At 47.8% G+C, this 56245-nt stretch carries 62 protein-coding genes (2 of these 62 only partly in view); 11 read left to right on the top strand and 51 right to left on the bottom strand.

Annotated features, from left to right (window positions below; translation table 11 throughout):
• Both gndA and AR442_RS07075 read right to left on the bottom strand, forming a co-directional pair.
• On the bottom strand, positions 1-1131 hold the 5' portion of the coding sequence (gndA, locus tag AR442_RS07080; protein WP_003153241.1) for an NADP-dependent phosphogluconate dehydrogenase. It extends 279 nt beyond the left edge of the window; 1131 of the gene's 1410 nt are visible here — the first part of the coding sequence; it begins with the start codon at positions 1129-1131; its stop codon lies off the left edge, out of view.
• Between the two features lie 108 nt (positions 1132-1239).
• A complete protein-coding gene (locus tag AR442_RS07075) occupies positions 1240-2484 on the bottom strand; it encodes a DNA polymerase IV (RefSeq protein ID WP_053284914.1) in 1245 nt (414 codons plus the stop codon).
• A 75-nt stretch (positions 2485-2559) separates the two neighbouring features.
• On the opposite strand from AR442_RS07075, the gene AR442_RS07070 reads away from it, so the two are divergent.
• A complete protein-coding gene (locus tag AR442_RS07070; RefSeq protein ID WP_003153239.1) occupies positions 2560-2841 on the top strand; it encodes a hypothetical protein in 282 nt (93 codons plus the stop codon).
• A 32-nt stretch (positions 2842-2873) separates the two neighbouring features.
• Positions 2874-3710 (top strand): membrane protein insertase YidC, encoded by an 837-nt coding sequence (locus tag AR442_RS07065; RefSeq protein WP_020956057.1) that lies wholly within the window; start codon positions 2874-2876, stop codon positions 3708-3710.
• Between the two features lie 115 nt (positions 3711-3825).
• Here the strand turns inward: AR442_RS07065 and AR442_RS07060 are convergent, their stop codons facing one another.
• The 3 genes from AR442_RS07060 to mce are packed head-to-tail and all read right to left on the bottom strand — an operon-like array spanning position 3826 to position 6896.
• A complete protein-coding gene (locus tag AR442_RS07060; protein ID WP_003153237.1) occupies positions 3826-4941 on the bottom strand; it encodes a tripeptidase T in 1116 nt (371 codons plus the stop codon).
• A gap of 16 nt (positions 4942-4957) precedes the next feature.
• Positions 4958-6481 carry an acyl-CoA carboxylase subunit beta gene (locus tag AR442_RS07055; RefSeq protein ID WP_053284915.1) on the bottom strand — a complete coding sequence of 508 codons (1524 nt, stop codon included), beginning with the start codon at positions 6479-6481 and terminating at the stop codon, positions 4958-4960.
• Entirely contained in the window at positions 6468-6896 is a 429-nt protein-coding gene (gene mce, locus AR442_RS07050) for a methylmalonyl-CoA epimerase (protein WP_014418328.1), read from the bottom strand. Before mce ends, AR442_RS07055 begins: the two co-directional genes overlap by 14 nt.
• Positions 6897-6989: 93 nt before the next feature.
• Here mce and prli42 point away from each other — a divergent pair, with 93 nt between their 5' ends.
• Positions 6990-7085 (top strand): stressosome-associated protein Prli42, encoded by a 96-nt coding sequence (prli42, locus tag AR442_RS20455; protein WP_007408390.1) that lies wholly within the window; start codon positions 6990-6992, stop codon positions 7083-7085.
• Between the two features lie 13 nt (positions 7086-7098).
• Here the strand turns inward: prli42 and AR442_RS07045 are convergent, their stop codons facing one another.
• From AR442_RS07045 to brxB, 6 genes are all read right to left on the bottom strand, one after another.
• On the bottom strand, positions 7099-7629 hold the full coding sequence (locus AR442_RS07045; protein ID WP_014418329.1) for a L,D-transpeptidase: 531 nt from the start codon (positions 7627-7629) through the stop codon (positions 7099-7101).
• Between the two features lie 69 nt (positions 7630-7698).
• A complete protein-coding gene (locus AR442_RS07040; protein WP_007408388.1) occupies positions 7699-8652 on the bottom strand; it encodes an aromatic acid exporter family protein in 954 nt (317 codons plus the stop codon).
• Positions 8653-8728: 76 nt separating this feature from the next.
• A complete protein-coding gene (gene artM / locus AR442_RS07035; RefSeq protein WP_014418330.1) occupies positions 8729-9451 on the bottom strand; it encodes an arginine ABC transporter ATP-binding protein ArtM in 723 nt (240 codons plus the stop codon).
• Positions 9444-10103: an arginine ABC transporter permease ArtQ gene (artQ, locus tag AR442_RS07030; RefSeq protein ID WP_003153227.1), complete on the bottom strand. Its 660-nt coding sequence runs from the start codon at positions 10101-10103 to the stop codon at positions 9444-9446. The genes artM and artQ overlap by 8 nt, the downstream gene beginning before the upstream one ends.
• 61 nt (positions 10104-10164) lie before the next feature.
• A complete protein-coding gene (gene artP / locus AR442_RS07025) occupies positions 10165-10932 on the bottom strand; it encodes an arginine ABC transporter substrate-binding protein ArtP (protein WP_014418331.1) in 768 nt (255 codons plus the stop codon).
• A gap of 245 nt (positions 10933-11177) precedes the next feature.
• Positions 11178-11615 carry a bacilliredoxin BrxB gene (gene brxB / locus AR442_RS07020; protein ID WP_015417784.1) on the bottom strand — a complete coding sequence of 146 codons (438 nt, stop codon included), beginning with the start codon at positions 11613-11615 and terminating at the stop codon, positions 11178-11180.
• A gap of 178 nt (positions 11616-11793) precedes the next feature.
• On the opposite strand from brxB, the gene AR442_RS07015 reads away from it, so the two are divergent.
• The gene (locus AR442_RS07015; RefSeq protein ID WP_014418333.1) at positions 11794-12690 is read left to right on the top strand and encodes a YegS/Rv2252/BmrU family lipid kinase; all 897 of its coding nucleotides are present in this window, start codon (positions 11794-11796) and stop codon (positions 12688-12690) included.
• 44 nt (positions 12691-12734) lie between these two features.
• Here AR442_RS07015 and AR442_RS07010 read toward each other — a convergent pair whose 3' ends face one another.
• The 8 genes from AR442_RS07010 to AR442_RS06975 form a co-directional block, all read right to left on the bottom strand.
• Positions 12735-13997, bottom strand: a complete 1263-nt coding sequence (locus tag AR442_RS07010) for a dihydrolipoamide acetyltransferase family protein (RefSeq protein WP_014418334.1) — start codon at positions 13995-13997, stop codon at positions 12735-12737.
• Between the two features lie 21 nt (positions 13998-14018).
• Positions 14019-15002, bottom strand: coding sequence for a 3-methyl-2-oxobutanoate dehydrogenase subunit beta (gene bfmBAB, locus AR442_RS07005; protein WP_014418335.1), 984 nt, complete (start codon positions 15000-15002; stop codon positions 14019-14021).
• Between the two features lie 12 nt (positions 15003-15014).
• Positions 15015-16007: a thiamine pyrophosphate-dependent dehydrogenase E1 component subunit alpha gene (locus AR442_RS07000; RefSeq protein WP_014418336.1), complete on the bottom strand. Its 993-nt coding sequence runs from the start codon at positions 16005-16007 to the stop codon at positions 15015-15017.
• A 22-nt stretch (positions 16008-16029) separates the two neighbouring features.
• Complete coding sequence (gene lpdA, locus AR442_RS06995; RefSeq protein ID WP_014418337.1) at positions 16030-17451, bottom strand: dihydrolipoyl dehydrogenase; 1422 nt, start codon at positions 17449-17451, stop codon at positions 16030-16032.
• Positions 17441-18556, bottom strand: a complete 1116-nt coding sequence (gene buk / locus AR442_RS06990) for a butyrate kinase (RefSeq protein WP_014721483.1) — start codon at positions 18554-18556, stop codon at positions 17441-17443. Before buk ends, lpdA begins: the two co-directional genes overlap by 11 nt.
• Before the next feature lie 17 nt (positions 18557-18573).
• Positions 18574-19668 (bottom strand): branched-chain amino acid dehydrogenase, encoded by a 1095-nt coding sequence (gene bcd / locus AR442_RS06985; protein ID WP_007612452.1) that lies wholly within the window; start codon positions 19666-19668, stop codon positions 18574-18576.
• Positions 19669-19681: 13 nt separating this feature from the next.
• Positions 19682-20575 carry a phosphate butyryltransferase gene (gene yqiS, locus AR442_RS06980; RefSeq protein WP_014418338.1) on the bottom strand — a complete coding sequence of 298 codons (894 nt, stop codon included), beginning with the start codon at positions 20573-20575 and terminating at the stop codon, positions 19682-19684.
• A 122-nt stretch (positions 20576-20697) separates the two neighbouring features.
• A complete protein-coding gene (locus AR442_RS06975; RefSeq protein WP_021494294.1) occupies positions 20698-22767 on the bottom strand; it encodes a sigma-54 interaction domain-containing protein in 2070 nt (689 codons plus the stop codon).
• 153 nt (positions 22768-22920) lie between these two features.
• Here AR442_RS06975 and AR442_RS06970 point away from each other — a divergent pair, with 153 nt between their 5' ends.
• Positions 22921-23163, top strand: coding sequence for a DUF2627 domain-containing protein (locus AR442_RS06970; protein WP_014418340.1), 243 nt, complete (start codon positions 22921-22923; stop codon positions 23161-23163).
• 29 nt (positions 23164-23192) lie between these two features.
• Here the strand turns inward: AR442_RS06970 and prpB are convergent, their stop codons facing one another.
• The 10 genes from prpB to ytaF form a co-directional block, all read right to left on the bottom strand.
• Entirely contained in the window at positions 23193-24098 is a 906-nt protein-coding gene (prpB, locus tag AR442_RS06965; RefSeq protein ID WP_014418341.1) for a methylisocitrate lyase, read from the bottom strand.
• A gap of 18 nt (positions 24099-24116) precedes the next feature.
• Positions 24117-25544, bottom strand: coding sequence for a bifunctional 2-methylcitrate dehydratase/aconitate hydratase (locus AR442_RS06960; RefSeq protein WP_014418342.1), 1428 nt, complete (start codon positions 25542-25544; stop codon positions 24117-24119).
• 25 nt (positions 25545-25569) lie between these two features.
• On the bottom strand, positions 25570-26667 hold the full coding sequence (gene mmgD, locus AR442_RS06955) for a citrate synthase (protein ID WP_007408375.1): 1098 nt from the start codon (positions 26665-26667) through the stop codon (positions 25570-25572).
• A gap of 23 nt (positions 26668-26690) precedes the next feature.
• Complete coding sequence (locus AR442_RS06950; protein WP_053284916.1) at positions 26691-27824, bottom strand: acyl-CoA dehydrogenase; 1134 nt, start codon at positions 27822-27824, stop codon at positions 26691-26693.
• 29 nt (positions 27825-27853) lie between these two features.
• Complete coding sequence (locus AR442_RS06945) at positions 27854-28705, bottom strand: 3-hydroxybutyryl-CoA dehydrogenase (RefSeq protein ID WP_038461523.1); 852 nt, start codon at positions 28703-28705, stop codon at positions 27854-27856.
• 19 nt (positions 28706-28724) lie between these two features.
• Positions 28725-29906, bottom strand: coding sequence for an acetyl-CoA C-acetyltransferase (locus AR442_RS06940; protein WP_053284917.1), 1182 nt, complete (start codon positions 29904-29906; stop codon positions 28725-28727).
• 141 nt (positions 29907-30047) lie between these two features.
• Positions 30048-30785: a glycerophosphodiester phosphodiesterase gene (locus tag AR442_RS06935; RefSeq protein WP_015240188.1), complete on the bottom strand. Its 738-nt coding sequence runs from the start codon at positions 30783-30785 to the stop codon at positions 30048-30050.
• Positions 30786-30872: 87 nt separating this feature from the next.
• A complete protein-coding gene (locus AR442_RS06930; RefSeq protein WP_029973894.1) occupies positions 30873-31499 on the bottom strand; it encodes an N-acetylmuramoyl-L-alanine amidase family protein in 627 nt (208 codons plus the stop codon).
• A 19-nt stretch (positions 31500-31518) separates the two neighbouring features.
• Entirely contained in the window at positions 31519-31836 is a 318-nt protein-coding gene (locus AR442_RS06925) for a hypothetical protein (RefSeq protein ID WP_014721488.1), read from the bottom strand.
• A 309-nt stretch (positions 31837-32145) separates the two neighbouring features.
• Positions 32146-32769 (bottom strand): sporulation membrane protein YtaF, encoded by a 624-nt coding sequence (gene ytaF / locus AR442_RS06920; RefSeq protein ID WP_017418120.1) that lies wholly within the window; start codon positions 32767-32769, stop codon positions 32146-32148.
• A gap of 146 nt (positions 32770-32915) precedes the next feature.
• Between ytaF and AR442_RS06915 the strand changes: the two genes are divergently transcribed.
• The 6 genes from AR442_RS06915 to alr all read left to right on the top strand — a co-directional run bounded on the left by AR442_RS06915 (position 32916) and on the right by alr (position 37227).
• A complete protein-coding gene (locus tag AR442_RS06915) occupies positions 32916-33548 on the top strand; it encodes a helix-turn-helix domain-containing protein (RefSeq protein ID WP_014418348.1) in 633 nt (210 codons plus the stop codon).
• Positions 33549-33844: 296 nt separating this feature from the next.
• Positions 33845-33982 (top strand): hypothetical protein, encoded by a 138-nt coding sequence (locus AR442_RS20620; RefSeq protein WP_014470646.1) that lies wholly within the window; start codon positions 33845-33847, stop codon positions 33980-33982.
• Between the two features lie 93 nt (positions 33983-34075).
• A complete protein-coding gene (locus AR442_RS06905; RefSeq protein ID WP_038461838.1) occupies positions 34076-35194 on the top strand; it encodes an NADH-dependent flavin oxidoreductase in 1119 nt (372 codons plus the stop codon).
• A gap of 126 nt (positions 35195-35320) precedes the next feature.
• Positions 35321-35533, top strand: a complete 213-nt coding sequence (locus AR442_RS06900) for a spore germination protein (RefSeq protein WP_029973891.1) — start codon at positions 35321-35323, stop codon at positions 35531-35533.
• A 125-nt stretch (positions 35534-35658) separates the two neighbouring features.
• Positions 35659-35871, top strand: a complete 213-nt coding sequence (locus AR442_RS06895; RefSeq protein WP_014418351.1) for a spore germination protein — start codon at positions 35659-35661, stop codon at positions 35869-35871.
• A gap of 174 nt (positions 35872-36045) precedes the next feature.
• Positions 36046-37227: an alanine racemase gene (gene alr / locus AR442_RS06890; protein ID WP_021494302.1), complete on the top strand. Its 1182-nt coding sequence runs from the start codon at positions 36046-36048 to the stop codon at positions 37225-37227.
• A 147-nt stretch (positions 37228-37374) separates the two neighbouring features.
• Here alr and spo0A read toward each other — a convergent pair whose 3' ends face one another.
• The 22 genes from spo0A to spoIIIAA form a co-directional block, all read right to left on the bottom strand.
• Positions 37375-38175 (bottom strand): sporulation transcription factor Spo0A, encoded by an 801-nt coding sequence (gene spo0A / locus AR442_RS06885; protein WP_003153177.1) that lies wholly within the window; start codon positions 38173-38175, stop codon positions 37375-37377.
• Between the two features lie 280 nt (positions 38176-38455).
• Entirely contained in the window at positions 38456-39736 is a 1281-nt protein-coding gene (gene spoIVB, locus AR442_RS06880) for a SpoIVB peptidase (protein WP_038461527.1), read from the bottom strand.
• Between the two features lie 163 nt (positions 39737-39899).
• Positions 39900-41630, bottom strand: coding sequence for a DNA repair protein RecN (gene recN / locus AR442_RS06875; protein ID WP_007408359.1), 1731 nt, complete (start codon positions 41628-41630; stop codon positions 39900-39902).
• Between the two features lie 31 nt (positions 41631-41661).
• Positions 41662-42111, bottom strand: a complete 450-nt coding sequence (gene ahrC, locus AR442_RS06870) for a transcriptional regulator AhrC/ArgR (RefSeq protein WP_003153173.1) — start codon at positions 42109-42111, stop codon at positions 41662-41664.
• Between the two features lie 96 nt (positions 42112-42207).
• Positions 42208-43053 (bottom strand): TlyA family RNA methyltransferase, encoded by an 846-nt coding sequence (locus AR442_RS06865; RefSeq protein WP_021494303.1) that lies wholly within the window; start codon positions 43051-43053, stop codon positions 42208-42210.
• A complete protein-coding gene (gene dxs, locus AR442_RS06860) occupies positions 43050-44951 on the bottom strand; it encodes a 1-deoxy-D-xylulose-5-phosphate synthase (protein ID WP_021494304.1) in 1902 nt (633 codons plus the stop codon). Before dxs ends, AR442_RS06865 begins: the two co-directional genes overlap by 4 nt.
• 143 nt (positions 44952-45094) lie before the next feature.
• Positions 45095-45985 (bottom strand): polyprenyl synthetase family protein, encoded by an 891-nt coding sequence (locus tag AR442_RS06855; RefSeq protein ID WP_053284918.1) that lies wholly within the window; start codon positions 45983-45985, stop codon positions 45095-45097.
• Positions 45975-46229 carry an exodeoxyribonuclease VII small subunit gene (locus AR442_RS06850; RefSeq protein WP_007408352.1) on the bottom strand — a complete coding sequence of 85 codons (255 nt, stop codon included), beginning with the start codon at positions 46227-46229 and terminating at the stop codon, positions 45975-45977. Before AR442_RS06850 ends, AR442_RS06855 begins: the two co-directional genes overlap by 11 nt.
• The gene (gene xseA, locus AR442_RS06845) at positions 46226-47572 is read right to left on the bottom strand and encodes an exodeoxyribonuclease VII large subunit (protein WP_003153166.1); all 1347 of its coding nucleotides are present in this window, start codon (positions 47570-47572) and stop codon (positions 46226-46228) included. Before xseA ends, AR442_RS06850 begins: the two co-directional genes overlap by 4 nt.
• Positions 47573-47695: 123 nt before the next feature.
• Entirely contained in the window at positions 47696-48547 is an 852-nt protein-coding gene (folD, locus tag AR442_RS06840) for a bifunctional methylenetetrahydrofolate dehydrogenase/methenyltetrahydrofolate cyclohydrolase FolD (protein WP_007408350.1), read from the bottom strand.
• A gap of 11 nt (positions 48548-48558) precedes the next feature.
• Positions 48559-48951: a transcription antitermination factor NusB gene (gene nusB, locus AR442_RS06835; RefSeq protein WP_007408349.1), complete on the bottom strand. Its 393-nt coding sequence runs from the start codon at positions 48949-48951 to the stop codon at positions 48559-48561.
• 264 nt (positions 48952-49215) lie between these two features.
• On the bottom strand, positions 49216-49623 hold the full coding sequence (locus AR442_RS06830; RefSeq protein ID WP_003153156.1) for an Asp23/Gls24 family envelope stress response protein: 408 nt from the start codon (positions 49621-49623) through the stop codon (positions 49216-49218).
• Positions 49624-49644: 21 nt separating this feature from the next.
• Positions 49645-50997, bottom strand: coding sequence for an acetyl-CoA carboxylase biotin carboxylase subunit (gene accC, locus AR442_RS06825; RefSeq protein WP_007408348.1), 1353 nt, complete (start codon positions 50995-50997; stop codon positions 49645-49647).
• A gap of 14 nt (positions 50998-51011) precedes the next feature.
• Positions 51012-51491, bottom strand: a complete 480-nt coding sequence (gene accB, locus AR442_RS06820) for an acetyl-CoA carboxylase biotin carboxyl carrier protein (RefSeq protein ID WP_007612510.1) — start codon at positions 51489-51491, stop codon at positions 51012-51014.
• A gap of 153 nt (positions 51492-51644) precedes the next feature.
• Positions 51645-52295, bottom strand: coding sequence for a SpoIIIAH-like family protein (locus tag AR442_RS06815; RefSeq protein ID WP_007408346.1), 651 nt, complete (start codon positions 52293-52295; stop codon positions 51645-51647).
• Between the two features lie 3 nt (positions 52296-52298).
• Positions 52299-52991 carry a stage III sporulation protein AG gene (gene spoIIIAG, locus AR442_RS06810; protein ID WP_014418358.1) on the bottom strand — a complete coding sequence of 231 codons (693 nt, stop codon included), beginning with the start codon at positions 52989-52991 and terminating at the stop codon, positions 52299-52301.
• Positions 52984-53604: a stage III sporulation protein AF gene (gene spoIIIAF / locus AR442_RS06805; protein ID WP_014418359.1), complete on the bottom strand. Its 621-nt coding sequence runs from the start codon at positions 53602-53604 to the stop codon at positions 52984-52986. Before spoIIIAF ends, spoIIIAG begins: the two co-directional genes overlap by 8 nt.
• Positions 53605-53620: 16 nt before the next feature.
• On the bottom strand, positions 53621-54829 hold the full coding sequence (gene spoIIIAE / locus AR442_RS06800; RefSeq protein ID WP_003153145.1) for a stage III sporulation protein AE: 1209 nt from the start codon (positions 54827-54829) through the stop codon (positions 53621-53623).
• A 32-nt stretch (positions 54830-54861) separates the two neighbouring features.
• The gene (gene spoIIIAD, locus AR442_RS06795) at positions 54862-55251 is read right to left on the bottom strand and encodes a stage III sporulation protein AD (RefSeq protein ID WP_071392571.1); all 390 of its coding nucleotides are present in this window, start codon (positions 55249-55251) and stop codon (positions 54862-54864) included.
• Between the two features lie 12 nt (positions 55252-55263).
• On the bottom strand, positions 55264-55470 hold the full coding sequence (gene spoIIIAC / locus AR442_RS06790) for a stage III sporulation protein AC (RefSeq protein ID WP_003153142.1): 207 nt from the start codon (positions 55468-55470) through the stop codon (positions 55264-55266).
• A gap of 22 nt (positions 55471-55492) precedes the next feature.
• Positions 55493-56008 (bottom strand): stage III sporulation protein SpoIIIAB, encoded by a 516-nt coding sequence (gene spoIIIAB / locus AR442_RS06785; protein WP_014418360.1) that lies wholly within the window; start codon positions 56006-56008, stop codon positions 55493-55495.
• Positions 56002-56245 carry the 3' end of a stage III sporulation protein AA gene (gene spoIIIAA / locus AR442_RS06780; RefSeq protein ID WP_014418361.1) on the bottom strand. It continues 680 nt past the right edge of the window, so 244 of the gene's 924 nt are visible here — the last part of the coding sequence; its start codon lies off the right edge, out of view; the stop codon is at positions 56002-56004. Before spoIIIAA ends, spoIIIAB begins: the two co-directional genes overlap by 7 nt.

Genomic DNA, 56245 nt, shown 5'->3' with positions numbered 1-56245 from the left:
GTCTTTGATCTTTTGCAGGAACGCCGCGCGGATGATACAGCCGCCGCGGAAGATCATTGCAATTTCACCGTATTTCAGATCCCAGTTATATTCTTCAGACGCGGCTTTCATTTGGGCGAAGCCTTGTGCGTAAGAACAGATTTTACTCATGAAGAGCGCTTTTCTGACCGCTTCAATCAGCTCTTCTTTATTTTCAGTGACCGGCTTAACGTCCGGTCCGGACAGAAGGCCGCTTGCTTTCACACGCTCTTCTTTCATTGCGGAAATGAAACGCGCAAAAACAGATTCAGTGATAATCGGAAGCGGAACGCCTAAGTCAAGAGCACTTTGGCTTGTCCATTTACCCGTTCCTTTTTGGCCTGCTTTATCAAGGATGACGTCAACAAGCGGTTTGCCCGTTTCTTCATCTTTTTTAGTGAAAATGTCAGCCGTGATTTCGATCAGATAGCTGTCAAGCTCTCCTTTGTTCCACTCAGCGAATACTTCGTGAAGCTCTTCGGCAGACAATCCGAGCACCTGTTTCAGAATGAAATATGACTCAGAGATCAGCTGCATGTCACCGTATTCGATACCGTTGTGCACCATTTTTACATAGTGCCCCGCTCCGTCCGGGCCGATGTATGTCGTACAAGCTTCTCCGTCCACTTTAGCAGAAATGGCTTCTAGAATCGGTTTCACGAGTTCGTGCGCTTCCTTTTGGCCGCCCGGCATAATAGAAGGCCCTTTCAGCGCTCCCTCTTCACCGCCTGATACACCCGTTCCGATAAAGTGAATGCCGCTTTCGGCAAGCTCTTTGTTCCGGCGCTGTGTATCTTTATAGTATGTATTTCCGCCGTCAATCAAAATATCGTCTTTTTCCAGATGAGGAAGAAGAGATTGAATCGTCGCATCCGTTGCAGTTCCCGCTTTAACCATTAATAAAATTTTACGGGGTGTTTCAAGAGACTGGACAAACTCCTCAATGCTGTATGTACCGACAACATTTTTGCCTTTTGCCTCTTCTAAAAACTCTTCCGTTTTGCTGCTTGATCTGTTGTATACAGACACAGAAAATCCCCGGCTTTCGATGTTAAGAGCCAGATTTTTACCCATTACCGCAAGACCGATAACTCCGATTTGTTGTTTTGACATATTCTAACGTCCCTTCTTCAAACGTTTAACCATTTTAAAATTTAAATTAAAATAAAATGATATTTATACTAAAGAAATTATCATACATAACCCCTTTTTTCAAGTTATTCACCTTTTCTTTTCATCCTGAAAAAAGTCTCTGTTAAAGCTCGTTCCCCTTGTTTTGCTTACTTCTTTTTTTATAACGGCGCCTTTTCTGATCAGGTTTTGGCCGTATTTTTCATTCAGCTCGTTCATCATCTGAAAAATCGGCTCATCCTTTGCGTCCTCCTTGAATGAAAACAGATCAAGCTGTTTATACGCCTGCTGTTTTTCAACCAGTTCCGTCCCGGTGATGCCGAGAAGCCTTACCGGATTTTGGTTCCAGTGCTTGTCAAACAGTTCCATCGCCGCTTCCATGATGTCTTTTTTCTGATCAGCCGGATTGCTGAGGGTCATGCTTCTTGTGACCGTTTTCCAATCCGCATACCGAATCATGATGAACAGCCGGCAGGCCATGACCTCCTTACGCTGGAGCCGTTCGCTCACAGACAGCGCGAGCCGGTCAAACACGCCCGTTAATTCATCCCAGTCAGCCGAATCATGCGACAGGGTGGATGAGTTGCCGACGCTTTTAAATTCATAAATCCGCTCGGGATTGACTTCTGCAGGATGGATGCCGTTCGCTTTATCCTTCAGCCTCGGGCCGTTTATGCCGAGAAGCGTTTTCAGCGCATGTTCATCTCCTTTTGCCAAATCACCGATCGTTTTGATGCCGAGCGTTTTTATTTTTTCCGCAGTTTTCGTTCCTATACCGTGCATCTCTTCAATCGGAAGAGGCCATAAGACGTCCGGCAGCTCTCTTTTTCTTAAAATGGTGATGCCGAGCGGTTTTTTCATGTCAGACGCCATTTTGGCAAGAAATTTATTCGGGGCGATGCCGATGCTTGACGGAAGCAAAAGCTCTTTTTGCAGTCTCGCCTGAATGTCTTCGGCTGTCTCATACGCCCTGTGTCTGTGCGGTGTGTCCGTAATATCCATGTATCCTTCATCAATAGAAACAGGCTCGACTAAATCCGTATACTCCCTCAGAATGCTGAACATTTCTTTTGACGAACTCCGGTAGCGGTCAAAATTCGGAGGCACGACGATGAGTTCCGGACAGAGGCGTTTTGCCCGCCACACCGGCATGGTGGTCTTTACGCCCCGCGCTCTCGCTTCGTAGCTGCAGGTGACGATGATTCCTTTCCGTTCCTTCACGTTTCCGGCAACGGCGATAGGTTTTCCTCTTAAAGACGGATCATACGCCATTTCTACGGAGGCATAAAAACTGTTCATATCGATATGAAATATAATTCTCCCTTTTCCGGCCACTCCCGGCGCCTCCTTTCCTTTCATAGACAACCTTATATATATGTAGTAAAATAAGAGCTGAATGGATGTGATAAAATGATTCTTGAGTCAATGAATGACTTTTTATTTTTAGTCGATTTTTTCACAATTATTCTCCCCGCTCTGACCGCGATCGGCATCGCTTTTCTTTTGCGTGAGCGCCGCGCAGGCGAGCATTGGAGAACGAAACGAATAGATGAACATCAAGCAGTCGTTCAGCTGAACCGAACAGACTTTCTTATTATTATATATCATCGCATTACAACTTGGATACGTAAAGTCATCCGCATGAATTCACCGGCGAATGATGATGAAGATGTCAGCTTCCTCCTTTTATAACGGCAAGTGAAGATAAAAAGGAGGAGACATAATTGTCTAAAACATATCAAAAATGGATCGCATTCGGATTATTTTTTATCGTACTGTGCACAGGCCGCTCGGCTTTTGCGGCGACATCTCAGACTCAGACGGGAGGCCTCGGGAATATCGGTTTTTTCCACGATTACCTGATCGAGCCGTTTTCGGCACTTTTAAAAGGTGTGGCGGGCCTGTTCCACGGTGAGTACGGACTGTCGATTATTCTGGTGACGATTATCGTCCGGATCGTTGTATTGCCTTTGTTTGTGAACCAATTTAAGAAACAGCGGGTGTTCCAGGAAAAAATGGCTGTGATCAAACCGCAGGTCGACAGCATTCAGGCTAAAATGAAACAAACGAAAGATGCGGAAAAACAAAAAGAACTGCAAATGGAAATGATGAAGCTTTACCGTGAGCACAATCTGAATCCGATGGCAATGGGATGTCTTCCGATGCTGGTGCAATTCCCGATTTTGATTGGTTTTTATTACGCCATCCGCTCAACGCCGGAAATCGCTTCACACTCATTTCTGTGGTTCAGCTTAGGGCATTCTGATATTCTTGTATCACTGTGCGCGGGAGCCATGTATTTCTTACAGGCTTATATTTCCCAAAAATTAAACGAGAAATATTCACCGGCTGCTCAAAATCCGGCCGCGATGCAGTCAGCAAAAATCATGGTCTTTATTTTCCCTGTCATGATGACCATTTTTTCACTTAACGTACCGGCTGCGCTGCCGCTTTACTGGTTTACAAGCGGACTGTTTTTGACAGTGCAGAATGTACTTTTACAGCAGACGCATCATAAAAAGAAACAAGCTGCGGCTCAGGCGGAGCCCGCCAAATCATAATACTGAAACCCTGCCGGAAACCTATCCGGCAGGGTTTTTTTCTTGTATCTGCAAGGCTTTAAGCCAATTATTATGAAGAATGAAAAAAGCACCCAATCAACTGGGTGCTTCGTTTTTAGTTGGCCGCTGTTTCGATAATGGCAACGACCATTTCCGCCGTTTTGACGAGCTCTTCAATCGGCATTTTTTCATTTTTCGTATGGATTTGTTCATAGCCTACTGACAGGTTGACTGTCGGAATGCCGTGGCCGGCAATGACGTTTGCGTCACTTCCGCCGCCGCTTGTCTGAAGTTCGCTCGGCCGGCCGATTTTTGCCGCCGCTTTTTTCGCGACTTCCACAACCTGATCGCCGTCCTGATATTTGAAACCCGGATACATGACCGCGATGTCCACTTCCGCGCGGCCTCCCATCTCAGCTGCAGCAGATTCGAAAGCTTCTTTCATTTTCTGCACTTGCGCTTCCATTTTTTCAGGCACTAATGAACGCGCTTCAGCCAGAATATCAACCTGGTCGCAGACGATATTGGTTTGCGTGCCGCCTTCGAAACGTCCGATATTAGCCGTTGTTTCTTTATCAATACGGCCGAGCGGCATTTTAGAGATCGCTTTTGACGCGATTGTAATCGCGGAGATGCCTTTTTCCGGTTCTACTCCCGCATGAGCCGTTTTCCCGAAAATGGTTGCTCTCACTTTCGCTTGTGTCGGCGCGGCTACAATAATGTTGCCGACTTTTCCGTCTGAATCAAGCGCAAAACCGTATTTCGCGGTAATGTCTGAACGATCCATTGCTTTTGCCCCGACTAATCCCGATTCTTCTCCGGCCGTGATAATGAATTCAATGGTGCCGTGCTCGATGTTTTGTTCTTTCAGCACTTTAATGGCTTCAAACATTGCGGCAAGACCCGTCTTATCATCAGCGCCTAGAATCGTCGTGCCGTCGGATTTTACATAGCCGTCTTCCACAATCGGCTTAACGCCTTTGCCCGGAACAACCGTGTCCATGTGCGATGTGAAATAAATCGTATCCGCATCTTTTGTGCCCTTTAACGTACAGATTAAGTTGCCGGCTCCATGCCCCGTCACTTCTTTTGTATCATCTTCTTTTACGCTCAGTCCTAAATCAGTGAATTTTTGTTTGAGCACCTTGCTGATTTCCGCTTCATGTTTTGTCTCTGAATCAATTTGAACGAGTTCAAGAAATTCTTCAAGCAGACGTTTTTCGTTTACCATTTTCAGTTCCCTCCGTTTAAAGCGGTATATTACCGTGCTTTTTTTTCGGTCTTTCCTCTTCCTTATGCGCAAGAATGTCAAATGCCTGAATCAATTTTTTCCTCGAGTCTTCCGGCCGGATGATATCATCCACCATTCCGCAGGCCGCCGCTTTATACGGACCGGCGTTTTCCTTTTCGTATATGGCTTTTTTTTCGCGCTTCGTTTTCTCCGGGTCGTCAGAAGCCTGTATGTCTCTGCTGTATAAAATCGACGCCGCGCCTTCCGCTCCCATCACGGCGATTTCCGCATTGGGCCAGGCGAATACAAGATCTGCCCCGAGCCCTTTCGAATTCATGGCGACATAGGCGCCTCCGTAAGCTTTTCTGATGATGAGCGTCACTTTCGGCACCGTCGCTTCGGCAAAAGCATACAGCAATTTTGCTCCGTGACGGATGATTCCCGCATGTTCCTGCTGAAGGCCCGGGAGAAATCCCGGAACATCAGCGATTGTCAATAACGGAATATGAAACGCGTCGCAAAAACGGATGAATCTCGACGCTTTGTCAGCGGCATCAATCGTGAGGCTCCCCGCCAAGTGTTTCGGCTGGTTTGCGACAACACCGACTGTACGCCGTCCGAGTTTCAGAAAACCGACAACAATGTTTTTGGCAAAATACGGCTGAATGTCAAAAAACGTTCCGTCATCCGCCAGCTCTTTTATTACCTGTAACACATCGTAAGGTTTCGAACTGTCCGCGGGAACGAGGGTATTTAATAACGGTCTGGCGTCTTCCTTTTTAACGGGCAATGCCGTCTGTCCGCCGTGCGGGAGATAAGAAAGCAGGGTTTTCACAGCGGAAAGAGCCTCTTTTTCCGTTCGTGCGGAATAGTGGGCATTTCCGCTTATCACATTATGTATTCCCGCACCGCCTAAACTTTCCGCGTCAATCTGTTCACCCGTAACCTGTTCAATGACTTTCGGGCCTGTAATAAACATGTGCGACGTATGTTCCGCCATAATCACAAAATCCGTCAATGCGGGTGAATAAACAGCACCGCCGGCACACGGCCCGAGGATGACAGAAATTTGCGGAATCACTCCCGAGTAAAGGACGTTGCGCCTAAAGATATGACCGTATCCATTTAATGATACCACACCCTCTTGAATTCTCGCACCACCTGAGTCGTTCAGCCCGATGATCGGGGTTTTGTTTTTCGCCGCCAGATCCATCACCGCCGCGATTTTTTCCGCATGTGTCTCGCCGAGCGTCCCGCCGAGTACGGTAAAGTCATGGGCAAACAAATACACGGGCCGTCCGTCAATTGTGCCGTATCCGGTAACGACTCCGTCTCCCGGAGCATTCCGGCACCCGGGCATGCGGCTCTTGGCAAACGTCTGCAGCTCTGAAAAACTGTCTTCGTCCAATAAATAGTCAATTCTTTCTCTTGCCGTCAGCTTGCCTTTTTTGTGCTGTTTTTCATTTTTTTCCGCTCCGCCGCCGTTTGTTAAAAAGGAACGTCTTTCGTTTAAGTGTCTGATATGATCACTCATGCTCATCTTGAGTTTCTCCTTTTTCAATTGTTTCACAAAGCTCAATCAGGACCCCGTTCGCCTCTTTTGGAGAGAGAAATGCGATCTTCTTCCCGCCCGCTCCGTTTTGCAGTTCATGATGAAGCAAGGTCATGCGGCATGATTCAAGCTCCTTGATCGTTTCCTTCATATCGGCGCAGCGGAATGCCAAATGATGCAGCCCTTCGCCTCTTTTCTGTAAAAAAGAGCTGACGGGGGACGCGTCCGACAGCGGCTCAATCAGCTCAAGCTTTGTGCCTCCCGCTTCTAAAAAAGCAACTCTCACATTTTGGCCGTTTACCAGCTCGTCTCCCATATACGTAAGCCCGAGCATCCGTTCGTAAAATCCTCTCGCGGCTTCAATAGAGCTGACGGCAATGCCGACATGATCAAGTTTTTTCATAGCGCGGCCACCTGCTTTCCCCCATAGGATATGGCTTGTTCATACAAGCAAAACACGTTAAAATGGTAGACAGTAATCTTAAGGAGTGAAACAATGTCTCAAAAATTTATGAAAAGCGCCGTCATCGTCATTTTGGGCGTATTTATACTTTCAACCCTCCTCTCAGGCATTATGATGTATTTGCGGTAAAAAAGCAGGCGCCTCATTGCAAGGGGGTTTCCTGCTTTTTTATGAGGGCTTTCCGCTCTATTGCAATGTCCTCGAATGAGCGGTTTTCTTTTGTAATCAATACTTTCGTTCCGGGAGGGATAATCCGGAAAATACGGATGACATCCCGGTTTTTCATACGGATGCAGCCGTTTGATACAAACCCCCCGATCAGCTCTTCTCTGTTTGTTCCGTGAATGCCGTATATCCTGCCGTCGGTGCCTTTCGCGTCAAAACCGATCCAGCGGACGCCGAGCGGGTTTTCCGGCGCGCCTCCCTTTACATTTTTCTTCCGGTAATACGGATTGACGGCTTTGACCGTTACCGTAAATTCTCCTTCAGGCGTCAAATCATCCGTTTTTCCCGTCGCCACCTGATAAATGCCTTCTATTCGGTTATCCTTCACAACAGCAAGCGCATTTGTGGCTTTATTGACGATAATATAAGGGTCACCCGGCAAAGGGTTTGCGCCAAGCGGCCAAAGCGGAGACAGCAGCAGGGCGGCTGACAATAAAAAAAATCGCATGGGCTCCCCTCCTTTTTTCATTAGAATGACCAATGAAAGGAGGACTCATGCGATTGATCCATATGTTTTTTACAGCTTGATGCCTTTGAAATAACTTTTAATCACGAGATATTGTTCCATCTCACCGAGGAGGTGGAACAAAGCCGCCCGCGCTTCAAACTCCTCGCGCGTTGCCGGGAGCGGCATTTCTTCAAATTCCGTTCTCATTTCTGCAAGTCTTTTTAAAAATTTATGAGCGGTATTGCCGGGATGAATGGCTTCCCTTAATTCATGGATGAAATGGGCGATTATTTTGCCCTGCTCCACCGTTATTGAAATAGAGGTAATCTTCGGCAGCAGCCGTTCAATGATTTCAAATTGTTTCTGTCTCATCTTAAAATAATGATAGTAAAGATTTTCATGGCGCAAAATATGATTCTGCACGTCCCGATAGGCGAGGTTTTTCGCCTCTTGAATCATCTGATGCGTCTCCGGTATTTCCTTCCCCGACCAATCTTGCTCACCAGTTAACAAATACCGTTCGATTTCGGCGAAGATGACGGAAAAGTTGTCCTCGATTTTTTTCCGGTACGCCGCGAGTTTTCTGTCGAGGCTCGGCATATACAGATTCATTAACAGCGCGACGCCGATACCTACGGTGATCAGCTGGAACTCATTCCAGATAAACGCCATCGTAATGCCGCCGGACATATATAAATGAAGAATGATTACTGAGCTGGTGACGATCCCTTCATTTATTTTTAAAACGACTGTAGTCGGAATGAACAGCACCAGCAATATTCCGATCGCAAACGGATAATAGCCGATCAGCCCGAAAAAGACATATGAGAAGACGATTGCCAATAAACAGGCGGCAAATCGGGCCCACGAGGCCTGAAGCGACCGCTTTTGCGTAATCTGGATGCACAATATGGTGATGATTCCTGCGGATGCGAAGTTTTGCAGATGCAACAGCTGGGCTAAATAAATGGCCAGCGCCGTTCCAAGTGCGGTCTTTAGTGTGCGGTAACCGATTTTAAACATTGCTTGCTCCATTCTGTTTGTTTCTTTCTCAAAAAAAAGAAGAAGAGCATTCTTCTTCTTTTCTTCCAGTTATATTTTATAATATTTTTTCTAAAAAGTCCTGTGCTCTTTTTGACTTCGGAGAAAGAAAAAATTCTTCCGGCTGCCCGTCTTCCACGATCGTCCCTTCATCCATAAATAATACGCGGTCTGCGACTTCTTTGGCAAATCCCATTTCGTGCGTTACGATCACCATTGTCATGCCCGTCTGCGCGAGCTCTTTCATCACCTCAAGAACTTCTTTGACCATTTCCGGGTCAAGAGCCGAGGTCGGTTCATCAAACAGCATGATGTCAGGATTCATGGCAAGCGCCCGCGCGATGGCGACCCGCTGCTTCTGTCCGCCTGACAAACGGTTCGGATAGTCGTTCCGTTTGTCAAGCAGTCCGACTTTTTCAAGGAGAGCGCACGCCTTTTCCTCTGCCTCCTTTTTAGACTCTTTCTTTACGCTGACCGGTGCGTATGTGATATTTTCAAGCATCGTTTTATGGGGAAACAAATGAAAATGCTGAAATACCATGCCGATATTTTCCCGCACTTTCAGTTTATTCGTTTTAGCTGCGGTGATTTCGTTTTCTTTAATGGCAATCGTTCCGCCGCTCGGGGTTTCCAGCAGATTTAAGCAGCGCAGAAACGTTGATTTGCCGGAACCGGAAGGGCCGATGACAGCGACGACTTCCCCTTCTTCGATCTGTGTTGAAATGTTTTTCAGTACTTCATGTTTCCCGAATGATTTTGACAGGTTGTCGACCTTAATCATTGGCTTTCAGCTTCCTTTCTACGCCTTTTCCGATGAATGCTAAGATCAAAACGAGCACGTAATAGATTAAGCCCGCCACAATAAGAGGTTCTAAATAGTTGTATGTTGCGGCGCCGGACTGGTAGGCCCGTCTCATAATGTCGCCAAGACCGATAACTGTGACGATCGCCGATTCTTTCGTTAAGGTGATTAATTCGTTAATAATAGCCGGAGAAATGTTTTTAAACGCCTGCGGCAGCAGCAGATCTTTCATCATTTTTCCGTACGGCACGCCGAGAGCGACGGCAGCCTCTTTTTGTCCTTTGTCAATTGCATTGATTCCCGCTCTGATAATTTCAGAGACGTAAGCGGCCGAATTGAGCGATAATGCGGTGACCGCCGCCCAAAATTGATCGATCTGAAAGCCGAGGAGCTGCGGCATACCGAAATAGATGATCATCAGCTGCAGCACGAGCGGCGTGCCGCGGAATATCGAAGTATAAAAATCCGCAATCCATTTCAGCGGACTGATCGTGCTGATTTTAAATAAGCTGAGCACGATTCCTAATACAAGACCGATGACCGCTGAAACGAGCACAATTTTTAATGTGACCGCAAGGCCTTCCAATATAAAAGGAATTTGGGGGATTGTCGCTGAGAAATCCAAATTCATACGTGTGATCTCCTTTGTCTTTATTCAAGATAAAAAGCTCAACGAAAAGTTGAGCTTTCTTTTATTTCTCGTTGGTGAACCATTTTTTCTTCAGTTTTTCGATTTCTCCGTTTTTCTCCATTTCTTTCAGCGCTTTGTTAAACTTCGCTGTCAGATCACTGTCTTTGCGGAACGCAATCGCGGAGCCCGATTCGTCTGATTTCGCATCTGCTGACGCAAAGCCCTGCAGATCTTGATTTGAATTGAAATAGCCTTGTGCTACGATGTCTTCGATAATCGCGGCATCAAAACGCCCGGATTTGATCTCTTCGGTTAAATCTGAGATCCGGTTGCGGTCTTCGAGCTGAAAACCGTATTTCGAAGCGAGCTTCTTGCCTTTTTCCTCTTGAATGGAGCCGAGCTGCACACCGACGGTTTTGCCTTTCAGATCATTCAGGGATTTAATGCTGCTTCCCTTTTTCGTAACAATCATATTGTTAGCAGTATAATAAATATCAGAAAAATCAACTTGCTTTTTCCGTTCCGGCGTAGGTGTCATTCCAGATAAAATCATATCTACCTGCTTGGACTTCAAGGCTGTAATCAGGCTGTTGAAGTCCATGTCCTGCACCTCAACGTCATAGCCGGTCTTTTTGCCCAAAGCTTTTGCCAGATCAACGTCAAACCCGGTGATCTGATCGCCGTCTTTATATTCAAATGGTTTATAGTCAGCCGATGTACCCATAATCAGCTTGTTCTTTCCGCCCTCTGATCCTGAATTGCCTGATCCGCAGGCGGACAGCGCAAAGGTGATACATGCGGCAGCTAATACCAACAGCCATTTCTTCATGATTCATTTCCCCCATATCTACTGATCTCTTAAAATTGAATATTTATTCGTTAACTTGTATTTTAAACACTTTTTAAGTGTGATGCAATACTATTTTTGAAAAATATATTTTCCTTTCTGTGTTTATTATAGTCATTGTTTTTCAGATTAGTGACAGCTGAACACCGATGTATAAATATTTATATTTATACAGATTCCATATAAAAAAACCCCGCAAGCGCTCGGCTCCGGGGTTTTTCTTTCACTTATACTTCTTCACAATATTCTTCAAATGCTTCCTGCAGTTTTGTGACGACGGCCATCGGCTCATGTCCTTCAATTTCATGGCGTTCCACCATTTTCATGATTTTCCCGTCTTTTAAAATGGCAAATGACGGAGAGGACGGCGGATAGCCTTCAAAGTATTCTCTCGCTTTGGCTGTCGCTTCTTTATCCTGTCCGGCAAATACCGTCACAAGCTGATCCGGGCGTTTATCGTAATGTACGGAATGGTACGCGGCAGGCCGTGCAATACCGCCTGCGCATCCGCACACAGAGTTGACCATAACGAGTGTCGTTCCTTTTTTCGAAAGCGCATCGTCCACTTCCTCAGCGGTTTTCAGCTCTGTATACCCGGCAGCCGTGATTTCCTGGCGGGCTTGACGCACGACATCATTCATAAATAAATTAAAATCCATATTCAACTGGGACCTCTCCTTTTTGATCATCTCTTCTTATGATAGCAAGGAACCTCCCTATCGGCAAATGACACCGCTCATAACCAATTGTTTTTTGTCCCTTTTATGTTCCCGATGTAAGTTTATGACCCTTTAAAAACGGGAAACTTGTTAAGGAGATTGTCTGAAATAAAGGAGCAGTCGTATGAGCCAACGGAAAGCAGTATTAATTTATAACGGAAACGCCGGTCAAAAACAGATTGATAAAACGCTCGGCACGGTCGTCCCCATTTTGGCCCAGTCAGCTGACGAACTTTTGATTAAACCGACCAAACATCAGGATGATGCCCGTCAGTATTGTGAAAATCTCGACAGTTCAGTTGACCATTTATATATTTTAGGCGGGGACGGCACTGTGCATCAATGCATCAACAGCATCAGCAAGCTTGATCACAGACCCGCTGTCGGCATTTTGCCGGGAGGAACGTGCAACGATTTCTCCCGGGCGCTCGGCATCCCGCAAAACCTTCAAAAGGCCGCTGAAGCGCTCGCGGCCGGACATAAACGGATGATTGACGTCTGTAAAACGGATGACGGCTATTTTCTGAACTTCTGGGGCATCGGACTGATTACCGAAGCATCAAGCCATATTAATGAAACTGAAAAAGCATGGCTTGGTAAAATCAGCTACTTCACGAGCGCCTTGCGGACGATGACAAGCGCGAACCCGTTTCCTGTCAAATTGACGATTGACGGCGAGGTGAAAGAAGACGAAGCCGTAATGGTGCTTGTCATGAACGGGCATTATATCGGGACAAACAGAGTTCCCCTGCCTGATGCCAGCCTCCGGGACGGCTTAGCCGATGTGTTAATCTGCCGTAACACAAGCCTTGCCGCGTTGCGGGAGCTGATGACGATGGAGCAGGGTTCATTTGATGATTTCAAAGGGGAGCTGTCCTATATTCAGGCCTCCAGGATTGAAATCGAAACCGGACGTGAGATGGACGCGGATACAGATGGCGAGGTATACGGAACAACACCTTGTACGATCGAAGTGAAAAAACATCATCTCACTATGCTTGTTCCCGAGGATTCACAATGAAAATAAAAAAACTCCTTTTGCCGCCCGGGCAAAAGGAGTTTTTTTTAATAGACTGACGTATGTTCATCAATGTTTTCTAAGATCTCTTTGACGCGTCCGAGGAATCGGCCGCACACGAGCCCGTCGAGCACTCTGTGATCTAAAGACAGGCAAAGATTAACCATATCACGAACGGCGATCATCCCGTTATTCATGACAACCGGGCGTTTGACGATAGATTCTACCTGAAGAATCGCCGCCTGCGGATGGTTGATAATGCCCATAGATTGAACTGAGCCGAAAGATCCCGTGTTATTGACGGTAAATGTGCCGCCCTGCATATCTTCCGCGGTAAGTTTTCCGTTTCTCACTTTTTTCGCAAGGTCCGTTATTTCTCTGGCTATGCCTTTAATCGTTTTTTCATCAGCATGCTTAATAACCGGAACAAACAGCGAATCTTCCGTGGCAACGGCAATGGAGATGTTGATGTCTTTCTTTTGGACGATTTTGTCTCCCGCCCACATACTGTTCATCTGCGGGAACTCTTTGAGAGCCTGCGCCGCCGCTTTTACAAAGAAAGCGAAAAACGTTAAATTGAAGCCTTCTTTTTGTTTAAATGAGTCTTTAATGCTGTTTCTGTACGCCGTCATGTTCGTGACGTCGACTTCCATCATCGTCCAGGCATGCGGAATTTCTGTTTTGCTTTTATGCATATTGGCGGCGATGGCTTTTCTGACGCCTGTAACCGGAATTTCAATATCACCGGCTGACAGAGCGGGTGCCGGTGCTTGTTTTTGCTGTTGTTTCGGCGCTTGTTGCGTTGTTTGAACAGCAGCCGGCGCCGGTGTTTCCGATTTCTGCTTCATTCCCGAATCAATGATCTTTTGAATGTCTTTTCGCGTAATTCTTCCGCCTGCACCCGTTCCTTCAACTTCTTCAAGCTGAATGCCGTGTTCTCCCGCTAATCTGAGCACGGCCGGCGAATAACGCGCTTTATTTGACTGATCTTTACCTTGGCGGTTTGCACCGGTGTCTGAAGGGGTATTCTGCTCTTCTTCCCGCTTCGGCGCCTCTTCGGTTTCCGTTTCTTCTGTATCAATTTTGCAGATGATCTCGCCGACTGCAAGAGTCTGGCCTTCTTCTCCTACAAGTTCTGTAATCGTACCGGTAAAAGAAGACGGCACCTCCGCGTTCACTTTATCTGTCATGACCTCCGCGATGGGGTCATATTTATTCACTTGATCACCGGGGGATACCAGCCACTTGCTGATCGTCCCTTCCGTCACGCTCTCTCCGAGCTGAGGCATAGCCATTTGTTCAATCGCCATGTCAAAAACCTCCTTACGTCTTTAAAACTCCGCTAATTCTCTCATCGCGGCTTCTGCTTTGTCAGGATTCATCATGAAGTATTTTTCCATTGTCGGCGCATAAGGCATTGCCGGAACGTCAGGACCTGCAAGCCGCTTGATCGGCGCGTCTAAATCAAATAAGCAGTTTTCTGAAATAATGGCGGCGACCTCGCTCATAATACCGCCTTCTTTCGTATCTTCCGTGATCAGCAATACTTTTCCCGTTTTAGACGCGGCTTCAATGATGGCTTCTTTATCTAACGGATAAACCGTACGCAAGTCTAATACGTGCGTGGAAATTCCGTCTTTTTCAAGACGCTCGGCAGCCTGCAGAGCAAAATGGACGCATAATCCGTACGTAATGACAGTAATGTCGCTGCCTTCGCGTTTTACATCCGCCTTTCCGATCGGAAGGACGTAATCATCCGCAGGGACTTCGCCTTTAATCAGGCGGTACGCCCTCTTATGTTCGAAAAACAGCACCGGATCTTCGTCACGGACTGCAGCTTTCAACAGCCCTTTTGCGTCATAAGGAGTTGAAGGCATGACAATTTTAAGGCCCGGCTGGTTGGCAAAAATGGCCTCCACAGATTGGGAATGATACAACGCGCCGTGCACGCCGCCGCCGTAAGGCGCTCTGATGACCATCGGACAGCTCCAATCATTGTTTGAGCGGTAGCGTATTTTTGCCGCTTCTGAAATGATTTGGTTGACCGCAGGCAGAATGAAATCGGCAAACTGCATCTCGGCAATCGGGCGCATGCCGTACATCGCGGCGCCGATCCCTACACCGGCAATCGCTGATTCAGCAAGCGGCGTATCCATCACCCGCTCTTCTCCGAACTGTTCATAGAGACCCGCCGTTGCTTTAAACACGCCGCCTTTTCTCCCGACGTCTTCCCCGAGAACAAAAACGCGCGGATCTCTTTCCATTTCTTCTTTCATTGCTGCATTAATACTGTCAATATAAGACATTACAGACATAAGTATTCCTCCCTACTTCGCATAAACGTGATCAAGCGTTGATTCAGGAGATGCGTATGGCGCTTTCTCCGCTTCGTCTGTCGCTTCGTTTACGATAGCCATGATGTCATCCAGCATGGTCTTTTCTTCTTCTTCACCTAGAAGCCCGGCTTCTTGCAAGTATGCTTTGTATAAAAGAAGCGGATCTTGTTTCTTCGCTTCTTCTACTTCTTCGCGTTCTCTGTAGCTGCTGTCGTCGTCATCACTGGAATGCGGCGTCAAACGGTAGGAAACCGTTTCTATTAATGTAGGGCCTTCGCCTTTAGATGCCCGTTCGCGCGCTTCTTTTACGGCCCGGTAAACTTCCAGCAGGTCGTTTCCGTCAACAGTGACTCCCGGCATGCCGTAGCCTGCCGCCCGGTCGGATATTTTCTCGCACGCCACCTGTTTGTCATACGGGACAGAAATGGCATACTTATTGTTTTCACACATGAAAATGACCGGCAGTTTATACACGGCGGCAAAGTTTGCCCCTTCGTGAAAATCCCCCTGGTTGGAAGATCCTTCTCCAAAGGTAACGAAAGAGACGATATCCTTTTTATCCATGCGTCCCGCAAGCGCGATTCCGACTGCATGAGGAACCTGCGTTGTAACAGGGGATGAGCCCGTTACGATTCTGTTTTCCTTTTGCCCGAAGTGGCCCGGCATCTGCCTTCCGCCTGAGTTCGGGTCAGCCGCTTTCGCAAAACCGGACATCATCAAATCCTTTGCAGTCATACCGAATGCAAGCACAACCCCTATATCTCTGTAGTACGGAAGCACATAGTCGGTATCACGGTTTAAGGCATAGGCCGCGCCTACTTGTGCCGCTTCCTGTCCTTGACATGAAACAACGAACGGAATTTTGCCCGAGCGGTTTAAGAGCCACATTCTTTCGTCGATTTTTCTGGCTAACAGCATGGTTCTATACATTTCAACGGCTTCTTCGTCAGAGAGCCCTAATGCTTGATGGCGGTTTGTAGTCATTCAAACCCCTCCTTCTTTCCTTTTAAAAATGAATCGCGTTTCCGTCTGCGGCTAACGCAGCTTCTCCAATCGCTTCTGACAGCGACGGATGCGGATGTATGGACTGGCCGATTTCCCAAGGCGTCGCATCGAGCACCTTGGCAAGCCCCGCTTCAGAGATCATATCGGTGACGTGCGGGCCGATCATATGAACACCGAGAATATCATCTGTATTCCGATCGGCGACGATTTTGACAAAGCCGTCGCTTTCTCCGTATACAAGCGCCTTTCCGATCGCCATGAACGGAAACTTCCCGATTTTCAGTTCATGCCCTTTTCGAAGAGCTTCCTCTTCTGTCAGACCGACGCTCGCCGCTTCCGGATTTGAATAAATGCATTTCGGCACAAGAGCGGCATCAAGCGGAGCCGGATTAAGACCCGCCATATGCTCAACGGCAATGATGCCTTCACGGGAGGCCACATGCGCAAGCTGCAGCCCGCCGACAACATCACCAATCGCATAAATGTGCGATTCCTTCGTCTGCCCGGCTTCGTTCACGATGATAGAACCGTTTTCCGCTTCAATGTCCGTGTTTTCAAGGCCGATCCCTTCAATGTTCGGCTGGCGGCCGATGGAAACAAGCATTTGTTCCGCGTGATACGTTTCTTTTTTTCCATTCTTTTCAGCGGCAATTGAAACGCCGTCCGCTTTTTCCAATGTATCCGGAAGCACTTTCGCACCCGTCACGATTTTAATTCCTTTTTTCGTTAACAGTTTTTCCATCTCGCTTGAAATATCACGGTCTTCAGTCGGCAAAATGCGGTCCGCATATTCAATCACAGTGATATTGACGCCGAAATCGTTCAGCATGGATGCCCATTCAATTCCGATGACACCGCCGCCGACGATCATCATGGATTGGGGCAGACGTTCAAGCTCTAACGCTTCATCTGATGTCAGAATATATGTACCGTCTGCTTCTAAACCCGGCAGCATTTTCGGCCTTGAACCGGTTGCGATAATCAATTGTTTCGGTATCAGCATGTCGTTTTCTTCACCATTTGCGTATTCGACGGAAACTGTACCGGGAAGAGGTGAGAAGATGGAAGGGCCGAGCATACGTCCGTACCCGTTGAATACATCAATCTTCCCCTTTTTCATCAAGTGGGCGACACCGCCGGCCAGCCGGTCAACGATTCCCTGCTTTCGTTTTTGCACGCTGTCAAAGCGGAGGGAGACACCTTCCGTTTCAATGCCGAATGCTGCCGCTTCCTTTGCGGTTCGGTACACTTCCGCGCTTCTTAACAGCGCTTTACTCGGAATACATCCTTTATGCAGGCATGTTCCGCCGAGCTTTTCTTTTTCTACAACGGCCGTTTTTAAGCCGAGCTGGGCCGCTCTGATGGCGGCTACATAACCGCCCGTGCCGCCGCCCAGAATGACCACATCATACTCAGTCGCCATTTGTTTTCACTCCTTCGCCGATCTGATATTGCTTTGACTGCTCCTCACCGGCTAAAACCCGAAGCGCGCCTTGCGCGAGAGATTGCAGTTCATTTTCTCCCGGGTACACCAGTACATCCGAAATCCAATCTATGTACGATCTGATAGCGGATACGAAACTTTTCCCGTACGCCAATCCGCCCGTCAGGACGATAATGTCTACTTTTCCTTTTAAAACGGCGCTTGCCGCCCCGATTTCTTTTGCTACTTGATAAGCCATGGCGTCATAAATGAGACGCGCGTTTTCATCTCCGGCCTGAATGCGTTTTTCCACCTTCACCGCGTCCGTTGTCCCCAGGTAGCCGGAGAGTCCGCCCGTGCCGACAAGTTTTTTCATCATATCGGCTTTTGAATACTTGCCGGAAAAACACATTTCCACCAAATCACCCGCCGGAACGGTTCCCGCGCGCTCCGGGCTGAAGGGGCCTTCTCCGTGAAGCCCGTTGTTGACATCTGTCACCCGTCCGCAATCATGGACACCGACTGTGGTGCCGCCGCCCATATGAGTGACGATCATCTTCATCTGTTCATACCGTTTGCCGAGGGATGCCGCCGCCTGACGGGCAACAGCTTTTTGGTTCAAAGCATGGAAAATGCTTTTCCGCTTGATTTCAGGCATTCCTGATACTTTAGCGAGCGGAGTCATCTCATCCACCACGACCGGATCGACGATATACGCGGGTATATTTAATCCGTCAGCTATTTCCCTGGCAATAATTCCGCCCAGATTAGAAGCATGCTGGCCGTTGTAGCCGTTTTTCAAATCAGTGATCATGGCGTCATTCACTTCATATGTGCCGCCCTCAATCGGTCTGAGCAGGCCGCCCCTGGCACAAACGGCATCGAACTTTGAAATGTTGATGCCCTGTTCGTGCAAAGACTCAAGAATGCTTATTTTTCGAAATTCGTATTGGTCGATAATGCTGTTAAATGTTTTTAGCTCTTCTTCGGGATGCCGCAGCGTCTTTTCAAAGATACAGCGTTCATTGTGAAAGACACCGATTTTCGTTGATGTTGAGCCTGGATTCAGAATGAGAATGCGTTTTTCCTTTTCGAACATTTTCATACCTCCAGATCAAATTCCTATCGTCTGCTTAATATACTTTGGCCGTTTTGCAGAAACTGGCTTCTTGAACGGCGCATGCGCTCAATTCGTTCCTCAGCCAGACGGTCAGCCGCTAAGTATGTCGGAATGCCGTCACGCGCGGAAATATCGAGCACCCGCTCAATGTTTGCATAGATGCCTTCAACCTTTTTCAAAGCCCGCTCAGCATTGTAGCCGTAAAGCTCATCGGCCACATTGATGACGCCGCCTGCATTGATGACATAATCCGGAGCGTATACGATTCCCATTTCATGAATGGTATCGCCGTGACGTGTTTCTTTCAGCTGGTTATTGGCCGCTCCCGCAATGACTTTCGCCTTCAGCTGTTTAATCGTGTCATCGTTAATGACGGCGCCGAGAGCACATGGGGCATAAATATCGCACGCCTGTGAGTAAATGTCGTCGGGATCAACTGCGCGGGCGCCGAAGTCCTCAACGGCACGTTTAACAGATTCTTTATTGATATCCGTTACGATTAAAGAAGCGCCTTCTTCGTGAAGGTGGCGGCATAGATTGTAAGCCACATTTCCCACGCCTTGCACGGCAATTGTTTTACCTTCCAGTGAATCAGTGCCAAACGCCGCTTTCGCTGCAGCTTTCATCCCTTTATAGACGCCGTACGCCGTAACCGGGGACGGATTTCCTGATGAACCGAATGCCGGAGAAATTCCGGTTACATAGTCTGTTTCATCATGAATGATGTCCATATCTTCAACGGTGGTGCCGACGTCTTCCGCCGTAATATACCTTCCGTTTAAGCCTTGGATGTACCGGCCGAACGCGCGGAACATTTCTTCATTTTTATCTTTGCGGGGGTCTCCGATAATAACGGTTTTCCCGCCGCCTAAGTTTAAACCGGCAGCCGCATTTTTATAAGTCATGCCTTTTGCGAGTCTTAGTGCATCTTCAATCGCCGCTTCTTCACTGTCATATGTCCACATTCTTGTTCCGCCGAGTGCGGGGCCGAGCGTCGTATCATGAATCGCGATGATCGCTTTTAATCCGGATTGTTCATCTTGGCAGAATACCAATTGTTCGTAATCATAAGTCTCCATATATTTAAAAATTTCCATAGGTTCGTTCCTCCTACTGTTCTTGTGATGCGCAAATCGCAAGCGCAATTGAATACAGTTTATTTTCTGCGGTATCCGCTCTGCTCGTTAATGCGATCGGCGCTTTTGCACCGGCGATGACGGCAGCAACATTTGCTTTCGCAAAATAAATCATTGACTTATAAAGCATATTTCCGGCCTCGATTGAAGGAACCAAGAGAATATCCGCCTGGCCCGCTACGCTTCCGGAAATCCCTTTTTGCAGCGCAGCCGCTTGGGATACGGCATTATCCAAAGCAAGCGGTCCGTCCGCAATGCAGCCGGTAATCTGTCCTCTGTTGCACATCTGGACGATCGCAGCCGCGTTCAGCGTCGCCTCCATTTTCGGATTAACCGTTTCAATAGCGGCAAGGACTGCGGCTTTCGGCATAGGGTTCCCTACTGAATGTGCGACATGAACCGCATTTTGCAGAATATGCCCGAGCTCTTCAAGAGACGGGGCAATGTTCAGCGCTGAATCAGTCACATACATCAGCCGGTCATAGTCCGGCACCTCAAAAACGGCTACATGTGATAACACCCTTTTTGAACGAAGCCCTTCATGGCGGTTTAAAACCGATTTCAGAAGAGTTGAGCTCGGGAGATTCCCTTTCATTAAAATGTCCGCCTCTTGTTCACGCACTGCGCGCACTGCTTTTGCCGCAGATTCTTCGGGTGAATCGGCGTGGATGATTTCAGCATTGAACTTCGGCTCATTTGCCAGAAGCTCTTTCAGCTTTCCGCTGTCACCCGTCAGTAAAAATCGTGCCGACAAGTGTTCTGCCGCCATTTTGACGGCCTGGATCACTTCTTTATCTGCTGCGTGGGCCACTGCAATGGTTTTTGCGTTTTTTGCCGCGGCTTTTTCAACTAGGTCTCTCAGCTTCATTTTGTACCACCTTCCTTGTGCGAATCCGCTTTTAACAATGCAAGTTCCGTGCCAAATATGCGGGAGGGTTTATTCCGGCTTTTTTCAAGAAAACATGCAGCTGTTTGCGCTTTCTCTGCAATTTATTGCATGCCGTCATTTGCAAGGCCGTACTTGTCCATTTTGTAGTACAGATTCCGAATGCTGACACCAAGCGCTTTTGCCGTTTTGGTTCGGTTGAATTTATGCTTTTCAAGTGTTTTTTGAATGACGTGCGCTTCAAATTTTTCAACAGCCTGAGACAGCTTTTCCCCTTCCACATCCGGAAAATCACTTTGGGTGCCGTTTTTTTCATTCAGCTCTGATTCAAAAACAGGCAGATGCTGCTGTTCGATCCGTTCCATGTGCGGCTCTAAAAATATCATTGCCCGTCCGAGAACATTTTCAAGCTCCCGGACGTTTCCCGGCCAGCTGTAGGCTGATAAAGCTCGCAGCGCGTTCGGCGCGAGCCCCTTTACATTGCGGCCGTAATCCTGATTGATTTTTTCAATGAGCCGAATGCTCAGCGCTTCAATATCTTCTTTGCGCTGCCGAAGCGGCGGGATTGAGATCGGATAGCGGTTAATCCGGTAATACAGGTCTTCACGGAACGCGCCTTCGGCCATGGCCTTTTCGATGTTGACGTTTGTCGCTGCGATAATTCTGACATTGACAGAAATCGCTTTAGCGCCGCCGACTCTGATAATTTCTTTTTCCTGTAGAACTCTGAGCAGCTTTGCCTGGGTGCTTTGGGTCAGCTCTCCGATTTCATCTAAGAAAATGCTGCCGTTATTCGCTTCCTCAAAAAGTCCTTTTTTGCCCCCGCGCCTCGCGCCCGTAAACGCGCCTTCCTCATAGCCGAAAAGCTCGGATTCTAGCAGGGATTCAGACAGGGCCGCACAATTGACCCGGATGAATTTATTGTATTTTCGGTCGCTTTCATTATGGATGGCGTGGGCGAAAAGTTCTTTTCCTGTGCCGGATTCTCCCCGCAGCAGAATCGTCGCCGGCGTTTTCGCCCCGAGCTTCGCCTGTTCAAGGGCGACCAGCATTTGTTCACTCGTGCCGATAATGTCGTCAAACGTGTATTTCGCTTCAAGCGTGCGGATGATCTGGCGCGCCCGATTCAGCTCAGCAGTCAGCGTTTTAATTTCTGACACATCGTGAATGACGCCGACGCTGCCTTTTAAAATACCGTCCACAATAACGGGGGCAACATTTACGATAACATCCTTTTTATTGGGGCCGACCTTCATCCTCACACCCCGCACGGGCCGCCTTGTCCCCAATACTTTCAGGTGCATGCTTTCCCCTTCTGAGATATCGGTGGAAGCGGGTTTTCCGATGACTTCGCTTTCTGACAGCCCGGTCATTTTTGTATACGCTTTGTTGATTAACATTCCGATGCCGTTTTCATCAACGACGGAAATGGCCTCGTCTGAGGATTGAATAATCGCTTCAAGCATGGTGCGGATTTGTTTTAAGTTCGTAACCTCTTCCGCCAGTTCAACTGCGTCGGTGATGTCTTTAAACACGCATAACGCGCCGAGAAGTTTTCCGCCTTCATCAATGATCGGCAGTCTTGTCGTGACAATCTGCAAGTGCTTTCCGAGAAGCTGCTTCTGGTTATATTCCGGCTCTCTCGTTTCCAGAATCCGCGGCAGCTTTGTGTTCGGCACTACGTCTTTAATTTGGCGGCCGATGACATCCTCCCGTTTTTGGCCGACCATTTTTTCTGCCATCTGATTAAATAAAATGATCGTTTCGTTGACGTCTATAAAAATCATGCCGTCGTGCGTTGAATTAAAAATCCGGTCATGCTTATACGTCTGCGACTTGAGCATTTGGATAAGCTGCTGTTTTTCCTCCATCAGCTGAAACACCATGTACGCCAATTTTCCCGGCATGACGATGGTTTGTTCTTTTTTCTCATGGAGCAGCTCATCCATGACCGCTTTATCGCCTGTTGTATGGATGATAATATCTATATCTTCGGTTATGTAAGGTTTCCAATCTGATGAGGTTGCAATTCCATATTTCCGGGCTTCTTGCAGCCCTTGCGCCTCCGGATCTTGATCAACCACCGCAATAATCCGGATCAGCTTTGTTTTCATCAAAATCTGTAGGAGCGCCGTGCCTCCTTTACCAGCACCTATAATCAGCACCTTCTGCATCCCGATACCCCTTTATATGAAAAAATTTGCACACCTGTATTTTCCGTTGCAATAATTTGCACAACCCCTATGTTACCACGTTTTGATCTCTTGACAAAATATTTTTTCGATTGGACAATAAAGGAAAACATATCGTAAAGGGGTTTTCTGAATATGAGCCGGCTTGTTGCGCTTTTGATTCTGGTCCTCCCCGGCGCTGTCGCGGCGCTCGGCATTAAGCTGATGAGAGATGCATTATTCGGGCATGTGTTTTCCCCGTTTCCGTCCCTTTTTCTTCAGGGGGCGGCCGGTTTGGCGTTTTTTTTGTTCGGCCTTTATGTTCTGGCCGGGTTTATTTTGTACAGAGATCGGAAACGCAATCAAGTCAGCCCGCGGTTCAGGAAAAAAAAGCTGTAAAAAAAGCCCTTGCAAAAAAAAGGGCTTTTTCAGTCGTCCGGCAGTATCGTTTTGGCAATGGATTGATCCAGTTCTTCATAGTCATCGTAAGCGATCGTTTCATATAATTCTTTTCTCGTCTGCATATCTGAAAGCCCCTCTTTTTGCGAGCCTTCTTCTTTCAGAAGGCGGAAAATACGCTCAAAAGCCTTGGCCGCCGTTCTGAGTGACGTGACCGGGTAAATGACCATCTGACAGCCCATATCGGAAAATTCATCAGCACTGTAATACGGCGTTTTTCCGAATTCAGTCATGTTAGCGAGAATCGGCACACTGATTTGTTTGGAAAACGCTCTGAATTCACTTTCGGATTGGAGCGCTTCCGGAAAAACAGCGTCAGCACCCGCTTTTATATAAGCGGACGCCCTTGTTAATGCCCCCTCCAGCCCTTCCTGCTGTCTGGCGTCTGTTCTCGCAACAACAAGAAGGGTCGGCGCGGCCTGCTTGATCGCTTGGATTTTTTGCGCCATTTCTTCAATCGGCACGAGCTGCTTCCCATTCAGATGTCCGCATTTTTTCGGCAGGCGCTGATCCTCCATCTGGACGGCGGCCGCGCGCGCTTCATACATTTCTTTCGCCGTCCGGGCGGCATTCAGCACTCCTCCGAAACCCGTGTCAATATCGACAAGGACGGGCAGATCAGACGAGCGGACCAGATCTTTAACCCGTTCAGCCATTTCCGCCGACGTGATGATCCCTAAATCGGGCAGCCCTCTGCTCGCCGTGTAAGCCGCGCCTGATAAATAAAGAGCCGAAAACCCCGTTTTCTTGGCGATAAGAGCGGCCATCGCATCGTGAGCGCCGGGGATCTGCAATAGATCCGGCGCTGCCATCAGCGTACGGAACCGCTCTGCAAGCTCCTCTTGAGACGACTGCTTGCTGACGATCCACGTCATGTTTGTCACCCTCCTATTTTATACGAGAAATAAGTCCATAAATTCACTAACGCTGAGCTTCTGCATTCGGCCGCTATGTTCGCAGGCCTCTTCGATTTTTCGCTGCTGCTTCAATGAAAAATGAGTACTGATGTTTGCTGAAAACTTGGCAAGAATCTTCGGAACGGCTTCTTTTCTGCGGAACCGGTGTCCGAGCGGGTATTCACATTCAATCCGTCCCGTAGCCGTGCCGTCTGTAAAATGCACCTGTACGGCATTTGATATGGATCGCTTATTCGGGTCTAAGTAATCTTTTGAGTACGCTTTGTGTTCCGTCACCTCCATTTTGCTCCGCAATGTATCAATTCGCGGGTCAGACGCCGTTTCCTCTTCATAATGATCCGCCGTGATATCTCCGAAAAGCAGCCCGATTGCCGTAATATACTGGAGGCAGTGATCCCGGTCAGCCGGATTGTGAAGCGGCCCTTTTTTATCGATAATCCGGATTGCCGACTCATGGGTCATAATCGTGATCCTATCAATGTCTTCAATGCGGTCTTTCACCTCCGGATGAAGCCGGACCGCGCATTCCGCCGCTGTCTGGGCGTGAAATTCAGCCGGGTAGGATACTTTAAATAAAACATTCTCCATCACATAGGACCCAAGCGGGCGGGCAAGCTTCATTTCCTGCCGGTTAAACAGTACGTCTTGAAATCCCCACCCAGATGCGGTCAGAGCCGTCGGGTACCCCATTTCACCTTTTTGCGCCATAAGGGCCAAATATACGCCTCTGCTCGTCGCGTCGCCGGCCGCCCATGATTTGCGTGATCCGGTGTTCGGCGCATGACGATACGTTCTGAGGCTTGAATTATCAATCCAAGCGTGAGATACGGCGTTATTGATTTCCTCTCTTGAGCCGCCCAGCATTTGTGCGCAAACAGCCGCAGTCGCCACTTTCACAAACAGCACATGGTCAAGCCCCACTCTGTTTAAGCTGTTTTCCAAAGCGAGAATTCCTTGAATTTCGTGCGCTTTGATCATTGCGCAAAGCACATCGCGCACGGTAAGCGGTTCTTTCCCTTCTGAAATCCGCACTCTGGATATATAATCCGCACAAGCCAATATGCCTCCGAGATTGTCAGACGGATGACCCCATTCCGCAGCAAGCCACGTATCATTATAATCGAGCCACCTGTTGATACAGCCGATATTAAAAGCAGCCGTGACCGGGTCTAAAACAAAAGGCGTGCCCGGGACTCTGCTGCCGTTGGGCACGAAGGTTCCCGGGACAATCGGGCCGAGCAGCTTTGTACATTCGGGATAGCTGAGCGCCAAAATTCCGCAGCCTATCGTATCAAGAAGCACATGTCCTGCCGTAGTGAATGCTTCTGAACTGTCAATCTCCTGATGGAGCAAGTAGTCAGAAATCTCTTCGATTACAGCGTCCATTCGGCGGGGTTCTGTCATGTTTTCATCTTCCTTTCTCATCTGTTTACAGACGCGCTCCGGTGTAGCGGACACGCGGGCGGAAAAGCCGGTTTCGGCTGTGCTGTTCAATAACGTGGGCGCACAGTCCGACCGTCCGTGCGCTGAAGAATATAGGCGTGTACAGCGGGATCGGGATGCCGAGCATGTAATAGACCGGCGCTGCGTAGTAATCTAAATTCGGATAAAGACCTTTTTTCTCCCTCATGACGGTTTCGCCGGCTTCACACATATGATAAAGACGGAAATCACCTGAAAGATCAGACAGCTTTTTTAACGCTTCTTTCATCATGAGCGCCCTCGGGTCCATTTTTTTCATGTAGACACGGTGGCCGAAGCCCATGATTTTTTCTTTGTTTGCGAGTTTTTGAGTTAACAATTGTGTAAACCCGTCTGTATCCTTCGCTTCCTCAAGCATGTACATAACCGCTTCGTTCGCGCCGCCGTGAAGGTTTCCCTTAAGCGAGGCGACGGCTCCGGTCAGCGCGCCGTAAATATCCGATTGCGTCGAAGCAATGACACGGGCCGTAAACGTTGAGTTCGGCAATTCATGCTCACTGTATAAAAGAAGCGACCGGTCGAAGATTTCTTCTTCCAAAGATGACGGCGTTTTTCCGGTAATCATATATAAAAAGTTTGCGCTGTATGATAAGGTTCCGACCGGCGCCAAAGGCTCCAGCCCGTTGATGACTCGATAGCTGTTGACCGTCAGATTCGGCATTTTGCCTATCAGTCCGCGTACGCGGTGCTGATTTACGGAAGATGAACGGTCATCGATGTCCTTGTCAAAGCCTCCAAGGGCGGACAAACCCGTCCTCAGTCCGTCCATCGGGTGAGTATGTTCGGGCAGCAGACGGCATATGTGCAAGATTTCCTCGGGAAGATGTCCGCCGCGCCGAACGTCTTCTTCAAGCGCCGCCTTCTCTTTCGCATCAGGAAGTCTGTCTTCCAATAAGAGATGAACAATGTCCATATAGCCGGCCGTTTTAGAAAGCTCAATCAGATCGTGGCCTTTGATTAAAATACTGCCCTGCTGTGTATCCAGGAAAGAAATCCCCGTTTCCACCGCAATGACGCCATCTAAACCGGGAGAATAAGATTCCATGGTTTCGCTCCTTTGCGCACTTTTTATTGAAGAAGATACTTAGAAATAATCAGCCTTTGAATCTCATTGGTTCCTTCATAGATTTGCGTGACTTTCGCATCCCGAAATAAACGCTCCGCGGGATATTCTTTCATATAGCCGTAGCCGCCGTGAATCTGCACAGCCTCCACCGCCGCTTTCATCGCCGCATCGGACGCGAATTGCTTCGCCATAGATGCTTCTTTTCCGCACAGAAGCCCTCGCTGATACAGATCAGCAGCATGATAGACCAATAATTTGGCAGCTTCCGCATTCGTCGCCATGTCAGATAATTTAAATGAAACGGCCTGATTCGAAGCGATGGGTCTGCCGAACTGGCTGCGGGTTTTGGCGTACTCCACCGAGCAGCCGAGCGCCGCTTCGATAATCCCGAGCGCCTGAGCCGCTATGCCGATCCGTCCGACGTCAAGGTTTTTCATGGCGATTGAAAAGCCCTCGCCCTCTTCGCCGAGCCGGTTTTCAATCGGAATTTCCGCTTGGTCAAACTGCAATTCGACAGTATTGGAACCTAACAGTCCGAGCTTTTTTTCTTTTTTTCCGATAGAAAAACCGGGTGTGTTTTTCTCAATGATAAACGCGGAAATTCCCTTTCTCCCTTTACCCGGATCGGTTATGGCGAATGTCAGATACAGATCTGCCGCTCCGCCGTTTGTAATAAAGATTTTTGAACCGTTCAGAATATATGAACCGCCTTTTCGCACGGCCGTTGTTTTCAGGCTTCCCGCATCAGATCCGGATTGAGGCTCAGTAAGCGCAAACGCCCCAATATATTCGCCCGCTGCCAGCTTCGGAATATACGTTTGTTTTTGGGCTTCTGTCCCGAAATGCAAAATCGGGATTGTCCCTACCGATGTGTGGACGGATAAAATGACGCCGACGGCCGCGCTGACTTTTGATATTTCATGAATCGCTAAAATGTAAGATGTTGTATCAGCACCCGCCCCGCCGTAAGCTTCCGGGACGGGAATGCCCATCAATCCCGCTTCGCCCATTTTTTTAATCAGCCGCTCCGGAAATTCATCTGTTGATTCCATGAGCTCAACCATCGGCGCGATTTCCTTGCGGGCAAAATCACGCACCATTTTTCTCATCATGATGTGCTCTTCTGTAAAATGCATGGCTGCCGTCTCCCCTCATGATCTTTACGTCATCTGCCGTACTCATAAAAACCGCGCCCGCTTTTTTTGCCGAGCCAGCCGGCGCTGACATATTTTCTGAGCAGAGGGCATGGGCGGTATTTCGGATCTCCGAGCCCCGCATAGAGAACCTCCATAATGGAAAGGCACGTATCCAGCCCGATGAAGTCAGCTAATGTTAAAGGACCCATCGGATGCCGCATGCCGAGCTTCATCACCTCATCAATCGCTTCCTTTGAAGCTGCTCCTTCGTAAAGGCAATAAACGGCTTCGTTAATCATCGGCATTAATATGCGATTAGATATAAAGCCCGGGAAGTCATTGACTTCGACAGGGGTTTTATTCATCCGGACGGCAAGCTTCTTTACTGTTTCCGCTGTTTCTTCCGATGTGGCGAGTCCTCTGATGACTTCGACAAGCTCCATGACAGGAACCGGATTCATAAAATGCATGCCGATTACTTTTTCAGGCCTTTTTGTGGCCGCGGCAAGCTCCGTAATGGGAAGAGAAGACGTATTGCTTGCCAATACGGCATGCGGGGGACAGATTTTATCTAGTGTGTCAAACAATTCCGCTTTTGCTTTTTTGTTTTCGGCAATGGCTTCAATTACAAAATCAGCATCTCCCGCTTCTCTGAGTTCTGCCGGGGAAATACGGCTGAAAGCGGCATCTGTCTCCTGCTGTGACTTCCGTCCTTTTGCCTGCTCTTTCTCCAGGTTTGCCTTTATGCGGTGAAGACCTTTTGTTACCGTTTCCGGCTCCCAATCGTATAACTTGACGGCAAACCCGGCTTCTGCAGCCGTCTGAGCGATGCCTGCTCCCATCTGACCGGCACCTGCGACCATGATTGTTTTCATCTTCATCCGGCGCTCCCTCCTTTGATCAGTACACCTCCAGCAGGACGGCATCTCCTTGAGCCGCTCCGCTGCATATAGCCGCTATGCCTAAACCTCCTCCGCGACGCTTTAATTCGTATATTAAACTCATGATGATTCTCGCTCCGCTTGCGCCGATCGGGTGGCCGAACGCGATTGCCCCTCCGTTTACATTCACTTTCTCCCAGCTGAACCCGGCTATTTTTTCACTCACGAGCACGACGGACGCAAATGCTTCATTTACTTCAAACAAATCAATATCGTCAACGGACAGTCCGGTTTTTGTCAAGAGCCGGCTGATGGCCTCTCCCGGGGCGCTTGCCAGCTCGGACGCTTCCAGTCCGACTGACGCAAAGCCAAGTATCGCTGCGAGCGGCCTGACATGCTGCTTCGCGGCTTTTTCCTCTGACATCAGCACAAATGCTCCGGCCCCGTCATTTACACCGGGAGCGTTTCCGGCTGTAACCGTTCCGTCGGCTGTAAAAATTGGCTTGAGCGCTGCAAGCTGCTCAAGGCTCGTATCAGGGCGCAGCCCCTCATCCGCTTCAACAGTATGCTGTTTGCCTTTTTTGCCAGTCCAGGTGACAGGGACAATTTCTTCACGCAATTTGCCCGCTTCAGACGCCTCTGCCGCGCGTTTCTGGCTCAAAAGAGCGTAATGATCCTGTTCATCCCGGGAAATGCCGTACTTTTTGGCCGCAGTGCTTCCGTGGACAGCCATATGCACCTGGTCGAACGCACAGGTCAGCCCGTCATGAACCATTAAATCCTGAAACACCCCGTCCCCCATCCTCACACCCCAGCGGCCGGCCGGAATGGCGTACGGAATGTTGCTCATGCTTTCCATTCCGCCTGCAATCAGCACGTCCGCATCTTTCGCCCGGATCATTTGATCACAGATGGTAACGGCTCTGAGCCCTGATGCACAGACCTTATTAATGGTTTCAGCCGGAACGGACCACGGAAGCCCGGCATATCTTGCAGCCTGCCGTGCCGGAATCTGCCCGGCACCCGCCTGGACGACCATTCCCATCACCGCTCCTTCCGCTTCGCTTTCACTGATAGCGGCGCGCTTGATTGCTTCTTTTATGGCAATGCCGCCAAGCTCGGCTGCCTTTACCTCTTTTAATGCGCCGCCGAATTTTCCGAACGGCGTTCTTGCCGCACTGACGATAACCGTTTTTCCCACAATTTTGCCTCACTTTCAACAAGATAAAAGATAACGCTTACACAAAACGCCCTGTTACAATATATGAACCGGCTGACCGCGTTATGATTGCACCGTCTTTTTCCCGCCCATAAAAAAAAGAAGACTGTCTGAACAGTCTTCTCAGCTGCGGCATTCTTCTTTTATAGAAACAGCCAGCTTTGGATAATCGGTAAAAATCGCGTCTGCTCCCGCTTTCATCAGCTGCTTCATATCCTCAGGACGATTGACGGTGAACGGACGGAGCGCCGCTTGGTGTTTTGCAAGATGTTTGATCACTTCAGCGCTCACCGCCGGCGTACCGAGCTTCGGATGATAACCCGAAGCGGGAATGGCTGCAAGATACCGTTCAGGCCGGTACAGCACATCCATCGTCAGCACCGCCCGTTCAATTTCAGGCGCCAGGGCGTGGCAAACCGCGAGACTCTCATGATTAAATGAAGAAAAAATAACGCGCTTTTCCAGTCCGTAATATCTGACTTTTTTAATCACTTCTTCTTCCATTCCTTCGTAACGGAATACACTGTTTTTCAGCTCAATGTTTATCAGAAAATCAGCACGTTCCGCAAAACGCAGCACATCTGACAAAAGCGGAATTCTGACACCTTTAAAAGCATCTTTCCATTTTCCGGCGGCATCGGCGGTTCTGATTTTGTCATACGCCGTATCTTTCACAAATCCTTTCAAAGACGTCGTGCGGTCGAGGGTTTCATCGTGAATGACCACGATGCGGCCGTCTTTTGTCATCTGTACATCAAGTTCAATTCCGTCAGCCCCGTCCTCAATCGCTTTTTTGAACGCGGGCATCGTATTTTCCGGGCAGTCGCCCGACGCCCCCCGGTGGGCAAAAATATTCGTCATATGTGTCACCTCAGGTGTTTGTCATCGGTTTTCTCTATTATAATCGTTATGCACATCAGGAGGGCGCTATTTACACATATTTTATAATTACCGGCCGCTGTAATAGGTTTCGATTCCGTTTACAACGGCGTCCGCGGCGTGCTCTTGTCCGTTATCGCTTTTCAGCTTGTCCGCATCTTGAGGATTTGTGATAAAACCTAATTCAGCCAGCACACTCGGCATCTTTGAATATGTAATGACATAAAAAGGAGCTTCTTTTACGCCTCTGTCCCTCATCCCTAAAGACGTGACAAGCTGCTGCTGGATGTCGGAAGCAAGCCTTTCGCTGTCTGCGCCTTCATATGTCGAATTAAAATACGTTTCCGTGCCCGTTGCCGTTGATACGGCTGAATTCGTATGGAGGCTGACGAATAAATCGGATTGGCTGGCGCTTGCTTTCGCCACCCGCTCGTCCAAACGTAAAAAAGTATCGTCAGTCCTTGAAGCTACAGGTTTTGCGCCTTCTGTCTCCAATTTGGCGATCACCTTGTTTGACACCGCTAAATTGATGTTTTTCTCAAGCAGTCCATTTCCGCCGGCCCCGCTGTCTTCTCCGCCATGTCCGGCATCGATATAAATGGTTTTCCCTTGCAAAGGTTCAGCTGCATAAGCAGACGGCGCAAGCAGAAGCAGAGCGGCACCGAAGGCAGCAGCGCTTTTTGTCAGTAAACCCACGTTTTTTTCCTCCCCGTTTTCACATATCTGTTTCTTTTTTCAGTTCCTCAAGCCGTAATTGTCCGTTGCTCTCTTTTTTATAGGTGATTTGCACCGCCGTATGCTCAGGCAGAGACTGACATTCAAACCGCTTAGCGAAAGGCACCTTCACCTCTTGCCTTTCTCCGTCAATTTCGACCGCGATCGTATCGTTTCCGGCCGCTTTTATAAATGTTCCTTCCTGTGTAAATGACGGCGCCGCATCAGCCTCCGCGGTATACTCGCAGCCTGATAACAGCCATGCGGTGAAGATCAAAAGTATGACAGACTTCACACAGATCACCTCACGTTTTCTCATTCGGCTTTATCTTTGAACAGAATGGCCGATTTGTAAAGGGAGCCTTCATTCCTCCAGCGCTTTTCCATATTTGGAATGAAGGCTATCTGACCTGCTGTTTACCTGAACTTAGAAAGAAAACAAGCTGATCAGTCTATGAAAAAGGTTCTGTCTGAAGGCCGAATATGCAGAATTTAACGGAAACGGACGACTTTCTGTTCATTTTGAAAAAATATCAGATCGGCAAAAAAAAGAGAGCCGCGTCATGCGCTCTCCCGAATAGAAACATTCATATTTATTTTGAGCTTTTCATAAAATGAACGGGACAACTTAAAAGAGCAGCGTATTGGCGGCAATGATGAGAATAATCACTCCGCTCAGCACCGTGCTGAACTGTCCGACGTGAAAAGAACCGATGCGCAATGATGCGGCTTTTTTTCCAAGCGAGCAGCCGACCCATATGGTCAAAAAGCTTCCGACCGCCGCAGTGATGGAAATGGCAGCGGGAGAAAGCCCGATCAACCCCGCGCTTAATCCGTTGGTCAGCGCATTTGCGGATACGGCCACCCCGAGAACCATGGATTCCAATATACCGATTTCTCCCGAACCGTCGGCATCCGCTGCCTCCGGATTTTGCAGCAGACCGGCAAAACGGCCTTTTTTTCCTGACGCGCCAACACGCGCTGTTTTTCTCGGCACAGCCAGCAGAATGATGCGGATACCGATGACAGATAAAATAAACGCCGCCAGCAATACAGGAAGAAAGCCCGGTAAAACGGCTGAAATCCATTTGCCGAAATAAATTCCGATATAACTGAATACAAAACAGATAAAAGCGATCATCATATTCGACGCATGCGATATTTTGATTTTTCTGATGCCGTATGACATCCCCACTCCTAAATTATCAATGCTCGAGGACACTGCCAAACCTAAAATCAATAACCAAGCCATGTTCGTTTCTCTCCATTCTTTGATTTCTTTTCAACATGTTGTGCCGTTGAATCTACACTATCCTATTCAGCCGCACAGAAAAGGTACCTTTTCTGCAAAAATTATTGATTAATGATCATCATTCCGGCGGAAACGAGGTGACACCCTTGACAGAAAATAAAAATAAGACACTGGGGCCCCTTTTAAAATCACTGCTTGATAAGCACTCGCTCTCCATGAGAAAACTCGGCGCCTTAACAAACATTGATACGGCCACCATCTCCCGGATTATAAACGGCAAGCAGAAGGCCAATTTAAAGCATCTTCAGGAATTTTCAAAACATCTCCGCACCCCGCTGGAGGAATTGCTTGAGGCGTCAGGCATAGACATCGGCCATGAAAAAGAAGCTGCGCCGCAAGACCCGATGCACGCGATTCAGGATATGCTGAATATGGCCGAGATGTTTGATCAGCCTTTTTCCCGGGAGCAAATTGAGCGCGAACTGACCAGATATGAACAATATGCCAAAACCCAGCAGGGCCATCGCCTGATTTGCGATGAGTTTCAAAAGAAAATGGACAATGAAGAAAGCGTCGGCCCTTTTATTGATCATTTGAAAAACATGCATCATCAGTATATGGATGAATCAACACCGGCTGAAGACCGCGCGATTCTCGGGAGCGCGCTGCTGTATTATATTTTAGCGACCGACGTCATTCCGGATTACATGTTTCCGATCGGCTACCTGGATGATGCCATCGCCGTTCAAATCGCTTTGAACCGGCTGAAAAAAAAGTAAAGGCGCTTAAAAAAGCGCCCTTTTTGTGTTGAAAAATATGAAACACCGCATTACGGTTTTGTCAAAACAGAGACAGCTGTCATATGATACATCAACCTAACAAAAAGGAGGGTGTCTTCTATGGACAGCAACACAGTTGTGGCAGTGTGCGCTCTGTTAAGTGTTGTGATTCAGATCGGAACGATATTCGCCGCAGGAAAGTGGAAAAAAGAATAAATAAAAACAAATTGACGGTTTTTTCGCACAAGCGTATGCTTATAAATAACCTTGTAAAAGATAAGAAAGAAGATATGCATATGAAAAAAATCATTCTCCTCTTCGCCGCCGCTGTCATATTCAGCTCGATCGGCCATCAAATTTCAGGAGGATATAAAGATCCTGAAAAGGAACGGAGAAAACCGTTTCATTCGTTTAAATGGTTCAGCCGGTCATAACCTCAGGAAGAAGAACAAGCAAAATAATTGCACACAATTAAAACATAAGCTAGAATACGGACGAGTTAAACTCCTAAGGAAGAAGGCGAAATGATGAAGCAAACTTATAAACCGCTGTTTGAACCTTTTACGTTCGAAAGCGGCGTCACCATACCAAACCGTATTTCAGTCGCACCCATGACACACTATTCATCAAATGATGACGGAACGATTTCCGACCGTGAATTAAGCTACATTACTCCCCGTTCAAAAGAAATGGGCATGGTCATTACGGCATGTGCAAACGTAACGCCAGACGGCAAAGCGTTTCCAGGCCAGCCCGGCATCTATGATGATTCTCACATTCCCGGCTTGAAAAAACTCGCTCAGGCGATCCAGTCTCAAGGAGCGAAAGCCGTTGTGCAGATTCACCACGGAGGATTGGAATGCCCTCCTGAACTCGTGCCAAACAACGACGTCGTCAGTCCGAGCGGCTCAGAAGAAGACGGGAGACAAACGTCCCGGGCTCTCACCGAACAAGAAATTGAGCACATCGTGAAAGCATTCGGCGAAGCGACACGCAGAGCGATTGAAGCCGGCTTTGACGGTGTTGAAATTCACGGGGCAAACGGGTACCTGATTCACCAATTTTATTCACCGAAAACAAACCGGCGCACAGACCGCTGGGGCGGAAGCGATGAAAAGCGCCTTGCGTTCCCGCTTGCAGTCGTTAACGCTGTCAAACAGGCAATTGATACACACGCTGAAAATCCATTCGTTCTCGGCTACCGCCTGTCACCGGAAGAGCCGGAAACACCGGGGCTTACAATGAAAGAAACATTCATTCTCGCCGACGCGCTTGCGGAAGAGAACTTGGATTATCTGCATATTTCACTGATGGATGTCAATTCCAAAGCCCGCCGCGGGGCGGATACTTCACGGACCCGGATGGATTTATTAAACGAACGCGTCGGCCATAAAGTGCCGCTGATGGCCGTCGGTTCCATCTATACCGCGGACGAAGCGCTTGCCGTATTAGAAAGCGGAATTCCGCTGGTGGCTCTGGGACGTGTCATTTTGATTAACCCCGAATGGGCGTTACTGGTCAAAGAAGGCCGCGAACAGGAAATCGAAAAAGCCATTCAAGCATCTGAAATTGAGAAATACCGACTTCCTGAACCGTTATGGGAAATGATTCAGAATACAGGCGGCTGGGTGCCGTTTGAAAAGTAGACTAAAAAAACTGCCGGATGTCCGGCAGTTTTTTTGATTCACAAGTTTTTACCGCTTTGTTTACTCCTATTTCTAACACACAGCGTACATATAGTAAATAGATTAATAGAAAGGAGACCGTATATGATGGCTGGTTTTCCTATTACGATTAACAGTCTTTCCGGAAACGGGGTTGTCAATGTCGGCGGTGCGTTTTCGATAAGTCCTTTAACCGTATCAAAAACCGTCTACGGCTCAGGAGGGGGAAATACAGGGTTGGTCCTGCAAATGAATCAATCCAGTACATCTCAATCTTCAAGCTCTCAATACTCTGATCAAAATGTAACGAAAACACTATGACATCCCCATTTCCCTCCCTTTCCGGCTGGCAGCAGCCGGATTCTTTTTGCCGTTTTGTTTAATCTTCTTCCATATCACAGCGTACATATAGTTAGTAGACTGTGAGAGAAAGGAGAAAAAATAGAATGAGCGGTTGCCCGATTACGATAAACAACGTATCAGGAAACGGAGTTGTCAATGTTGGCGGCGCCATATCCATCAGTCCGCTGACTGCATCAAAAACCGTTTTCGGTGCCGGAGGGGGAAATATCGGCATTGTCATTCAAAACAATGCTGTGAGCCACACCAAAATGTTTGAACATCAATTTTCAGATCAGAATATTGTAAAGTCAATTTAAGGGCTGACAAGCAGCCCTTTCAGCATAAATAAAGCAGGCTCACTGATTTCCCGAAAACTAGATTTTTAAACATCAGCGATCACCTTCCCTTGTTTTGAATGATTTCAGTTCAAGATGAATAGAATGCAGATTGAAAGCGAGTACTGAATCTCATTAAGGAAAGAAGGAATCGTGATGAAAAAACTTTGCCGGGAAGTTTGGATTGAAGTTGACCTTGATGCGATAAAAAAGAACGTACGGGCGATCCGCCGCCATATTCCGAATACGTCTAAAATTATGGCCGTCGTAAAAGCGAACGCTTATGGCCACGGGTCTGTGGAAGTAGCGCGGCAGGCACTGGAAAGCGGGGCGAGCGAGCTCGCTGTCGCCAGCGTCGAAGAGGGAATTGTGTTACGGAGAGCGGGAATTACGGCACCTATTCTTGTGCTCGGCTTCACAGCTCTCAGCTGTGTGAAAAAATCTGCCGTTTGGAACATAACATTATCAGCGTTTCAGGTCAGCTGGATCAAAAAAGCGAATCGGATATTGGAAAAAGAAGCAGATTCGAAACGGCTGTCCATTCATATCAATGTGGATACCGGAATGGGCAGGCTGGGTGTGCGTACGGAAGAAGAACTTTTAGCAGTGGTGAAAGCGCTCAAGTCGAGTACATACCTGTCATGGGATGGCATCTTTACACATTTTTCAACAGCGGATGAACCGGACACTGAGCTGACGATGCTGCAGCATGAAAAGTTTATCAGCTTTCTCCGCTTTTTAAAAAATCAGGACATTACGCTACCTACCGTGCATATGTGCAATACAGCCGCCGCTATCGCATTCCCGGAATTCAGCGCCGACATGATCCGTTTAGGCATTGGGTTATATGGTTTATATCCGTCCGCCTCGATAAAGGAACTGAACCTCGTGGATCTCACACCCGCACTAAGTTTAAAGGCGCGTATCGCTTATGTGAAAGCCATGGTGACAGATCCCCGAACCGTCAGTTATGGCGCCACATATATCGCCGAACCGGGTGAAATCATCGCGACGATTCCGATCGGCTATGCTGACGGTTACTCCCGCGCCCTGTCCAACCGCGGGTTTATTCTTCACCGCGGCAGACGGGTGCCGGTGGCGGGGAGAGTGACAATGGATATGATCATGGTCAGTTTAGGTGAGAATGAGGGCAAACAAGGAGAAGAAGTCGTCATCTACGGTAAACAACAAGGAGCCGAGATTTCCGTTGATGAAATTGCCGAAATGCTCGGTACGATCAGCTACGAAGTCTTATCTGTGTTAAGCCGCCGCGTCCCCCGCTTTTATTTCAGAGACGGCAAAATCATTAAAATATCAGCTCCGGTATTATATGTGTAGACGTCATAGACCCCGCATTTATGTATAAAACAAGTACCGGCGTGGGTGATTCCTATTGTTTTCGTCAGCAAAATTTCAAAACGCCTTCTCTTCCGCGTTCATGCACGGAAAAGAAGGCGCGAAAAAGACATTTAGCCAAAAGCTTTGTTACGAAGCTTTATGCTCCAATCTCAGCTTGTCAGCAACCATCGCGATGAATTCTGAATTGGTTGGTTTTGCTTTTGTCATGCTTACCGTATATCCGAACAGTGAAGAAATGGAATCAATATTTCCCCTGCTCCATGCGACTTCAATGGCGTGGCGGATGGCCCGTTCTACACGGCTTGCGGTCGTGTTGAATTTTTTGGCGATGTCGGGATAAAGGACTTTTGTGATGCTGCCGAGGAGTTCAATATCGTTATACACCATGGAAATGGCTTCACGCAAATAAAGATAGCCTTTGATATGGGCAGGCACACCGATCTCATGGATAATGCTTGTAATGCTGGCATCGAGATTTTTCCGCTTCGGCTCCGGCTGGCTGCGGATAATGCTGCTTTGCGCGGACGGCGCACGGTGTGTGACACTGCTGACATTTCCGCTTACCTGGCGGATATGGCCGACAAGGTTTTCCATATCAAACGGCTTCAGGATGAAATAGGACGCGCCTAAATCGACGGCTTTTTTCGTAACGTCTTCCTGACCGAATGCCGTCAGCATGATGACGTTCGGCTGCTTCTCGAGCTCTGATTCCCGCAGACGCTCCAAAACCGCAAGTCCGTCCAGATGCGGCATGATAATGTCTAAAACGAGTACATCAGGATTCTTATCTTTAAACAAAGAAAGACATTCCTGTCCGTTATAAGCAACGCCGATCACTTCCATATCATCCTGTCCCTCTATATATTCACTCAACAGGCTTACAAGCTCTCGATTATCATCAGCAACACAAACTTTAATTTTCTCCACGTTTCTTCCTCCCCCAATGTATTAACAGGACGCAACCCATTTGACTGCTACATGTTACATTCGACAAAACCACTACTTCCCCTTTTAAAAAATCCATATTTACCAATAATAGTGGTATATCTTTGTTTTTCTAGCATTTTCTAGGTTTTTCGACTAAAAATTAAGTTTGACAAATCAGGAAACGTGAATTTGTCGAAAAATCTTCATGTCTTATTTTACATGAATCCAGGAAAGAAGTGAAGAACGCATCACATAAAAAAACTGCCGGATCATCCGGCAGTCAGCTTGCTTTGTCTTTCCCGTAAACATCAACACCCGCTTCAGGCAGCATCCATTCGATATGAACGCCGTAGCCGCTTGTCGGATCATTGACAAATACGTGGGTTACGGCTCCGACGACCTTTCCGTTCTGGATGATCGGGCTTCCGCTCATCCCCTGAACGATTCCGCCGGTTCTTTTCAGCAGTTTCGGATCTGTCACTTTCAACACCATTCCCTTTGTCGCCGGGAATTTTTGCGGCGTGGTGCTGACGATTTCAATATCAAATTTCTCTACTTTATCGTTTTCAATAACCGTCAGCATTTGCGCAGGTCCTTTTTTCACTTCATTTGACAAAGCAATCGGAAGCGCTTTGTCGGAAATGTTGTTTTTAATCGGCTGATGCAATGTCCCGAAAATGCCGAACGGGCTGTTGCGGTTAATATCGCCGATCGTTTTCCGTTCTGACGAAAACCTTGCCAGTTTTTCGCCGGGATTGCCGCCTTTTCCTTTTTCAATCGATGTTACAGTTGAACGGACGATTTCTCCGTCTTCTACAACAATCGGTTTTTTTGTATCCATATCAGAGATGACGTGGCCCAATGCGCCGTATTTTTTTGTTTTCGGTTCAAAAAATGTCATGGTGCCGATGCCGGCTGCCGAATCGCGGATATAAAGGCCGATTCGATATTTCCCCTCGGCTTCGTCCTTTGTCGGAATCAGCTTTGTTTTGATTTTTTGCTTATCGCGTTTCACCAATAAATCCAAAGATTCACCGGTTTTGCCCGCTTTTTGAATAAACGGGGCGATATCGCTCATTTTTTCAATTTTATGTCCGTTCATTTTAATAATGATGTCGCCAGATTCAATTCCCGCTTGTTCTCCCGGAGACTTTTTCCCATCCTTTGTCATCACCTGGTGAAAGCCGACGACCAAAACACCGACTGAATGCAGTTTTACACCGATGGACTGTCCGCCCGGAATGACCTTCAATTCTGGAAGGACACGCACTTTCGTTTTTTTAATGGGAAACCCGGCAAGATCATATACTACTTCTGACCGGCCTTGTGTTTGCCCTGTTATGTTTGCATGGCCGTGCTCTTCTTTCAGCGTAAAGGCTTCTGATAATTCGCCCTTTTCAGCGCTTATTGATGCATTGACCGGAACGGCTTGTGTCTGGTTTTCAAAGACGCTCATTTCTGACGGTATCAGTAAATATTCTTTAAACGGCTTAAAAAAGCCTACACTTAGTAAAGAAACAAGGAGAATTACACCTATTGCTTTCCTCATGTTATCGTGCATTCATTCCTTCACTCTCCTCGCTCCTATCCCACACCACTTTCTTTTTCTGCTACATCTATACTTTTGCCTTCCTGCGCTTGATTTATAACCGGCATACGAAGAAAAACATTGGATACACTGTTAGAGAAATGGAACAAAAAAATAAGCTGCCTGTATCAGCAGCTTATCCTGTCGTTTTTACCTGTCCGGCCTGTTTTAAAAGCTCTTGTGCATGCCGTTTTGTCAGATCGGTCACTTCAACGCCCGCAATCATGCGGCCGATTTCCGCTACCTTGTCCTGTTTGGAAAGCGGTGTGACATGCGTTGTCGTCCGGCCGTCTTTGAATTCTTTTGCGATCAGAAGGTGCGTATCCGCCATGGCGGCAACCTGCGGCAGGTGTGTAATGCAGAGCACCTGTGAACCGGTCGATACTTTATGGATTTTTTCCGCGATGGCTTGGGCAACCCGCCCGCTTACACCGGTGTCCACTTCGTCAAAGATGATGGAGGTGACATCCTGCTGGGAAGAAAAAATACTCTTCATCGCCAGCATCACCCGTGAAAGCTCGCCTCCGGAAGCGACCTTTGACAGCGGTTTTAAAGGCTCACCGGTGTTTGTTGAAATTAAAAACTTCACAAGGTCAATCCCCTTTTGGGTAAGCTGCACGGGCTGCCCGTTAACAACCGGCGCTTCACTTGCTGACGGATCGGTTTTCACGAGAAATTCCGTATCAAACGTTGATTTGCCCATATACAGACTTTTTAATTCCTGATGAATCGCTTCCGCCAGTTTCTTAGCCCAAGCTTTTCTGATTTTTGATAAATTGGCGGCTTCTACGGCCACATCTTTGCCGACCGACTCCAGTTCCTTCTTCAGCGCTTCAAGGTGGCTGTCGCGGTTCTCGATTTGATCGATTTCCTCTTCTATTTTGGAGCCGTATTCCAAAATGTCTTCTACCGTCGCTCCGTATTTGCGCTTCAGCTGTTTAATCTCGTTTAAACGGGTTTCAATAAAATTCAGCCGTTCCGGGTCATATTCCAGATCATCTAACAGATTGCGCATCTGAAAGGTGGCATCCTCCAGCAGATAATAGGAACTTGACACGCTTTCTGACAGCTTTTGCAGCGGTTCATTGATATCCGAAATATCTTCAAGCTGGGCAGAGGCCATTCCGACCCAGTCAAGCCCCCCCTGCTCGCTGCGGAGCGCATTATAGGCGTTTTGCAATGATTCATAAATTTTTTCAAAGTTGGATATCTGCTTCCGCTCTTCCTGAAGAAGCTCGTCTTCATTCAATTCAAGCTTCGCCGACTCGATTTCTTCAAGCTGAAATTGAATCAGGTCTAACCGATGCGCCATTTCCTGCTCGCTTTCTGACAGCTTCTTCACTTTTTTGAGCAGCTTCATATAACGCTCATAGCCTTCATGGTAAGCCTGAAGCGCGGATTCGGCCTCAGCGCCCGCAAACCTGTCCAACAGCTCTAAGTGTTTATCGTCCTCCATTAACAGCTGGTTATCATGCTGTCCGTGAATATCTAATAAAAGTCTGCCGATTTCCCTTAAAGCCGCAATCGTCACTAATTTTCCGTTGACACGGCAGACGCTTTTTCCTCCGGCATTGATGTCCCTTCTCATGACAATCATGTCGTCAGATGCGTCTATTCCCTGCTCACGGCATACTTCAAACACGGGATGACCGCTGTCCAATAGAAACAGTCCTTCAAGCTCGGCCTTTGTTTCACCGTAACGGACAAATTCAGACGAGCCGCGGCCGCCGACTAATAGGGAAACGGCGTCTATAATAATTGACTTGCCGGCCCCTGTTTCTCCCGTCAGGACGGTGAGCCCCCGCTCAAACGAAATCGTCAGTTCCTCTATAATGGCAAAGTTTTTTATTGATAGTTCAGCTAACAAACAGCATTCCACCTTTTATCTGATAATTACGCTACAGCAGCTCCAAAAGACGGCTTTGTACGCCTTCTGTATCTTCAGGCGTCCTGCAGATGATTAAAATTGTGTCATCTCCGCAGATCGTGCCCATGATTTCTTCCCATTCGAGATTATCCATCAGAGCGCCGATTGCCTGAGCATTCCCCGGCATCGTTTTTAATACGATCATATGGCTTGCTGAGTCAATTTTTACGAACGCATCCATTAATGAACGCTTCAGTTTTGACAGCGGATTGAACCGCTGATCCGCCGGCAGGCTGTATTTGTAGGAGCCGTTGTTCGTCGGCACCTTTACGAGATGCAGCTCTTTAATGTCTCTGGAAACAGTCGCCTGGGTTACCTTATATCCTTCTTCTCTCAGCATGTCAACTAAGTCATCCTGTGTTTCAATCTCATGGCTTGTAATAAGCTCTCTGATTTTTATATGCCTTTGGCCTTTTGTCATGTAAGCACCTCTGTTTTCAAGCTGTTCTTGTCATTATGTTAACCGCTTCTTGATAAAAAGTACATGATGGCAGAAAAAAGGAATAATAGCCCCCTATTATTCCGGTACATCTGTCTTTTTGGCTTTTAATGTTTCATGTGCTTCGCGGACTGTACGGAGAATGTCTTCTTCCGGCAGTTCAGCGCCGTTTCCGTCTTCTCCGCCCCATTCCAAATGAAGCAGAAACTCAATATTGCCGTCTCCCCCTGTAATCGGTGAGAAGGACAGTCCTTTCACTGTATATCCTTCAGAAGCGGCAAATTGATTCATGCGGCGGAGAACGTCAGTATGAACGTCTGGATCTCTGACAATGCCTTTTTTTCCGACGGATTCCCGTCCGGCTTCAAATTGCGGCTTCACCAGTGCGATACAATCGCTCCCCGGTACAAGCAGCGTTTTTAAAACCGGCAGAATGAGGCGGAGTGAGATGAAAGAAACATCGATTGTCGCAAATTCCGGCAAACCCTCTGTGAAATCGGAAGGCTCGGAATAGCGGAAATTCGTCCGTTCCATGACGACGACCCTCTCGTCCTGTCTGAGCTTCCAAGCAAGCTGATTATAGCCGACATCCACAGCGTAGGACCGCTCGGCTCCGTTTTGGAGGGCGCAATCCGTGAATCCCCCTGTAGACGAGCCGATGTCAATCATCGTTTTGCCTTTTACCGAGACGGGAAACACTTCCAAGGCTTTTTCAAGCTTTAATCCGCCTCTGCTGACGTATTTAAGAGGGTTTCCTTTTACCGTTAACGGAAGATCCCGGGCGATTTTTTCACCCGGTTTGTCCAATCGGTTTTCATTTGAGTACACGATGCCCGCCATAATGGCGCGTTTCGCTTTTTCCCGCGTTTCCGCAAGGCCTTTTTCTACAAGAAGTACATCTAATCGTTCTTTTTTTGCTGTCATGATCCAATTCCTTTATGTGTCTTCGGCGGCATCAGCAGTTTTATCCGGTTCATAACCTCAGCCTTCGTGAGACCGATTTCTTCAAGCAGGGCGGTTACGCTGCCGTGTTCAATAAACCGATCTGGGATGCCCATTCTGTCAATCGGTGTATGATACATGCCGAGGTCATGAGCGAATTCAAGAATCGTGCTGCCGAATCCGCCTTCAAGCACGGCTTCTTCTATCGTTAAAATCGGCAGACCTTCATTAAGAATGGCCTTCATCATTTGTTTATCAATCGGTTTTATGAACCGCGCATTCACGACACGCACGGACAGGCCTTCTTTTTGCAGTTCTTCAGCCGCTTCCAGCGCCATTTCAATGGTCGTACCGAATGTTAAAATGACCGCGTCTTTTCCGGGACGGAGCACTTCCCATGTTCCGATCGGAATGGTTTTCAGCTCTTTATCCATCTTTACGCCGAGCCCGTTTCCGCGCGGGAAGCGCATCGCGATCGGACCTTCCTCATAATTAAGGGCTGTATTGACCATATGGCGGCCTTCATTTTCATCCTTCGGCATCATTAAAACGAGGTTTGGTATATGCCGCAAAAAGGCGATGTCAAAGACGCCTTGATGTGTCTCCCCGTCAGCGCCGACCAAACCGGCGCGGTCAATGCCGATAAATACATTCGCGTTTTGACGGCAGATGTCATGGACGACCTGATCGTACGCCCGCTGCAAAAAGGTCGAATAAATCGCAAGAAACGGCTTCATGCCTTGGAGCGCCATTCCAGCCGCCATCGTCGCCGCATGCTGTTCTGCGATTCCGACATCAAACATGCGTTCAGGAAATTCTTTCGCAAACCCTTCCAGTTTAGAGCCGACCGGCATGGCCGGTGTAATCGCGACAATTCTGTCATCCTCACGCGCCAGCTCCTGCACGGTGCCGCTGACAAGTCCGCTCCATGAAGGCGCCGCGGCTTTCGGCTTGACGAAATCACCCGTATTGATTTTATACGGACCCGTTCCGTGCCATGTGCCGATTGTGTCGGTCTCAGCCGGTTTATAGCCTTTGCCCTTTTTCGTAATGACATGTAACAGGACAGGGCCTTTCGTTTTTTTGGCGTATTGCAGGTTTTCAAACAGTTCGTGGTAGGAATGACCGTCAACCGGGCCTAAATACGTAAAGCCCAGCTCTTCAAAAAACATGCCTGACACAAGCATATATTTCAAACTGTCTTTTATCCGTTCCGCTGTGGCGGCCAATTTTCCGCCGACGGCCGGGATGCGCTTAAATAAATATTCAAGCTCGTCTTTTACCCATTGATATTTGCCGGCCGTGCGAAGCCGTCCAAGCATAGAATGAATCGCCCCGACATTCGGCGCAATGCTCATCTCATTATCATTCAGGATGACGATCATATCTTTTTTCTCATCACCGATATGGTTCAGCGCTTCAAGCGCCATTCCTCCGGTTAAAGCGCCGTCTCCGATAATCGGGATGATATATTCTTTCGATCCTTTAATATCACGGGCGGCAGCCATTCCCATCGCGCCTGAGAGCGAGGTTGAACTGTGGCCTGTTTCCCATACGTCATGTTCGCTTTCGCTGCGTTTCGGGAAACCGCAAAGCCCTTTATATTGGCGCAAGGTTTCAAACTCCTTGCCGCGTCCGGTTAACAGTTTATGAACATAGGACTGATGTCCGACATCCCATAAAAATTTATCTTTCGGACTGTCAAATTCTTTGTGAAGCGCAATTGTCAGCTCGACAACCCCGAGGTTCGGCCCGATATGGCCGCCAGAGGCAGATAGCGATGTGATGAGGAAATTGCGGATCTCCTCACTCAGCTCTTCCAGCTGTTCAATTGACATCTTTTTAAGAAATGACGGGTCCTGTATTGATAAAAGATCCAAAGCGGATCAACTCACTTTCAGCATGAATTTCTGGAAATTAAACAGTGTCTTTTTGAAAAAAGAAAAAGACTCCCTTTGTATTTTCATCGAAACTGCTTACATTTTACCATAGGAGCGGCAGCCCCTTCAAATCAGGACCGTTTTTAATGATCTCTCGCCGCGATTAAATCACAGAGGTCATGCAGCAGTTCTTTCTGAAGAGAAAGGCCGCTGATGATCTGTTTCGCCTCGCTGATATGATACGCAAGCTTTTCTTTCGCGCCTTCAAGCGTTAAAAGCGACGGATACGTTGATTTTTCGTTCGACGTGTCTGAGCCGACCGGTTTGCCGATCCTCTCCTCATGCCCTTCAATATCAAGGATGTCGTCTCTGATTTGAAATCCGATGCCGATATGGCTGCTGAACAAACGGAGCTTTTCGACTTCATCCTCCGGTGCATCTGCCAAAATGGCGCCCGCCGTCACGGAAAAACCGAGGAGCTTGGCCGTTTTCCGCTCGTGGATGGATTCCAGCTCCTCAAGCGTTATCCGCTTTTGTTCCGCTTCCATGTCGGCAGCCTGCCCGCCGACCATTCCTTCCGTTCCTGCCGCGCTGATCAGCTCATCGACGAGACGGAGGCGTTTTTCTGCTGAAACCGCCTCAGACACGTAAGATGTGATCAATTTAAAGCTTTCTGTCAGAAGCCCGTCTCCGGCCAATACGGCCGCCGCTTCTCCGAAGACTTTATGGTTTGTGGGCTTTCCCCGGCGCAGATCATCATCGTCCATGCAAGGAAGATCATCATGGATTAAAGAATACGTATGAATCATTTCGACAGCGCACCCGACCGGAATCCCGTCTTTTTCATCTTTTCCGTAAGCATTCAGAACGGCTAAGACGACGAGGGGGCGCAGCCTCTTTCCGCCCGCTTCCAAAGAATACAGCATAGATTTTTTGAGGGTTTCCGGCATCGCAAGCCGTTCTGTATATAAAGAAAGCTGCTGTTCAATCAGTTGTTTGCGCGATGCTAAAAATGCGTCCAGTTTATTTGTCACCTTCGTCTTCCTCCTGAACGCTGAAAGGTGCAAGTTCTCCGTTATCTTTTAAAATAAAGTCCATTTGCTTTTCGACATGCTGAAGCTTTTCATGGCACATTTTTGAAAGGGCCATCCCTTCCTGAAAATAATTAATCGCCTGCTCCAGCGGCACGTCTCCTTCTTCAAGCTTTGCCACAATGCCTTCAAGGCCTTTCATCGCCTCTTCAAATGTCAGCTCTTCACTTTTTTTGGTTTCTGTCATTTTCGTTCGCCTCTCTTTTGCAATACTTCACACGTCAGAACGCCGTCTGTCATCTTTACTTCAAGCGTATCATTTTGTTCCACTTGATCAACGCTTTTGATCAGCTCTTTGTCTTTATAGGCCAGACTGTATCCTCTCTCCATCACCTGAAGGGGACTTAATGCATTCAGTTTACCAAGAACCGTCTGAAACTGCGAATGAAGCTGCTTCAGCTGGACATTCATGCTTCGGGCGAGCTGATTTGAGCGCTCCTCGTACCGTTTTTTCGCCTGTTTCAGCTGGGTTTCAGGGTGGAGCGCCGTTAATCTGTACGTATTCCGCTCCAGCTGCCTTTGTTTCCTGTCCGTAAGCCCTGTGAGCTGTGATTGGAACTGCTGATACAAAAGGTCAAACTGCTGTTCTTTTTGGGTATACAATCGTTTCGGAAAACGGAACGCGTAGGATGACTGGAGCGATTGGACCCGTTCTTTTTTCTTGCTGATATGCTGCTGCATCGCTCTTGTCAGGCGGACTTCCGCCGTTTTTGTCCGTTCCATTAAGTCCGTCGTGTGGGGAACGGCGATTTCTGCCGCTCCTGTCGGCGTTGCCGCCCGGATATCCGCGACGAAATCACTGATTGTAAAATCTGTTTCATGTCCGACGGCTGATATAATCGGAATGGCGGAAGCAAAAATCGCCCGGGCCACGATTTCTTCGTTAAATGCCCACAATTCTTCGATCGAGCCCCCTCCCCTTCCGACGATCAGGACGTCACACATTTTTTGTGCATTGGCTTCTTCAATGCGCTTCACAATCGATCTGCTGGCATTTTCACCTTGAACGAGCGCGGGAAGCACAATGACTTTCACAAGGGGGTATCTTCTTTTGAGTGTGGTAATGACGTCTCTGACGGCTGCTCCCGTCGGTGACGTGACGACCCCGATCGTAGCCGGAAAAGCGGGGATGGCCTGCTTATGCCGGTCATCAAACAACCCTTCGCCGGCAAGTTTTTTCTTTAATTCTTCATATGCTAAGTAGAGCGCCCCCACACCGTCCGGCTGCATTTCTTTCGCGTACAGCTGATAGCTTCCGCTCGGTTCATAGACGGAGATACCGCCTCTTACGATGACCTTCATTCCGTCCTCGGGCTTAAACGCAAGCCTCGAACTTTGCCTCTGAAACATGACGGCCTGCATGCGGGCATGCTCATCTTTTAATGTAAAATAAATGTGGCCTCTCGTATGGATTTTAACATTGGAGAGCTCACCCTTAATCCAAATGTCCTCAAGATGAGGGTCCACATCGAATTTTCGTTTAATGTATTTGGTCAGCGCGGAAACCGTGACATATGCCGCTTCACTCACATCCTGCACTCCTTTCATAAAGGCTTTTTGCCCTAAACTAAGAAAACCCGCTCTGGCTGAAAGGAGCCTTAAGAAGCGGGTATCGTGCTCATTGTCACACTTTTTGTGACTGTCTCCGGTTATCTATGATAACGTACGTCTGGCAGATTTAACAGTATTATGCGCAAGCATTGTGATGGTCATCGGACCTACTCCGCCCGGCACCGGCGTAATGAAAGATGCTTTTTCTTTCGCTTCATCAAACTGAACGTCTCCGCAGAGTTTTCCGCTTTCGAGACGGTTGACGCCGACATCAATGACAATGGCGCCCTCTTTGATTTGATCGGCTTTGATGAAGTTCGCTTTACCGACCGCTACCACAAGAATATCTGCTTTTTTCGTATGCTCAGACATATTTTTCGTGCGGGAATGGCAATATGTGACGGTCGCGTTTTCGTTCAGCAGCAGCTGGCCGACCGGTTTACCGACAATATTGCTTCGTCCGACTACAACAACTTCTTTGCCGGAAAGATCTACGTTCGTCTTTTTCAGTAACTCGACAATTCCGTGCGGCGTGCATGGAAGAAATGTATCTTCGCCAAGCAGCATTTTCCCGACGTTGAGAGGGTGGAAACCGTCAACATCCTTATCAGGGGAGATCCGCTCGATTACGGCTTTTTCAGAAATATGATCCGGGAGCGGCAGCTGGACGAGAATGCCGTGGAATTCCGGATTTTGATTATACTGATCAATCACTGTTAAAAGCTCCGCCTCGGTTAAGCTTGAGTCAAAGCGGTCAAGCTTAAATTTCATTCCCATTGTTTCAGCGGCTTTTTTCTTGCCTGTCACATATGAAACAGAAGCGGGATCGTCTCCGATTAAAATGACCGCCAAGCCAGGCACTACGCCTTGTGCTTTCAGCTCTTCTACTTCTTTTGCCAATTGTTCGCGTTTTTCTTTAGCCGTTTCTTTTCCGTCGATGATTGTTGCAGTCATTTTCTTTCCTCCTATGATTCGATATCAGTTTTAATGTTAGAAAGAACCCCGTTTACGAATTTTGCAGCTTTATCGTCGCCGAACCGTTTTGCCAGCTCGATTGCTTCGTTTAATGACACGTTAGCAGGAATGTCGTCAGAATAAACCATTTCATACACCGCCAGACGCAGGATCGCGCGGTCTACGTTTGCAATCCGGTCAAGCTTCCAATTGACGAGATGGCCGGAAATCATTTCATCAAGCTGAACCTGATGTTCGATCACTCCGTACACCAGCTGTTCAAAGAAGGCATCTGTTTTTTCACCATCGAGCGCGTGCTCAATGGCATCGTTCGGTGCAATATCGCTGACATCAATCTGAAAAAGTGCCTGCAAAGCTTTTTCTCTAGCTGTTCTTCTTTTCATTTTCTTTCTCCTTCAGATCCGCTTTATCCGCTTGTCGTTAAGCTTAAAGAGATCATAACATATTTTTTTCTCAATCGCATGTCGAAATTTAGGTTTTTTCACCCTAATGCCGAATATTTTCACAAACCGTATTAATTTCATTCGGATTTCACAGCATGAAGAAACTCGGCTGCCGTTTGTAAGCCGGCTTTCTTCATGCCTGAAATGACGGGAAACGTATAAAAAACCAAAGGGCTGCCCATCCCCTTGGTTTTTATACGCTCATTACATTTCTTCGTCGATTTCGACTTCTTGGGCTTTCGTGTCAAATTGAATGCCGACGATATGAATATTGATTTCATTAATGGTAAGAGACGTCATGTTTAATAAGGTTTGTCGGATATTCTCCTGAACGCTTGCCGCCACTTTCGGGATCGAGATCCCGAATTGAACGACGCAATAGACGTCGATGGTAATCCCGTCATCGGCTAAATCGACCTTTACGCCTTTGCCGTGATTGATTTTGCCGAAGCGTTCTACGACGCCCGTGGCGAAATTGCCGCGCATTTCAGCAACTCCTTCAACTTCGGAAGCGGCGATGCCGGCAATGACTTCAATGACCTCAGGAGCAATTTCAACCTTGCCTAAATGAGCCTCATCATGATCCATTTTAAGCACACTGTTGTCTTCCATTCAATTCACCTCCCGCAAAAATTATGAGCCCATTACATCATATGTTTCTAAAAACTTTGTATTAAACTCTCCGCTGACAAATGTTTCGTGTTCAAGCAGTTTCAAATGGAACGGAATCGTCGTTTCAATACCTTCAATCACGAATTCGCTCAGCGCGCGTTTCATCCGTGCGACTGCCTCATCACGCGTTGTTCCGTATGTGATGACTTTAGCAATCATACTGTCATAGTACGGCGGGATCGAATAGCCGGGATATGCGGCTGAATCCACGCGTACGCCAAGTCCGCCCGGCGGCAGGTACATGTTAATTTTACCGGGTGAAGGCATGAAGTTTTTCGCAGGATTTTCAGCGTTGATGCGGCATTCAATCGCCCAGCCGTTAAATTCAACGTCTTCCTGTCTGAGCGAAAGCTCCTGTCCGGATGCCACTTTGATCTGTTCTTTGATCAGATCCGTTCCCGTCACCATTTCTGTGACAGGGTGCTCTACTTGAATACGCGTGTTCATTTCCATGAAGTAGTAGCGCTGTTCTCTGTAGTCATAGATGAATTCTACTGTGCCGGCTCCCGTGTAACCGACGGCCTTAGCTGCTTTTACCGCTGCTTCGCCCATCTGCTCCCTGATTTCAGAATCAAGCGCAGGTGACGGTGACTCTTCAAGAAGTTTTTGCAGACGTCTTTGGATAGAACAGTCACGCTCTCCGAGATGGATCGTGTTTCCGTAATTATCCGCAAGCACCTGAATTTCAACATGGCGGAAATCTTCGATGTACTTCTCGATGTACACACCCGGATTTCCGAATGCCGTAGCGGCTTCCTGCTGGGTAATCTCAATGCCTTTGATCAGTTCTTCTTCTGTGCGTGCGACCCGGATGCCTTTTCCGCCTCCGCCCGCAGTGGCTTTTATAATGACAGGATACCCAATTTCACCTGCAAGCGAAACCGCTTCTTCCGTATTTTTTATGATTCCTTTTGAACCGGGCACAATCGGCACGCCCGCCAGCTGCATCGTGTCGCGCGCGATATCTTTTGTTCCCATTTTTGAAATGGCGTCAGCCGTAGGGCCGACAAACGTTACGTTTAATTCCTCGCACAGCTCGGCAAAGTCGGCGTTTTCAGCTAAAAACCCGTATCCCGGATGAATCGCATCCGTGCCGGTCAGCTTTGCGACGCTGACGATGTTCGTTACATTTAAATAGCTTTCTTTTGATGTTTTCGGCCCGATACAAAAAGCCTCATCGGCCATTTGGACATGCAGGGCGTCTTTATCTGCCTCAGAATAAACGGCTACAGTTTCAATGCCCAGCTCTTTGCAGGCCCGGATGATTCTGACGGCGATTTCTCCTCGGTTGGCGATCAATAGCTTTTTAATCATAATAGCAGGTCTCCTTACTCAGCTTTTACAAGAAATAGAGGTTGTCCGTATTCGACCAGCTGGCCGTTTTCAACTAACACTTCAACGATTTCTCCTTTTACTTCGGCTTCAATCTCGTTAAAGAGTTTCATTGCTTCTACGATACAAACAACTGTATTTTCGCTCACTTTTGAACCTTGGTTTACGTAAGGGCCGGCTTCCGGCGATGAAGAAGCATAAAACGTTCCGACCATCGGAGACGTAATTTTGTGCAGGTTTTCGTCTTGTTTCGGCGCTTCCTGAGCAGGAGCGGCTTCACGCGCTTCCGGTTTTGCAGCCTGCGGAGCAGGTGCGTAAGCGGCGGGAACGGCTTGGGCTTGTCCCGTTACATTCACTGCCGGCGCTTCATTTTTTTTCAGTTTGAGGCTTACGCCTTCAATTTCGTAAACAAATTCGTCGATGGAAGATTCATCGATTCTTTTTATCAGTTCATGAATTTCGTTGATTTTTAACATCAGTTTCCACTCCTATGTATAAAAAATAGAAATTTATGGGTTGCTACTAAAAGTACATACTATGTTTATCTTACAGGAGCGCTTGTGTAAATTCAACACTGATCTAAAATGACATCAGAAAAGCCCGCAGCGGGTGCGGGCGGTTCAGGTCTCTTACTTTGTCGGTTCAAACGTGACGGCGACGTCTTTCATCGTCTTGATTTCTTTTTCCACCAGGTCAATGATAGCGGAAGCTTTTGCGTTTGAATGTTTGTCAGACATGACGGTAATGTTGATTTTGTCTCCTTCAGCATCCACGAGCGCATCTTTGTAGCCTTGTGTTTTAATCAGCGTTTCCAGCTGTTTTTCCGTCCCTTCAGCATTGCTCAGCGCCGTCATTTTATCGTAGGCTTCGCTTTTTTCCTTTGCGGTCGCATCATCGCTTGAAACAATGCTGTTTAACTGTTCCCTTTCTTTGCTTCTCGCGTCTTCAAGTTCCATACGGTATGCGGTAAATAAGTTTTCATCAGCTGTTTCTGTGGCGACCGATCCGTCTTTGTCCGATGCTTCGGCTGATGTTTCTTTATCCTCTTTTGTGCCTTTAGAATCTTTCGTTCCTTTTGTGCCGTCTTCTTTTTCCGTGCCGCTTCCGCTCTTATCTTTCGTTTCAGGAGCCGGCGTTTTTTCAGTGGCGACTTCTCCGCTGCTTTTTTCGCTTTTCATCTGCACGGCATTTTTGCTTTCCGGCGACATAATATAATAAACACTTAATACCACGACGAGACTGAGCATTGTTAAAAGCCAAACCGTTTGTTTTTTCAGCATGATTTATGAATCCTCCTTGATTTTTTTAGGGGCAACCGCTACACGATAGCTCGGAACATCGAGCACCCTTGTGACGGCATCAATGATGGTTTTTTTTATTTGAACGTTGTCCACTCCCTGAGCGACAACGAGTACACCGCGGATATCGGGCTTTTTCGTCTGGACGACGACCGGGGTTTCCTGGTCCCCGTTTCGAATCATGACAATTTGTTCTTCAGAGGTTTGATCGGTTACGCTTCTTTTGCCGCCTTCTTTATCGGTTTCTTCAGTGGTGGTGTCTTTTTTCGTTTTATTTTTCTCAAACACTTTCAAAGATGTTGCGTCTACGTTTACGACAATTGAGACATCCTCCACGCCGATAATCGTTTCAAGGATTTCTTTCAGCTGGTTTTCATAGTCTCTTTCGTAATCATCGATCGTGGTTTTGGCGCTGCCGTCTTTCGATGCCTTAAAAACGGGTGCGCTTTTTTGCCCGCTTTTGTCTTCCGTTCGGCCGGACATGACGGTCTGCGCCGTTTGGTCCTTCCCGGTTTTCTCCGGTGAAGAGAACAGCTGGCTGACCAGCATAAAAGATACCCCGAGCACAAACACGAACAGAAAGTAATGATATTTTGTCAGTTTTGGTTTTTCTCCGTCTTTCGCCTGTCCGATCATCAGCTGTTTTTTGAGTATGGTCCATAGTCCGTTTTTATTCATGGCCGTTTTTCTCCCCGCCTTCCATATAAACCGTAATTTTCTCACTGCCGATTTCCCATATATCCGCAAGTTTTCCTTTGATGTCTGCGGCCTCTTTTTTGTCGGCTGCGCCTTCCGGTTCGTATTTGCGGTCTGTGCGGATGTCGATCGGTGCGACGGTTTGCACGGTTTTTTCAGAAGATGGGGCCATATACACGCTGATCGTTTTTACATCTTCTTCTGAACGAACCTGTTCTTCCGCTGTAAGGCGGATGTCGTCTATTTTGTATTCGTCATGACTGAACATCTCCTCCGCTTTCTTTTTTAGTTGGACAGCCATTTCTTCTAAAACATATGCGCGGTTTGATGCTTGTATTTCTTTTTTTTCTGATTTGATTTGATTTTTTATATCAGCGGATTGAGATTGCTCTTGTTTTGTCAAATAATCGAAGATGATTTCCGGGTCTGTTTTGAAAAGTTTGAATATCGGGTTGAGCATGACAATGATTAACAGCAGGCTGACAACCATCTTTGCGTATTTTTGCATACTGGAGCTGGGCAGCAGCATGTCGATGACGATGGCGAATAAGATAAATAAAATAATGCTTGTCAGCCATTCTGTTAAAAAGCTCATATCCAATGGGCCTCCTTTATTTCATCATCATGGTGAGGTTGCCTGCTGTAATAATGACTGTGATGCTGAGGAAAAACATGAGAGAGACGATGGCGAGCGCCGCGAAAATATACAGTACGCTTCTGCTGATGACGCCGAGGCACGTAATGACGGGCCCGCCTCCGAGCGGCTGCAGAATAGCGGCCGCGAGCTTATAAATAAAAGCGAGCGAGAGCACTTTGATCGCCGGAAACGCGGAGATGCAGATCAAAATTCCGACTCCGAGGATTCCCACGGTGTTTTTTAATAGGAGCGAGGCGCTGATGACCGTATCCGTCGCATCCGTAAACATCCGGCCGAGTACGGGAATAAAATTGCCTGTTATAAATTTTGCAGTCCTGAGCGTAATCCCGTCCGTCACGGCAGCCGAAGCCCCCTGTACGGAGATGACGCCGAGAAACACGGTGAGGAATACGGCAAGCGCGCCGATCGCGATATTTCTGAGCAGATTGGCAAGCTGCGTGACTTTATATTGATCCGTCATCGTGCTGACGATGCTTAAAATCGCTGACAGGAAGATAAGCGGCATGACGATGTTTTGAATGAGAAGGCCGCTCGTATTCATCAGAAATAAAATAACGGGGTGAAAAAAAGCTGCGGAGACGGCTCCCCCGGAAGACGCCAAAAGCGCAAGTAAAAGCGGGATGAGCGCGAGAATGAAGCTTGTCATCGTCTGGATCGCTTCACTGGCATAATTGACGGCAACATGAAAGCTGTTTAAAGCGAGAATAATCAGCACCATGTAGACGATTGCATAAGCCACTTTGCTGACGGTGCTCTGCTGGAACGCATTTTGCAGGAGCTGCAGAATGACACAAAAAATGGTGAGAAGAATCAAAGTTCCCAGAAGCTTTCCGTTTGCGAGCACTTCATGAAACAAGTATGAAAATAAAGCCTTCAGCCATGCCTCCGGTGAGAACGTTTTTTCTCCGTTAATAAAGTCGATGATGCTTCCCTTTTGGCTTTCAGGCAGAAGACCGCCGTATTCTGTCATGATGTCGTCCCAAAACTTTCCGATGCCTTCTGTTTTCAGCGCTTCGGCCTGCTTTTTCGCCACTTCATCAGCGGATTCTTGGTGAACTGCGGTTTCCTGCGACGCACCGTCTGTTCCGGCAGCTTGTACACATTCAGTCTGAAAAAATAAGAGGATGAACAAAAAAGCTCCCGCCCACCGAAAGCGCTTCATTTTTTGTGCCCCCCTTTCCATTTTATTTATGATCACGAAGGAATAAGTCCGAGAATCGTTTCAATAATGACGGTGAGTATCGGCACGGCCATTACCAGTATCAAAATTTTTCCGGCCAGCTCTATTTTCGAAGCAATCGCTCCCTGGCCCGCATCCTTTGTAAGCTGCGCTCCGAATTCAGCGATGTAGGCGATGCCGATAATTTTTAAAATAGTTTCCACATAAACCATGTTGACATTTGCATTGACGGCTATTTTTTCTATCATTCTGATAATGTCGTAAATCTGGTCGATGAGATAAAGAAAGATTACGCAGCCGCTGAAGACGACAATCATAAACGCAAAAGTCGGTTTCTGTTCTTTTACGATCAGGGAGAGAAATGTAGCGATCAGGCCTAAACCTACAATTTGAACAATCTCAATCTGTAAGCCCCCCTATCCTTGGAATAGAAACACAGCTTTGATCTTTTTGAACAGGTCATCGACAATCGTCGCCACCATAAATAAAATATAGATAAAGCCAAGCAGCGTCACCCACTGGGCGTATTCTTTTTTTCCCATTTGATCAAGTATGGTGTGCAAAAACGCAACCACGATACCGACTCCGGCGATTTGAAAAATGACATTTACGTCGACTCCCATTTTATGTTTGCTCCCCTCATGTTTACATCAATAGAAGAATGAGTAACAGTCCGGCTAAAAATCCTAAGCTTTTCACCATTTTTTCATTTTTCGCCTGCGCCCGTCCGGCATCCGCTTCCGCCGCTTCCAAATGTGTAAGCGCAAGCTTGATATGTTTCTGCTGAGAAACACGGTCATGGAGCCCGAGCGTCTCTCCGAATTGCTTCAGCACATCATATTCGCTTTTTTTCATCGCCATGGAAGACCAGTTATGTTTCAAGCTCTGTTCCCAAGCCGTTTTGGCGGAATCGCTTCCCTGCTCAAGCCTTCTGCTGAAAGTTTGAAACAATAACGATACAGGTTTGGAAAGCTGTGCGGCAATTTGTCCCGAGGCGGTATGCAGCGGTGTATGCCCGAACATGATTTCCGCTTCTAGCGATTGGAGCGCCGCGCGCAGCTGACGGATCTGCCTCGGCCTTTCAATATACATTTTGGCGATCTCAAATCCGGTCCAAGTCGTCGCTGTCAGAATGAACACGGCACCCAAAAGCTTCAGCATGTCATCACGCTTTCAGCATGCGGAACAGGTTCCCCGCCCTTTCCGTACATCCTGCTGATCGTTCCCGGACCGCGGCGCCTTGACAGTTCAACATACCGGTCAAACACGTTTTCCTCCCAAAGCATTTTCAGCGACGGCCTCTTTACCAAGTCTTTCATATTCCACCCGTGCGCAGATACGATAACAGATACGCCCGCATGGAGCGCCTCCAGCAGCGCTTGTGAGTCTTCCATTCTC

This window comes from Bacillus velezensis (assembly GCF_001461825.1).
GTDB lineage: Bacteria > Bacillota > Bacilli > Bacillales > Bacillaceae > Bacillus > Bacillus velezensis.
The sequence above is the reverse complement of the archived record's forward strand: the minus strand, read 5'-3'. Positions and strand labels throughout refer to the sequence as shown.

Bases quoted from the DNA above. Each gene is read 5' to 3' on its own strand.
- AR442_RS07070 (WP_003153239.1), top strand. From the start codon at position 2,560: ATGATTCTTGAGTCAATGAATGACTTTTTATTTTTAGTCGATTTTTTC.
- AR442_RS07060 (WP_003153237.1), bottom strand. From the start codon at position 4,941: ATGGTAAACGAAAAACGTCTGCTTGAAGAATTTCTTGAACTCGTTCAA.
- AR442_RS07055 (WP_053284915.1), bottom strand. From the start codon at position 6,481: ATGAGCATGAGTGATCATATCAGACACTTAAACGAAAGACGTTCCTTT.
- mce (WP_014418328.1), bottom strand. From the start codon at position 6,896: ATGAAAAAACTTGATCATGTCGGCATTGCCGTCAGCTCTATTGAAGCC.
- prli42 (WP_007408390.1), top strand. From the start codon at position 6,990: ATGTCTCAAAAATTTATGAAAAGCGCCGTCATCGTCATTTTGGGCGTA.
- AR442_RS07045 (WP_014418329.1), bottom strand. From the start codon at position 7,629: ATGCGATTTTTTTTATTGTCAGCCGCCCTGCTGCTGTCTCCGCTTTGG.
- AR442_RS07040 (WP_007408388.1), bottom strand. From the start codon at position 8,652: ATGTTTAAAATCGGTTACCGCACACTAAAGACCGCACTTGGAACGGCG.
- artM (WP_014418330.1), bottom strand. From the start codon at position 9,451: ATGATTAAGGTCGACAACCTGTCAAAATCATTCGGGAAACATGAAGTA.
- artQ (WP_003153227.1), bottom strand. From the start codon at position 10,103: ATGAATTTGGATTTCTCAGCGACAATCCCCCAAATTCCTTTTATATTG.
- artP (WP_014418331.1), bottom strand. From the start codon at position 10,932: ATGAAGAAATGGCTGTTGGTATTAGCTGCCGCATGTATCACCTTTGCG.
- AR442_RS07015 (WP_014418333.1), top strand. From the start codon at position 11,794: ATGAGCCAACGGAAAGCAGTATTAATTTATAACGGAAACGCCGGTCAA.
- AR442_RS07010 (WP_014418334.1), bottom strand. From the start codon at position 13,997: ATGGCGATTGAACAAATGGCTATGCCTCAGCTCGGAGAGAGCGTGACG.
- bfmBAB (WP_014418335.1), bottom strand. From the start codon at position 15,002: ATGTCTGTAATGTCTTATATTGACAGTATTAATGCAGCAATGAAAGAA.
- AR442_RS07000 (WP_014418336.1), bottom strand. From the start codon at position 16,007: ATGACTACAAACCGCCATCAAGCATTAGGGCTCTCTGACGAAGAAGCC.
- lpdA (WP_014418337.1), bottom strand. From the start codon at position 17,451: ATGGCGACTGAGTATGATGTGGTCATTCTGGGCGGCGGCACGGGCGGT.
- buk (WP_014721483.1), bottom strand. From the start codon at position 18,556: ATGAAAATGTTCGAAAAGGAAAAACGCATTCTCATTCTGAATCCAGGC.
- bcd (WP_007612452.1), bottom strand. From the start codon at position 19,668: ATGGAAATTTTTAAATATATGGAGACTTATGATTACGAACAATTGGTA.
- yqiS (WP_014418338.1), bottom strand. From the start codon at position 20,575: ATGAAGCTGAGAGACCTAGTTGAAAAAGCCGCGGCAAAAAACGCAAAA.
- AR442_RS06975 (WP_021494294.1), bottom strand. From the start codon at position 22,767: ATGCAGAAGGTGCTGATTATAGGTGCTGGTAAAGGAGGCACGGCGCTC.
- AR442_RS06970 (WP_014418340.1), top strand. From the start codon at position 22,921: ATGAGCCGGCTTGTTGCGCTTTTGATTCTGGTCCTCCCCGGCGCTGTC.
- prpB (WP_014418341.1), bottom strand. From the start codon at position 24,098: ATGACGTGGATCGTCAGCAAGCAGTCGTCTCAAGAGGAGCTTGCAGAG.
- AR442_RS06960 (WP_014418342.1), bottom strand. From the start codon at position 25,544: ATGACAGAACCCCGCCGAATGGACGCTGTAATCGAAGAGATTTCTGAC.
- mmgD (WP_007408375.1), bottom strand. From the start codon at position 26,667: ATGGAATCTTATTCTCCCGGTTTAGATGGCGTCATTGCGGTGGAAACG.
- AR442_RS06950 (WP_053284916.1), bottom strand. From the start codon at position 27,824: ATGCATTTTACAGAAGAGCACATCATGATGAGAAAAATGGTGCGTGAT.
- AR442_RS06945 (WP_038461523.1), bottom strand. From the start codon at position 28,705: ATGAAGATGAAAACAATCATGGTCGCAGGTGCCGGTCAGATGGGAGCA.
- AR442_RS06935 (WP_015240188.1), bottom strand. From the start codon at position 30,785: ATGACGAATATTTTTGCCCACCGGGGGGCGTCGGGCGACTGCCCGGAA.
- AR442_RS06925 (WP_014721488.1), bottom strand. From the start codon at position 31,836: ATGAGAAAACGTGAGGTGATCTGTGTGAAGTCTGTCATACTTTTGATC.
- ytaF (WP_017418120.1), bottom strand. From the start codon at position 32,769: ATGGCTTGGTTATTGATTTTAGGTTTGGCAGTGTCCTCGAGCATTGAT.
- AR442_RS20620 (WP_014470646.1), top strand. From the start codon at position 33,845: ATGAAAAAAATCATTCTCCTCTTCGCCGCCGCTGTCATATTCAGCTCG.
- AR442_RS06905 (WP_038461838.1), top strand. From the start codon at position 34,076: ATGAAGCAAACTTATAAACCGCTGTTTGAACCTTTTACGTTCGAAAGC.
- AR442_RS06900 (WP_029973891.1), top strand. From the start codon at position 35,321: ATGGCTGGTTTTCCTATTACGATTAACAGTCTTTCCGGAAACGGGGTT.
- AR442_RS06895 (WP_014418351.1), top strand. From the start codon at position 35,659: ATGAGCGGTTGCCCGATTACGATAAACAACGTATCAGGAAACGGAGTT.
- alr (WP_021494302.1), top strand. From the start codon at position 36,046: ATGAAAAAACTTTGCCGGGAAGTTTGGATTGAAGTTGACCTTGATGCG.
- spoIVB (WP_038461527.1), bottom strand. From the start codon at position 39,736: ATGCACGATAACATGAGGAAAGCAATAGGTGTAATTCTCCTTGTTTCT.
- ahrC (WP_003153173.1), bottom strand. From the start codon at position 42,111: ATGACAAAAGGCCAAAGGCATATAAAAATCAGAGAGCTTATTACAAGC.
- AR442_RS06865 (WP_021494303.1), bottom strand. From the start codon at position 43,053: ATGACAGCAAAAAAAGAACGATTAGATGTACTTCTTGTAGAAAAAGGC.
- AR442_RS06850 (WP_007408352.1), bottom strand. From the start codon at position 46,229: ATGACAGAAACCAAAAAAAGTGAAGAGCTGACATTTGAAGAGGCGATG.
- folD (WP_007408350.1), bottom strand. From the start codon at position 48,547: ATGACTGCAACAATCATCGACGGAAAAGAAACGGCTAAAGAAAAACGC.
- nusB (WP_007408349.1), bottom strand. From the start codon at position 48,951: ATGAAAAGAAGAACAGCTAGAGAAAAAGCTTTGCAGGCACTTTTTCAG.
- AR442_RS06830 (WP_003153156.1), bottom strand. From the start codon at position 49,623: ATGGAAGACAACAGTGTGCTTAAAATGGATCATGATGAGGCTCATTTA.
- accC (WP_007408348.1), bottom strand. From the start codon at position 50,997: ATGATTAAAAAGCTATTGATCGCCAACCGAGGAGAAATCGCCGTCAGA.
- accB (WP_007612510.1), bottom strand. From the start codon at position 51,491: ATGTTAAAAATCAACGAAATTCATGAACTGATAAAAAGAATCGATGAA.
- AR442_RS06815 (WP_007408346.1), bottom strand. From the start codon at position 52,295: ATGCTGAAAAAACAAACGGTTTGGCTTTTAACAATGCTCAGTCTCGTC.
- spoIIIAG (WP_014418358.1), bottom strand. From the start codon at position 52,991: ATGAATAAAAACGGACTATGGACCATACTCAAAAAACAGCTGATGATC.
- spoIIIAF (WP_014418359.1), bottom strand. From the start codon at position 53,604: ATGAGCTTTTTAACAGAATGGCTGACAAGCATTATTTTATTTATCTTA.
- spoIIIAE (WP_003153145.1), bottom strand. From the start codon at position 54,829: ATGAAGCGCTTTCGGTGGGCGGGAGCTTTTTTGTTCATCCTCTTATTT.
- spoIIIAC (WP_003153142.1), bottom strand. From the start codon at position 55,470: ATGGGAGTCGACGTAAATGTCATTTTTCAAATCGCCGGAGTCGGTATC.
- spoIIIAB (WP_014418360.1), bottom strand. From the start codon at position 56,008: ATGCTGAAGCTTTTGGGTGCCGTGTTCATTCTGACAGCGACGACTTGG.